Here is a 55,072-nt window from a genome sequence, read left to right on the forward strand (position 1 = left end):
CCGGACACCTTCGCCGGCTGGCTCGGCACTCTTCAGAAGGTGGCGGCACAGAAGGGTGCTCCATTGCATAACCCGCATAAACCTCGCCCAACTTCAATAAAGTCAGCGCGTCCCGGGCTCCGTGCCCGACGCGCGAGTCCGCTCGCTCGGAGTCTACGCTCGTTCGCGGCCGCTGCGGCACGACATCGAGCTTCACAACCCTTTGCGGCAGATCAAGGCGAAAGCCCGTTCGGCCAAATGCAAGATCTTATCCCGCCCAATATCCCGGTTGGTGAAGCCATGGGACTGCTCGCCGGTTTGTTGGTCAGATGCGTCGATTCGGCCAACCCGCGCGCGACACAAGAGTTGATGAAGCATGAGCTGTTCAACAGTCGTACGTTGGAAGCCGTGGTGCTTTACGCTAGGCGTGAAAGCGAATCGATGCTGGCTGAGCGGATCAACGAGCTGCATACGCAGATCGCCGAAATGACTGAGCAGCACGACATATTGCAAGCGCATCTGGCAATGCTCCAGGCCGAGCAACGAGAGCGACAGGAGCAAGCGAAACAAAAGCGACGCAAGGCTATCAAGCCAGCACAAGCGGCGCGACTTGCAGGGGCGACCAATACGAAGATCTCCGCCGAACTCACTCGACGGCGACGCAATGGCGAGGATATCCAAGGTCGTCACGTTTGCTCGGAGATCGCCGCGCGACTTGGCGTTACGGCAGATCACGTGCGCAAGGTAAAGCGAAACTGGCTCAGTGGGTTAAAGCATGAAAAACGAGACTGACGTATCGATCGTCTTGTTTTGTGCAACCGAAACGCGATTATCGATACGGTAGTCGCGCATCTCGCTTCAAGCTCCGTACTAGCCCGTGCAGTCCCGCACGGTTCCTAGAGATGAGGGGTTTGAATGGAAAATCTGTCTTTAACGTCCGGCAATCGAGTTGTCCGCATGCGACCGCTTATTGAGCGTGTCGGCTTGAGCAAAAGCGAAATCTATCGCCGAATTCAGGCAGGAACGTTTCCTCGGCCAATCGCACTCGGCGTTCGTGCCGTCGGCTGGCTCGAACGGGACGTAGAGTTGTGGCTCGTGACTCGCGCGAAGCGAGGTGAGGCATGAGCATGAGCGACACGACCAAGTTGGCGGAACAAACTGCCATTGATTTGGAGTCCGCGCGTACGACGCAAAAGGCTGCCGAAGTCCAGCACTATTGGACATTGGTCGAGCATCAACATGAGCGCTACGCGTTGGCGCACGAGCATTGTGTTGATACGGATCGTAAGGAAGCGGCTCGCGGCATGATGGCTGCGGCCGCCATTTTCGAGATCGATGGTCGGCGCATGCCTTCTAGATTAAAAAAGGCAGCCGACGTCATCAAGATCGCGGTATTTCTCCTCGATCCGAAGGCCCCTGCATGACGTCGAACCAAAGTCACTTTGCCGTGACGAAGGGCACGGCGAGTCGGCCGCGTCACGCCGTTGCCTCTAGGCTGTCCCTTCCTCGATTTGCGCATTGCGGCGGTGCGCAGTATCCTGTGACCGTCGCTGAGACAACAGCGGCCGGGCGTGGAACCCCGAATCCAAAGGCGGACAACCGCCGCTCAGGCGGTATTTTTTCGTCCGCACGCCTTCGCGCGCCTTCTTCTATGGGCGGGCCTTGGCGGGGACGGCCTCGGCCGTGCCGGTTTCCTTTGGTCCGGTGTTCCAACCCCGTCATGTGCCCGCCCACCCCGATTGGAACCGGGGAGCGGGTTGTAGCCAATCCCAAAGGAGGTCGCACCCAATGCGCCAGTCGTCGCACGCCCATACCGGGCAGCAATCCCACCTCATTCAATCCATCGTCCGCACAGCACTGCGCGACGCGGCAACCGCCAGCACGTATCAGGATGCGCTCGATGCAACCGGCGCGGCACTGGCCGCGATCGCTGCGCTCGTTCGTGCGGAGGTGCGCCATGGCTGAGCTGCGCTGCAAGATCGGCGATCTGGCGATCGTCACGAAGTGCGATGCACGTTCACGCATCGGCATGCTGGTCGAGGTTGCATCGGCTCGTCCTACGCCGAATCACGATTGGCGCGTGCGGATCTTGGGCGGCCCCGTCTCGGGGCATAGCGTCTGCGGTCGCCGGTTTGGCGACTTCATGCACGCGGCCGTCTATGACTGGAACCTCACGCCGATTCGCGGCGAAGCGGAGCTGGATTGCACGATCGATGTCGGGCAACTCCTCGCGTCGATTCTGGAGGTGCGCCATGTCTAAATACCGCCTGCCGAACGAAGTCACGATGATCGCCATGTGTGCGGCCCATCAGTTCGCCCAGCTCGAAGCCCTGTTCGATGCTGTCCGTTCGCATCTTGCGGAGGGCACGTACGAGCGCGCGCTCGTCGACATGGGGCAAGGCGTCGCAAGCCGGTATTCGGCCGAAATGCGCCGCACTGCGCAACCGGAGGTGTGCCATGACTGATCAGCGCATCCGAACCGCGGTTATCAACGGATTCGACAACGCACCGCCGCTCGATACCGGCGCTCCGATCGAGCTGCAATTCGCCGTCGACCTGGGCGCGATCTGCGCCGACGCATGGCTCGACCTGAAAGGCGACGTGCGCCTGCACGACTACGCGGCGCATCAAGCCGCTGCGTTTGCGCGCGGCATGGAAGCTGCCATGCAGGACGCGGGCGACGTCGACGCGCACCGCGTGACGATCAGCCGCCAAGCGTTCGCGGCCGGCCTGATGGGGCGCGTACAGCAACACCTGTTCGCGGCGCTCGGCCTCGTCACGCGCGAACCGCGCACGACGCACTGAGGGACGGTCATGGCAAAGACGAACAAGAACGCCGTGCAACCGCTCGCGCCGCACTTCGTGGCTGAGGTGAACCGTCCTGACCGCAACCGCATCGGCACACGGATCAGTGACGCCATGGAGCTGCTGGACAGCCTGCATTGGGCGGCCGACAAGGCCATGTCCGATGACGACTACTGGCTTGTGCTAAGCCTGTTCCGCGCGTCCCTGCCGTCGATCGGCGCAGCGCTGGAGGCAGCCAACGACGCCCTTGGCGAGTCGCGGCTCGGCCGCTACGTCTACAGCAACGACGTCACGGCCGGCGGGGCGGTTCTGTCGGTGCCTCGCGCGGCCGGCTAACGTCCCGCCGCTAGGCATCGTCACGTCATTCAATTCTTCGCGCGTCGGGTAGCTGCTTGCCCGATATGGACTACTAATCGGAAGTCGACCGACGCGCGTCCAGTGGGAACCTATGAGTAACGCACCCATGTCCGAATTCGAGCGGGCGAGAGTCGCGCTCGGCTATGTTCCGCCCGACGACCGCGACACGTGGAGTCAGGTGGGGATGGCGCTCAAGGCCGAGTTTGGCGAGGAGGGCTTCGCCCTCTGGAACGAATGGAGCCAAGGCGCGCAGAACTACGACGGCAAGGACGCGCGCGATGTGTGGAAGTCGTTCAAGGGCGGCAAGATCACCATCAACACGCTGTTTCACCTCGCCAAGCAAGGCGGCTTCGATCCGCGTGCGCATCGTGCGAAGCCGGTCGATCCAGCGGAGCGCGAGCGGCAGAAGGCCGAACGCGCGGCCCGCGAGGCGGCCGAGCTGGCCGAACTGACCGAGAAACAGCAATCCGCGTCGGCGCTCGCGGAATCGATCTGGTCGGCGGCCGAACCTGCGCCGGCCGATCACCCGTACCTCGTTCGCAAGCGCATCCCGGTCGACGCGCTGCGCGTCTATCGCGGCGGTTTGTGCATCGGCACGGCCGCATGCGACGGCGCACTCGTCATCCCGGCGCGTGACGCGGCCGGAAAGCTGTGGACGCTGGAGTTCGTCCTGACGGACGGCCAGAAACGCTATCTGCCGAACGGCCGCAAGGCGGGCTGCTTCTCGCTGATCGGTGGCCCGCTATCTTCCGCGCCGTCCACGTTGTTGATTGGCGAGGGTTACGCCACGTGCGCGACGCTCGCGGCCGCGACCGGCTATCCGGCCGCTGTCGCGTTCGACGCCGGCAACCTGCACGCGGTGGCGACGGCGCTGCGCGGCCAGTATCCGGACGCTCGCATCGTCGTGTGCGCCGACGACGACCACACGACGAAGGGCAATCCGGGCGTGACGAAGGCCCGCGCGGCGGCCGAGGCCGTCGCCGGCATCGTCGCCGTGCCCGACTTCGGTCCGAACCGCCCAGCGGCCGGCACCGACTTCAACGACCTTGCTGCGCACGTCGGCCCGGATGCGGTTGCCGCCGCCGTGCGCGCTGCGCTCGCGTCGGCCGGCTCGCCGGATGCTGGCAAGGGCAAGACCGCTCCAGCCGCCGCGAAGCCCGCCAAGCGCCCGAAAACGGCTCGCGCGCAGGACGGCAAGTCGCGGTTCGTCGTCGACGACAAGGGCGTGTGGTTTCACGGCTTCAACAATCAGGGCGACCCGCTCCCGCCGCATTGGGTTAGCACGCGGATCGACGTGATCGCGGAGACGCGAAACGAAATGAACAGCGAGTGGGGCTACCTGCTCGAATTCACGGACCGCGACGGCATTCTGAAGCGATGGGCGGTGCCGGCCGGCCTCTTTGCCGGCGACGGCACGGAGCTGCGGCGCATGCTGCTCGATATGGGCGTGAAGCTCGGCGTGACGCAAATCGCCCGCACGCAGATCGCGAACTATGTGCAGATGGCGCAGCCCGACGAGCGCGTGCGTTGCGTGCCGCGCGTCGGCTGGCATCACGGCGCGTTCGTGCTGCCCGATCGCGTCATCGGCACCGGCAAAGAGGCGCTGATCTATCAGGCCGACACGCCCATCCAGAGCCAGTTCAAAGAGCGCGGCACGCTGGACGACTGGCAACGCGAGGTCGCCGCCTACTGCGTCGGCAATAGCCGGCTGCTGTTCTGCGTCGCTACCGCCTTCGCTGGTCCGCTGCTGCACTTCTCCGGGCTTCAGTCGGGCGGGTTTCACCTGCTCGGCACGACGTCCAAGGGCAAGTCGACGGGCGGTGTCATCGCCGCGTCCGTGTTCGGCTCGCCGGACTACGTGCGGAGCTGGAAGGCGACCGACAACGCGCTCGAAGCCGTGGCCACGCAGCATAGCGACGCGCTGCTGATCCTCGACGAAATCGGGCAGGTGGAACCGCGCCTGGTCGGCGATGTGATCTACATGCTCGCGAACGAGTCGGGAAAGGCCCGCGCGTCGCGTAGCGGCTCGGCCAAGCCCGTGCTGACGTGGCGGCTGCTGTTCCTGTCGAACGGCGAAAAGAGCGTGTCCGCGCTGATGGCGGAGGGTAACAAGCCGATGAAAGGCGGTATCGAGGTGCGCTTGCCCGCGATCCCGGCCGAGGTCGGCGAGATGGGCGTCGTGGAGAAGCTGCACGGTTTCCCGACGCCGGCCGCGCTGATCGAACACCTAGAGCGGCACGCCGGCATGCACTACGGCACGGCCGGCCCCGCGTTCATCGAGTGGGCGTCGTCGCAGGCCGGCGAGCTGGCCGAGCATCTGCGCATGCGCGTCGACGAGCTGGTCGGGCAATGGGTGCCGGAGGGCTCGCATTCGCAGGTCGCGCGCGTCGCCAAGCGGTTCTGCCTCGTTGCGGTGGCCGGCGAGCTGGCGACGGCGCACGGGCTGACCGGCTGGCCGCAGGGCGAAGCGGTCGAGGCCGCGCGTCGCTGCTTCGAAGGCTGGCTCGAACTGCGCGGCGGCACCGGCAATTCGGACGAAGCGGATGCGGTGCGACAGGTGCTGCACTTCCTCGTCGCACACGGCGACAACCGTTTCGTGTGGATGAACCGGGCGCAGGACGACCATCGACCGAACGCGCCGCACCGTGCGGGCTGGAAACGACTCGTGAAACACGACAAGAGCAGCATCGCCATCGAGTCGGATCAAGCGTATTACGCCGAGTTCGGCGAGAAGATGAGCGCCGAAGACGCGGAAAGCGTCGAGACGGAATACCTGATCGAGTCAACCGTGTTTCGCAAGGAAGTATGCGCCGGCTACGACCATAGGATCGTCGAGAAGGCTTTGATGAAGCGGGGTGTGCTGATGCTGCGTAGCGATGGGCGTCCGTATCGACAAGAACATATTCCCGGCATGACAAAGAAACTCATGGTCTATCGCGTCCTGCCGTCCATCTTCTCACTCGAAATCTAAGCTGCACCGCCGCCGTCCGGGAGGGCGGTGGCGGGCATCCCTTTGCGCGGCACTTTTGGCCCGTGCCTCAAAGTTACTTTGAGCGATACGCGCCAGATGGAACCGGGCGGGCGTTGGCAGTGACTCTTGCTGTATCCGTAACAATTCAGCCCGATTTATCTCCAGTATCTCCAGCGCTCTCCAAATCGTTTGGAGACGCTCGGATCCTTACCCCATAAGGCTTTGCGGCCGATTCAGGCATTTATCTCCAACTCTCCAACTCATTTTGCACTGACCGGACAGGCGTCGACCGTCTGCGTCGACCGCGAAGCTAGACGGGGCGCGGCTCTCCGGGATTCGCAGGGCGCCGAAACCGTGTTTTAGAGGGGGGGGTCCGCGATGCGCCCCGATCGGACATTGTTACGTTGGCCGCAAGTGTCGAGGGCGAGCAAGGGACCCTGTAGCAGGGTCAATATGCGGGGGCTCACACCCGCGTCTTTTCTCTACTGACGGCAAACATAGGGGGGCACATAATAATAAGGGGCCAAATCGTCGGCTTACCCTATGCCTAGGCCGCTTGCGTTTTACTGGTGGGAAACGCACGGAAGGGGGTCATACTCGCAGCGGTACGGATCTATCCTGCCGCCGCGATCGGGATGATCTGCGCCCCACTCTGCTTGTCGAGATAGTCCGCCCACCACTGCATCATTCGATGGCGCTCAGACAGATACTCGGCATGGTTGTATGCCGCCCGCACCCCGTCCTGCTCCGAGTGGGCGAGCTGGCGCTCGATCCAGTCGGAATTGAATCCCTTCTCGTTCAAGATCGTTGAAGCGAGACCACGGAACCCGTGCCCGGTCATACGGCTGCGATAGCCCATCCGGTATAGAGCGTACAGAATCGTGTTCTCGCTCATCTGCTGCAACGGTCTGCGGCTGTTCGGGAACAGCCAGCGACGGTGGCCCGTCAGCGCGCACAGCTCGGAAAGCAGCGCGATCGTCTGCTCGGCGAGCGGCACGATATGCACGCGGCGCATCTTCATCTTCTCGGCCGGAATGCGCCACTCTCGGCGCTCCAAGTCGATCTCCGTCCACTCGGCCTGCCGCAGCTCGATGGTGCGAACGAACGTCAATGCCAGGAATCGCAGAGCGAGCCGGGTCTCGGGCTCGCCTTCATAAGAAGCGATCGAGCGAAGCAGCTCCGGCAGCTCGCTTTCGCCGACCCGCGCCATGTGCTTGACGGGCACTGCCTTCAATGCGCCTCGCAGGTCCGGCGACGGATCTCGCTCGGCACGGCTCGTCGCGACGGCATAGCGAAACACTTGGCCGCATGTCTGCAACGTCTTCCGCGCCGTCTCGAACGCCTCCCGACCTTCGATGCGTCGAATGACCGCGAGCAAATCCGGTGCGCCGATCGAAGAAATCGGACGCTGGCCGATCAGGGGAAACACCTCGCGATCGAGCTGTTTCTTGACTCGGTTCGCGTGCGAAGCGCTCCATGTCGCTTGCTGCGCCTCGTACCACTCCAGCGCGACGGCCTCGAAGGTGTTCTGTGCGGCAATGGCGCGAGTCTGCTTCTCGACGTCACGCTCGAACGCAGGGTTCTTCCCTTCCCCTAACAGCCGCTTCGCTTCGTCACGCCTCGACCGCGCATCAGCGAGAGACGTCGCGGGATAGTCGCCGAACGTCAGCAGGTTTTCTTTGCCATTGAACCGGTATTTGAGCCGCCATTTCTTCGAGCCACTGGGGCGCAGATCGAGAAACAGGCCGCCACCGTCGAAGAGTTTGTTTCCCCCGGCCTCATCGAACTTCGCGTTGCGGCACTTGGCGTCGGTAAGAGGTTTGCTTTTCATTGTTCGTCGGGGGTACGGCATACCCCCAAATCCCCGAAGTCATACCGCGAATCTTACCCCCAAATTTCCGGGATGCCCCGGTCTCTCTCGGCACTTCCAGAAACAAAAAACCCGCGTCAGCGCTAGGCTGGACGCGGGTTTTGGGACTTCTCGGTACTACGTGATACTAGTGTTTGGTGCCGGCTGCAGGACTCGAACCCGCCACCTGATGATTACAAATCAACTGCTCTACCAGATGAGCTAAGCCGGCGTAAGCGCGAGATTCTACCTCATTTCACGATCTTGAGGCGAGGTCTGCTGCCACCTTTCGAGCCGTCGCCGTCGGTTTTCGGCGGTTCGTCGGCACCTTCGGAGGGCTCCTCGTTGGCGCCGCTGTCTGCCACCGGCGTCAACGTAGCCGAAGACTCGTCGCGCTGCACATCATCCGCCTGCGCCGCGTCATCGTCGAACGTGCCCGAATCCTCGCCTTCGCCCGCGACCGCATCGACCTGGAATGCCATCCCCTGCCCGTTCTCGCGCGCATAGATCGCGAGCACGTTGGCAACCGGAATCTCGATCTTGTGCGCCTTCCCGGAGAACCGGGCAGTGAACTCGATCCACTCGTTGCCCATCTGCAACTGGCTCGTCGCCTCGAAGCTGATGTTGAGCACGATCTCGCCGTCACGCACGAACTGACGCGGCACGCGCGTCGAGTTGTCGACCCTCACCGCGATATGCGGCGTGTAACCGTTATCGGTGCACCACTCGTACAACGCGCGCAGCAGATAAGGCTTCGTTGAAATCTCTTGCATCACAATCCTCGAACCCGGAGCGGGCGGCGCGGCACGCCGCGCCGCCCGCTCCGTCTTGCCTTCATTGCATCATCAACGACGCATGACCTTTTCGGACGGCGTCAGTGCTTCGATATAGGCCGGACGGCTGAAGATCCGCTCCGCGTACTTCATCAGCGGAGCAGCGTTCTTCGACAGCTCGATGCCGTAGTGATCCAGACGCCACAGCAGCGGCGCGATCGCGACGTCGAGCATCGAGAACTCCTCGCCGAGCATGTACTTGTTCTTCACGAAGATCGGCGCGAGCTGCGTCAGGCGATCGCGGATCGCGAGGCGTGCCTTCTCGTGATTCTTCTCCGCTGCCTTGCCCTTCTCGTTCTCGAGCGTGCTGACGTGAACGAACAGCTCCTTCTCGAAGTTGAGCAGGAACAGGCGCGCGCGTGCGCGCTGCACGGGGTCGGCCGGCATCAGTTGCGGATGCGGGAAGCGCTCGTCGATGTACTCGTTGATGATGTTCGATTCGTACAGGATCAGGTCGCGCTCGACCAGGATCGGCACCTGACCGTACGGGTTCATCACCGAAATGTCTTCCGGCTTGTTGAACAGGTCGACGTCACGGATTTCGAAGTCCATGCCCTTCTCGAACAGCACCAGCCGGCAACGCTGGGAGAACGGGCAAGTTGTGCCGGAATACAGAACCATCATATTTGCGTTTCCTCAAAAAAGCCGAGGGCCGGCACGCGGCGCAGCCCCTTTCACGGGTTCCGCGTTGCGCCGGCCCCACGCCGGTCAGGCGTGTTTACTTGATATCTTTCCAGTACGCGGCATTGAGCCGCCAGGCCAGGAAAGTCAGGACACCGAGAAAGACCAGCACCCACACGCCGAGGCGCTTGCGGGTCTGCTGGGCCGGCTCGGACATCCATGTCATATAGGCCACCAGGTCGGCAACCGCAGCGTCGTAGTCCGGGGACGACAGCGTCCCCGGCGTGACCTGCTGGAAGCCGACGAGCGTGTGGACCTTCTCGCCCGTCTCCTCGTCCGTCTTGTCTTCGAATTTGGCAATGCGCTGCCCCTGCAGTTGCCACAATACATGGGGCATGCCGACGTTCTCGAACACCGCGTTGTTCCAGCCGGACGGCCGCGTATCGTCGCGGTAGAAACTCCGCAGATACGTATACAGCCAGTCGCGGCCGCGCGCGCGCTCCTCGACCGACAGGTCGGGCGGCGAGGTGCCGAGCCAGTTCTTCGCGTCTTCGGGCCGCATCGCGACGGACATCGTGCTCCCGACCTTGTCGGTCGTGAACAGGAGATTCGTTTCGATCTCCTTCTGGGATATGCCCAGATCCGTCAGACGGTTGTAGCGCATCAGGTTCGCGCTGTGGCAGTTCAGGCAATAGTTTACAAACAATTGCGCGCCGTGCTGAAGCGAAACGAGATTTTCCGTGTTATCGGGCGCCCGGTCGAGCGGAAAATTACCTTCCGCCCGCACGCCCGGCGCCACCAGCAGCGCACACGCGGTCGCCCCGATCAGCGCGAGTGTCGAAAGCAGTTTCTTCATGTCGTTCTCTCCTCGCTCACGTTAATGGGGCTTGAAGCGCACCCGCTCCGGCGGCTGCTTGAACGTGCCAAGCGGCGTCCAGACGGGCATGCCGAGGAAGAACGCGAAGTAGATCAGCGCACAGGCCTGCGCGATCAGCGTCGCAGCCGGCGATGGCGGCCGCGTGCCGAGAAACGCGAGGGTCAGGAACGCCGCGACGAAGATCCCGAGGAACACCTTGTGGAACAGCGGCCGGTAGCGGATCGACTTCACCGGGCTGCGGTCGAGCCACGGCAGGAAGAACAGCGTGATCACCGCCGAGCCCATCACGACGACGCCCCAGAACTTCGACTCCGTCAGGTACATGAACACGACGATCGCCGCGGCCAGCACCGGCAGCCCGGCCTTCCACTTGCCGCGCGCGCGGATGAGCGCAAGCACGCCAAGCACCGCGATCACGATCATCAGCACGATCTTGAACGGGTCGGTGGTCGCGCGCAGCATCGCGTAGAACGCGGTGAAGTACCAGACCGGCGCAATCTCGGGCGGCGTCTGCAGCGGGTTCGCCGGGACGAAGTTGTTCGCCTCGAGGAAGTAGCCGCCCATCTCCGGCGAGAAGAACACGATCAGCGCGAACACCATCAGGAACACGCACACGCCGAGGAAATCGTGCACCGAGTAGTACGGGTGGAACGGGATGCCGTCGAGCGGAATGCCGTTCTCGTCCTTCTTCGCCTTGATCTCGATGCCGTCCGGATTATTCGACCCCACTTCGTGCAGCGCGACGAGGTGCGCGATCACGAGGCCGACCAGCACCAGCGGAATCGCGATCACGTGAAACGCAAAGAAGCGGTTCAGCGTGACGTCGGACACGACGTAATCGCCGCGAATCCACAGCGACAGGTCCGGGCCGACGAACGGGATCGCCGAGAACAGGTTCACGATCACCTGCGCGCCCCAGAACGACATCTGGCCCCACGGCAGCAAATAGCCGAAGAACGCCTCGGCCATCAGGCACAGGAAGATCGCGCAGCCGAAGATCCACACGAGCTCGCGCGGCTTGCGGTACGACCCGTACAGCAGCCCGCGGAACATGTGCAGGTAGACGACCACGAAGAACATCGATGCACCGGTCGAGTGCATGTAGCGGATCAGCCAGCCCCACGGCACCTCGCGCATGATGTACTCGACCGACGCGAATGCGAGCGTCGAGTCGGGCTTGTAGTTCATCGTCAGGAAAATGCCCGTGACGATCTGGTTGACGAGCACGAGCAGCGCGAGGGAGCCGAAGAAGTACCAGAAGTTGAAGTTCTTCGGCGCGTAGTACTCGGAAACGTGCTTCTTCCAGGTAGACGTGAGCGGGAAGCGCTGGTCGATCCAGCCGGTGAGACCTGTCGTGGAGACTTCCTTGTTGTCGGCGGCCATCACGCTTCTCCTTTCTCGTCCTTGCCGATCACGAGGGTCGTCGCCGACGTGAACATGTAGGGCGGGATGTCGAGATTCTGAGGCGCCGGCTTGTTCTTGAACACACGGCCGGCGAGGTCGTAGGTCGAACCATGGCACGGGCACAGGAAACCACCCGGCCAGTCGTCCGGCAGGTTCGGCTGCGGACCCGGCGTGAAGCGTTGGCTAGGCGTGCAGCCGAGGTGCGTACATACGGCCATCACGACGAGAATGTTCTTGCGATCGGTCCGCGCGCGATATTCGTTCGCGCAATACGCGGGCAACGGCATCGAATACGGGGACTTCGTGGTCGGATCGGCCACATCCTTGTCGGCCTTGACCACGTCGGCCAGCATCGAATCGGTGCGATTCAGGATCCAGACGGGCTTGCCGCGCCACGGCACGGTGACCATCTCGCCAGGCTTCAGGCTGCTGATGTCGACTTCGACCGGTGCACCGGCCGCTTTCGCTTTCGCGGACGGCGCAAGCGACGCCGCGAAAGGTATGACGGTGGCTACGCCTCCTACGCCACCTGCTACGGATGTCGCAATCAGCCAGGTACGGCGGCCGCTGTCGACGCGTTTCTCTTCCTTGTCTCGCATCACACGCCCCACTTCTGAGTTGGATTTTCCGTCACGACTTTCCATTCCGCCGCTAGTTTGCTCGAATGGAGTCGTCATTTACAAGGCCCGGAGATGAAAATCCCTTCGAAGTGTTTGATAGTTAAGGGTTATCCCCCACTATCGGAGCGGTTAAATCATTGTTCTTTTAAGCGTTCACTACATTACGAAATTTCGATGCGCTGCCGCAAATCCGGCGCTCAGACCGGATTATGAATATCGATAAAAAGGTGTTCGAGATCGAATTCTTCGGACAAGTGGGCGCCAAGCGCCTGGATTCCGTAACGCTCGGTCGCATGGTGCCCTGCCGCAACGAACGCGACGCCGCTTTCGGCCGCCGTATGCGTCACGTATTCGGACACCTCGCCCGTCAGGTACACGTCCGCGCCGGCGTCGATTGCCGCATCGAAATAGCTCTGCGCGGCGCCCGTGCACCACGCGATGCGGCGCAATTGCAGGTCCGGATCGCCGAACACGAGCGGCGTGCGGCCGAGCGTGCGCTCGACCTTCGCGACGAAGTGTTCGAGCGTGACGGGCATCGGCAGCGTTGCCATCCAGCCGAGGTCACCGTCGCCGAAACGTTGCTCGCCGATCAGCCCGAGCTTCTCGCCGAGCTGCGCGTTGTTGCCGAACTCGGGATGCGCGTCGAGCGGCAGGTGGAACGCGAACAGGTTCAGGTCGTTCGCGAGCAGCAGCTTCAGGCGCTGATACTTGCGGCCCGTGATCTGCGGCGCCTCGTTGCGCCAGAAATAGCCGTGATGGACGAGCACGGCATCTGCCCCCCATTCGAGCGCGGCTTCGAGGAACGCGACCGACGCGGTCACGCCGGTGGCGATCTTCTCGATCTTGCGGCGCCCCTCGACCTGGAGACCGTTCGGGCAATAGTCCTTGAAGCGCGCGGTTTCAAGGGTATTGTTCAAGTACAATTCAAGTTCGATCCGATCCATATAAACCTCTAATCCATTCAGATGCTTAGACGCTTCTGGCTGTTCTTCGCGCAAGCGGTTACCGTGCTGCTCGCGCTGATGTTCATCGTCGTGACGCTCAAGCCGCAATGGCTGCAACGGCAAGGACAGCTCGGCAAGCAGCTCGCGACGCCGATCGTTGCGCTGCGGGAAGTCGCGCCGGGCATCGGCGGTGCGCCGGCGACCACGTCGTACGCGGAAGCCGCGCAGAAGGCGATGCCGGCCGTCGTCAACGTATTCTCCAGCAAGGACGGCTCGCTGCCGCCCGACCCGCGCGCGAAAGATCCGCTGTTCCGCTACTTCTTCGGCGACCGCAACGCCCGCAAGCAGCAGGACGAACCGGCAGCCAACCTTGGCTCGGGCGTTATCGTGAGCCCCGAAGGTTACATTCTAACGAACCAGCACGTCGTGGACGGCGCCGACCAGATCGAGGTCGCGCTCGCCGACGGCCGCACGGCCACCGCGAAGGTGATCGGCAGCGATCCCGAGACCGATCTCGCCGTGCTGAAGATCAACATGACGAACCTGCCGACGATCACGCTCGGCCGCTCCGACCAGTCGCGGGTCGGCGATGTCGTGCTCGCGATCGGCAACCCGTTCGGCGTCGGCCAGACGGTTACGATGGGGATCATCAGCGCGCTCGGCCGCAACCACCTTGGCATCAACACGTTCGAGAACTTCATCCAGACCGACGCACCGATCAACCCCGGCAACTCGGGCGGCGCGCTGGTCGACGTAAACGGCAACCTGCTCGGCATCAACACGGCGATCTACTCGCGCTCGGGCGGCTCGCTCGGCATCGGCTTCGCGATTCCGGTATCGACCGCGCGCACCGTGCTCGAAAGCATCATCACGACGGGCTCGGTCACGCGCGGCTGGATCGGCGTCGAGCCGCAGGACGTCACGCCGGAGATTGCCGAGTCGTTCGGGCTCCAGCAGAAATCCGGCGCGATCGTCGCGGGCGTGCTGCAGGGCGGCCCGGCCGACAAGGCCGGCATCAAGCCGGGCGACATCCTGGTCACGGTCAACGGCGAGGACATCACCGACACGACGAAGCTGCTGAACGTCGTCGCGCAGATCAAGCCGGGCACGCCGACCAAGGTGCACGTCGTGCGCAAGGGCAAGGAGTTCGACGTGAACGTCGTGATCGGCAAGCGCCCGCCGCCTCCGAAGCAGACGCTCGACGAACAGGACAGCGATACGGAATGACGTTCACGGTCGGCGCGCCGACGCGTGCCGGCCGCCGACGGAAATGAAAAAAGGGCAGCCGATGGCTGCCCTTTTGCCTTGCATCGAAGACCTTGTTGCCGCGGACGTAGCTTCAACGCCCGCTTTCCAGCCCCCGATGCCACCGGGCCGCACCGGCATGGCCGGCACAAGCCGCGCCGCCGCGCGCCGCACCGTCGTCAACTCGCGGCTTCGCCGTTCCCCGTCTCGCCCTCTTCGGCCGGCTTCTTCGGTACGAAGAACCGCGCGGCCAGGATCCCGGCCTCGTACAGCACGATCAGCGGCAGCGCGAGCATCAGTTGCGAGAACACGTCCGGCGGCGTGACGACCGCGGCGACGACAAACGCGCCGACGATCACGTACGGCCGGATCTCCTTCAGCTTCTTCACCGTCAGCACGCCCATCCGGACGAGCAGCACGACGACGATCGGCACCTCGAACGTGACCCCGAACGCGATGAACATCCCGAGCACGAAGCTCAGATAGTTGTCGATGTCGGTCGTCATCTCGGCGCCGAGCGGCGCGTTGTAGTGCGCCATCACGCGGAAGATCGTCGGGAACACGAAGAAGTACGCGAACGCCATCCCGCACAGGAACAGGAAGTAGCTGCTGCCGACGAGCGGCACGACGAGCTTCTTCTCGTGCTGGTACAGCCCCGGCGCGACGAACGCCCAGATCTGGTACAGCACGACCGGCAGCGCGATCACGAGCGCGACGAGCATCGTGACCTTCATCGGCACGAAGAACGAGCCGGTGACGTCGGTGACGATCATCTTGCCGTCCTTCGGCAGGTTCTGCATCAGCGGCCGCGCGAGCAGCTTGAAGATGTCGGGCGCCCAGTAGACGAGCCCGAGGAACACGACGATCACGGCCAGCCCCGCGCGAATGATGCGATCGCGAAGCTCGACGAGATGGGAAATGAAGGTTTCTTCCGGGGCGTCGCCCGGGTTCTGCTGGGGGTCGCTCACACCGGCCCTCGGTAGGATTGACGAGCGAGCATGCGCTCGACTCAGAAGAAGCGCGTCGGCCGGCGCAGGCTGGCCGGCTGGTGGCGCGCGACACGCGCGGCGCCCGACTGCACATGTGTGCGGCGGGTGATCGCGCGCTTGTACCAGACAGGCGTCGCCGCCTGCCTGACACGCCAGTTGCGGCGCTTCGGCGCGAGCGCGGCCGTACTGCCGCGCCACGACGGCGCCGCCGGCGTATCGGAACCGTACGACCCGGCATCGCCGGAAGCCTCGTTAGGGCCGCCGACCGCGGAATGCCACGTGTCGTTCAGTTCCTTCTCGTGCTCGCGCAGGTTGTCGTGAATCGTCGTCTCGACATTGCGCGCGGCCGACTCGAAATCGGTCTTCATCGTCCGCAGCGCGTCGAGTTCGATTTCGCGCGAGACCTCGGCCTTCACGTCGTTGATGTACCGCTGCGCGCGGCCGAACAATGCGCCTGCCGTACGCGCGACGCGCGGCAGGCGCTCGGGGCCGAGCACCACGAGCGCGACGACGCCGATCAGCGCCATCTTCGAAAGACCGAGATCCAGCATCGCGAATGCCTGTCAGCGTGCCGGCGTTACGCCTTGTTCGAATCGGAACGCGTCGTTTCCTTCGCGTTGACGTCGACCGAACCCGAACGCGGCAGTTGCTGCGCGTCGACCGGCGTTTCGCCTTCCTTCATGCCGTCCTTGAAGCCCTTAACCGCGCTGCCGAGATCGTTGCCGATGTTGCGCAGCTTCTTCGTACCGAAAACCAGCGCGACGATCAGCAGCACGATCAGCCAGTGCCAAATGCTCAATCCACCCATGATGAAACCTCTCCTCAACCACGCCGCTGCGCGGCGCAAATCGCCGGCGACGCGCCGGCTTCGACTATCGATGCGGGGAAACGCCCCGCGCCGTCAACCCATCCGATGCCACGGGCGCGGGCCGGCCAGGATATGCGCGTGCAGGTGGTAAACCTCCTGCCCGCCGCCGGGGCCCGTGTTGATCACCGTGCGAAAACCGGTTTCGCCGCCCGTATACGCGACGCCGAGCTGGTCGGCGAGGCGCGCGACGAGCAGCATCAGCCGGCCGAGCATCGGCGCATCGCCGTCGCCCACCGCCGACAGCGTCGGCAGGTGTCGGCGCGGAATCACGAGCACGTGCGTCTCGGCCGCCGGGCGGATGTCGCGGAACGCGACGAATTCGTCGTCCTCGTGCACCTTCGTGCTCGGGATCTCGCCTGCCGCGATCTTGCAGAACAGGCAATTCGGATCGTGACTCATGTTGCTCCTGCGAAACGCCCGCCGCGGCCGGTCAGAACCACGCCTGCGGATCGAGCGTCTTGTTGTCGTTCAGGTACAGCCAGCCCTTGATGATACGGTACAGCGTCCAAATCCATGTGACAAACATCACTGCGAATCCGACCACCACGAACGCCAGCGCGAACCCGATCACATAGGCGATCAGCGCGCGCCAGAACGTGCGGATCTGCCACTCGAAGTGATCGGCGTACGGCGTGCCAGCCACATCGCCGCGCTTCACGTAGTTGATGATGATCGCGATGATGCCCGTGACGCCGCCCGTCAGCCAATGAAACGCATAGAGGCCATAGAGCACGTGAGTCAGCGTGCGCAACCCGTTCAGGCGTTCGGCGTCCGCGGCCCCCGGCACCGACGGCGGCGGAAACTGGCTTGGCGTATCGGTCATGATGCTACCCCCGTTAGATGACAATTCTTACAGCTTACCGCACTGTCGCCACCGCGGCGGGCCGATGCGTGTCACCCGCCGTTTTCCTCGCGCTCGCGGCGCTTGCGCAGCGCCTTCTCCTCGATGCCCGACAACCCTTCGCGGCGCTCGAGCTCGGCGATCACGTCGGCCGGGCTCAGGTCGAAGTGCGACAGCATCACGAGGCAGTGGAACCACAGGTCGGCCACCTCGCCGACGAGCGCGGTCGGCGCGCCGCCCTGGCGCACGTCCTTCGCGGCCAGCACGACTTCCGTCGCCTCTTCGCCGATTTTCTTCAGCACCGCGTCGTCGCCCTTGTGGAACAGGCGCGATACGTACGATTGATCGGGATCGCCGCCCTTGCGGCTATCGATCACCGCCGCGAGGCGCAGCAGCGTGTCTTCGGTCGATTGCGTCATTTGTAGATGTGTTCGGGATCTTTCAGCACCGGTTCGACCGCGACCCAGTCGCCGTCGTCGACGGTGCCCTCGAATTTCTGGAAGAAGCACGAATGCCGGCCGGTGTGGCACGCGATGCCCGACACCTGCTCGACCTTCAGCAGCACGACGTCCTCGTCGCAGTCGAGCCGCACCTCGTGCACGTGCTGCACGTGGCCCGACTCCTCGCCCTTGAACCACAGGCGCTTGCGCGAGCGCGAATAGTAGACCGCGCGCTGCGTCTCGATCGTCTTCGCCAGCGCCTCGCGGTTCATCCAAGCGAACATCAGCACGTCGTTCGTCGACGCTTCCTGCGCGATCACCGGCACGAGGCCGTGGTCGTCCCAGCGGACCTTGTCGAGCCACGCGGGCAGGGATTTCGTTTCCGTATTCATCACAGCCTCACCGGGATGCCCTGGTCGGCCATGAAGCGCTTCGCCTCGCCTACCGTGTGCTCGCCGTAGTGGAAGATGCTCGCGGCCAGCACCGCGTCGGCACGGCCGTCCTTGATGCCGTCCGCGAGATCCTGCAGCGAGCCGACGCCGCCCGACGCGATCACCGGCACCGGCACCGCGTCCGACACGCCGCGCGTGAGCGCGAGGTCGAAACCCGATTTCGTGCCGTCGCGGTCCATGCTCGTGAGCAGGATCTCGCCCGCGCCGAGCTCGGCCATCTTGCGCGCCCATTCGATCGCGTCGAGGCCCGTGCCCTTGCGGCCACCGTGCGTGAACACTTCCCAGCGCGGCGTCTCGCCGTCGGCCGATACGCGCTTCGCGTCGATCGCGACGACGATGCACTGCGAGCCGTACTTGTCGGCCGCGTCGCGCACGAGCTGCGGGTTGGCGACCGCCGACGAATTCATGCTGACCTTGTCCGCGCCTGCGTTCAGCAGGCGCCGCACGTCCTCGACGGCGCGCACGCCGCCGCCGACGGTCAGCGGAATGAACACCTGCGACGCAACCGCCTCGATGATCGGCAGGATCAGGTCGCGCTGGTCGGACGTCGCGGTGATGTCGAGGAACGTCAGTTCGTCGGCGCCCTGGTCGTCGTAACGGCGGGCGATCTCGACGGGGTCGCCCGCGTCGCGCAGCTCGACGAAATTGACGCCCTTGACGACGCGCCCGGCGGTTACGTCCAGGCAGGGGATGATGCGTTTAGCTAGAGCCATGATGTTGCGCCAAATGCCGCGATGGGACGGCCGGTTGCGGAAGCCTCGCGCGAGGCTTCCGATCGGGGCCGCCCGGCGGGCAGCCCCCGGCGAACGGGACAACCGCGCTTACGCGTTGTCGAGTTCGCCGTTCAGTTCGTCCGCGCGCTTTTGCGCGGCCGCGAAATCGAGATCGCCGGAGTAGATCGCACGGCCGCAGATCACGCCTTCGACGCCGTGCTCTTCCACTTCGCACAGATTCTCGATGTCCGTGAGGTTCGACAGGCCGCCGCTCGCGATCACCGGAATGCCGACCGCCTGCGCGAGCTTCACGGTCGCCTCGATGTTGATGCCCTGCAGCATCCCGTCGCGGCCGATGTCCGTGTAGACGATCGATTCGACGCCGTAGTCCTCGAACTTCTGCGCGAGATCGATCACTTCGTGGCCCGTCAGCTTGCTCCAGCCGTCGGTCGCGACCTTGCCGTCCTTCGCGTCCAGCCCGACGATGATGTTGCCGGCGAACGCGGTGCATGCGTCCTGCAGGAAGCCCGGATCCTTCACGGCCGCCGTGCCGATGATCACGTAGGACAGGCCCGCGTCGAGATACTTCTCGATCGTCTCGAGGCTGCGGATGCCGCCGCCGAGCTGTACGGGGATTTCATCGCCGACTTCGTCGAGGATCGCTTCGATCGCCTCGAGATTCTTCGGCTTGCCGGCGAACGCGCCGTTCAGGTCGACCAGATGGAGCCGCCGGGCGCCGAGATCGACCCACTTGCGGGCCATCGCCGCCGGGTCCTCGGAAAAAATCGTGGCCTGGTCCATATCGCCCTGTTTCAGGCGCACACACTGACCGTCTTTGAGATCGATGGCCGGAATCAGCAACATAGCAATCGGGTATCGTCGTGGAAGAAGAAAAGAATCCGGCGCGTACCGGCCAACCCGGTACCGCGCCGTCTCGCTAGTTTAGTACAACTCTTTCGGCGCTTTGGCGCGCGAGCCCCGCAAGACGGACCTCTCGGGCCCGCCGACTGTGGCACGCACGCGACGTTCACGGTTTCCAGTGTACGAAGTTGCGATACAGACGCAACCCGACCTCCGCGCTTTTCTCCGGGTGGAATTGGGTCGCGAAGAGGTTATCCCGCGCGACCGCGGACGTAAACGGCGCGCCGTATGCCGTTTCGCCGACCGTATGCGCCGGATTGTCCGGCGTCACGTAATAACTGTGCACGAAGTAAAAATACGCGTCGTCGGGCACGCCGTCCCACAGCGGGTGCGGCTGCGTCTGATGCACGCGGTTCCAGCCCATCTGCGGCACCTTGAAACGCGAGCCGTCGTCCTGCAGCCGGCCGTCGAGCTCGAAGCGCACGACCTTGCCGGGCAACAGGCCGAGGCCCTTCGTGTCGCCTTCCGCGCTCCAGTCGAACAGCATCTGCTCGCCGACGCACACGCCGAGCAGCGGCTTCGTGCGCGACGCCTCGATCACGGCCTCCTGCAGGCCCGATTCGCCGAGACAGCGCATGCAGTCGGGCATCGCGCCCTGGCCGGGCAGCACGACGCGGTCGGCCGCGCGAATCGCGGCCGGCGTGTCGACGATCGCCACGTCGGCGGCCGGTTCGGCCTTCTTGAGCGCCTGCGCGACCGAGCGCAGGTTGCCCATCCCATAATCCACAATCGCAATCGAAGTTTTCATCTCAGTGCAGGCAGTAGCGCCCTCAGTCCATTGACGATGAATTCCACCGCCAGCGCCGACAGCATCAGACCCATCAGCCGCGTGGCGATGTTGATGCCCGTGCGGCCGATCCAGTTCGCGATCGGCTCGGCGAGCCGCATCGCGACGAAACACAGCAAAGCCAGGACCGCGCCGATCGCGACCAGCCCGGCCCGCTCATACCAGTGACGCGAGTTCGCCGCATAGATGATCACCGTGCTGATCGAGCCGGGGCCCGTGAGCAGCGGAATCGCCAGCGGCACGACCGCGATGTTGTCCTTCAGCTCGGCCTCGTGGCGCTCCTCCGGCGTGGATCGCGTGTTGCCGATCTGCGCGTTCAGCATGTTGATCGCCATCAGCAGCATGATGATCCCGCCGCCCACTTCGAGCGAGCCGACCGAAATGCCGAAGAAGTCGATGATCTGCTGCCCCAGCAGCGTCGTCACCGTCATCACGCAGAACACCGACACCGACGCGATCCGGATCGTGCGGCGCCGCTCGATGTCCGTCTGCTGCGCCGTCAGGCTCAGGAAGAACGGCACCGCGCCGATCGGGTTGATCAGCGCAAGCAGCGAAATGAACGATTTGAGCAGATCCATCGCAAGCCGGCGCGCGCGCCGAAGCCGTGAGGTTGTCCTTAGCGTCCGTCCGTTTGGAAGTTCAGAGGCTGCCCTTCGTCGACGGGATCTGCCCCGCCGCACGCTCGTCCAGTTCCACCGCCGCGCGCAGCGCACGGCCGAAGGCCTTGAACACCGTCTCGAGCTGATGGTGCGCGTTGATCCCGCGCAGGTTGTCGATGTGCAGCGTGACGCCCGCGTGGTTCACGAAACCGCGGAAGAATTCGATCGACAGGTCGACGTCGAACGTGCCGATCCGCGCACGCGTGAACGGCACGTGGAATTCGAGGCCCGGCCGGCCCGAGAAGTCGATCACGACGCGCGACAGCGCCTCGTCGAGCGGCACGTACGAATGGCCGTAGCGGCGAATGCCCTTGCGGTCGCCGATCGCCTTCGCGACGGCCTGCCCGAGCGTGATGCCGACATCCTCGACCGTGTGGTGGTCGTCGATATGCGTGTCGCCATGCGCTTCGACCTCGAGATCGACCAGACCGTGTCGCGCGATCTGGTCGAGCATATGGTCGAGAAACGGCACGCCGGTGGCCAGCTTCTGCCGGCCGGTGCCGTCGAGATCGAGCTTCACACGGATCTGCGTTTCGCTGGTATTGCGAACGACTTCCGCCACACGCATGGCAATTCCTTGATTGAGTCTGATGTAAATGGGGATTGATCGTCGCGCGCCGCCGCGCCCTGGGCTCAACCGGGCAGCGCGAGTTTCAAAGCGGCCAGCAGGCGGGCGTTTTCGTCGGGAGAACCGACGGTCAGCCGCACGCATTCGGCCAGTAACGGATGCATTTTACTCACGTTTTTGATCAGCACCCGCTCGGTGAGCAGCGCATCGAACACGGCAGCCGCGTCCGGCACGCGCACCAGCAGGAAATTGCCGGCGCTCGGGAACACCGTCGCGCCCGGCAGCGCGGCCACGGCCTGCGCGAGGCGCGCGCGTTCCGCGCGCAGTTCGGCCGCCTGCGCATCGAGCACGTCGAGGTGGTCGAGCAGGAAATCGGCGGTCGCCTGGGTCAGCACGTTGATGTTGTAAGGCGGACGCACCTTGTCGAATTCGGTCAGCCACGCGTGCCGCCCGACCAGATAACCGAGGCGGATGCCCGCGAGGCCGAGCTTCGACACCGTGCGCATCACGACGACGTTGTCGAATTCGGCGGCGCGCGGCAGCCACGAGCGCTCGGCGAACGGCTGGTACGCCTCGTCGATCACGATCAGGCTGTGCCGCGCGGCCGCGACGATCCGCTCGACGTCGGCATCGTCGTACAGCGTGCCGGTCGGGTTGTTCGGATACGCGAGATAAACGATCGCCGGGCGGTGCTCTGCGATCGCCGCGAGCATCGCGTCGGCATCGAGCGTCAGGTCGGCCTTCAGCGGCACGCCGACGAATTCGAGCTGCGCAAGCTTCGCGGACAGTTCATACATCACGAAGCCCGGCACCGGCGCGAGCACCTTCGCGCCCGGCTGCGCGCACGCGACCGAGATCATGCTGATGATTTCGTCCGACCCGTTGCCGAGCAGCACGTCGCATGCGGCCGGCACGCCCATCGCGTGGCGCAGCTTGTCGAGCAGCGCGGCCGGGCGCGGCGCCGGATAGCGGTTCAGCGCGACCTGCGCTAGACGCTCGCCGAGTGCCGCGGCGAGCGGTTCGGGCAGCGGATACGGGTTCTCCATCGCGTCGAGCTTCACGAATCCGCTCGCGTCCGGCACCGGGTAGCTCGTCATCGCGAGCACGTCGCGGCGGATGATGTCTTGTGGCGTCGTCATGGTTTCAAGCCGGCGTGCGTCGCGCCGGCATCAAATGGTCGGCAAGGCGGCGGCTGCCGCCCTGCGCTGCGTCTCCTCAGCCGGGAGCGGCGCGTCAGCGCCCGTCCCGGCCCCGCGCAGAGCGCGCGGGTTACCCCTTCATCCGGAACTCGGCGCTCTTCGCGTGCGCCTGCAGCCCCTCGCCGTACGCGAGTTCGGACGCGATCTCGCCGAGCGTCTGCGCGCCTTCGGCGCTGACCTCGATCAGGCTCGAGCGCTTGATGAAGTCGTACACGCCGAGCGGCGACGAGAAGCGCGCGGTGCGCGACGTCGGCAGCACGTGGTTCGGGCCCGCGCAGTAGTCGCCGAGGCTCTCGCTCGTGTAGCGGCCGAGGAAGATCGCGCCCGCGTGGCGGATCTGCTGGCCCCATTGCTGCGGCTCCAGTGCCGAGATTTCCAGGTGCTCGGGCGCGATGTCGTTCGCGATCCGGCATGCCTCGGCCATGTCGCGCACCTTGATCAGCGCGCCGCGGCCTTCGAGCGACGCGCGGATCACGTCCTGGCGCGGCATCGACGGCAGCAGCTCGTTGATCGCCTTCTCGACGCGCTCGAGGAACGCGGCGTCCGGGCACAGCAGGATCGACTGCGCGAGTTCATCGTGCTCGGCCTGCGAAAACAGGTCCATCGCGACCCAGTTCGGATCGGTCGTGCCGTCGCACAGCACGAGGATTTCCGACGGCCCCGCGATCATGTCGATGCCGACCGTGCCGAACACGCGGCGCTTCGCCGACGCGACGTATGCATTGCCGGGCCCGCAGATCTTGTCGACGGGCGGCACCGTCGCCGTGCCGTACGCGAGCGCGCCGACCGCCTGCGCACCGCCGATCGTGAACACGCGGTCGACGCCGCCGAGCAGCGCCGCGGCGAGCACGAGGTCGTTCTTCACGCCGTCCGGCGTCGGCACGACCATCACGATCTCGCCGACGCCGGCGACGCGCGCGGGAATCGCGTTCATCAGCACCGACGACGGATACGCGGCCTTGCCGCCCGGCACGTACAGGCCGACGCGGTCGAGCGGCGTGACCTTCTGGCCGAGCACCGTGCCGTCGCTTTCCGTGTATTGCCAGCTATGCGTGCCGCACTCGATCTTCTGCTTCTCGTGATACGCGCGCACGCGCGCCGCGGCCGCTTCCAGCGCCGCGCGCGCCTTCGGCGCGAGGCTGTCGAGTGCCGTCTGCAGCGCATCCTGCGGCAGTTCGAGCGCGGCAACGCTGTCCGCGTTCAGCCGGTCGAAACGGTTCGTGTACTCGAGCACCGCGGCGTCGCCGCGCGATTTCACGTCGGCGAGGATCTGCGCGACCGATTGCTCGATCGCCTCGTCTTCGCTCGCTTCGAATGCGAGCACCGCACGCAGCGCGGCGTCGAAGCCGTCGCTCGTCGAATCGAGTTTGCGGATGGTGATGGCCATGGGAGTTCCGTTACGGTGATGCGCTCAACCGCCATTCTGCGACGCGCGTTCGAACGCGTCGAGGATCGGCTTGAGCGCGGCGCGCTTCAACTTCAGCGCAGCCTGGTTCACGACGAGGCGCGACGAGATCGCCATGATCTCCTCGACCTCGACCAGATTGTTCGCCTTCAGCGTGCCGCCCGAGCTGACGAGGTCGACGATCGCGTCGGCCAGGCCGACCAGCGGCGCGAGTTCCATCGAGCCGTACAGCTTGATCAGGTCGACGTGCACGCCCTTCGCCGCGAAGTGCTCGCGTGCCGTTTCGACGTACTTCGTCGCGACCCGCAGGCGCGCGCCCTGGCGCACCGCGTTCGCATAGTCGAAGCCGGCCGGCACGGCCACCGACATCCGGCAGCGCGCAATGTTCAGATCGATCGGCTGGTACAGGCCCGAGCCGCCGTGCTCGACCAGCACGTCCTTGCCGGCCACGCCGAAATCGGCCGCGCCGTATTCGACATAGGTCGGCACGTCGCTCGCGCGCACGATGATCACGCGCAGGTTCGGGTCGGTCGTCGGCAGGATCAGCTTGCGCGACGTTTCCGGATCCTCGGCCACCTGCACGCCGGCTGCGGCGAGCAGCGGCAGGGTTTCCTCGAAAATCCGGCCCTTCGACAGGGCGAGGGTCAGCGGCACGCTCATGCTTGGCTCCCGGAGAGGCGGCGCACGTTCGCGCCGACGGCGGTCAGTTTGGCTTCCATGCGGTCGTAGCCGCGGTCCAGGTGATAGATGCGGTCGACGATGGTTTCGCCGTCGGCACGCAGTCCGGCGATCACGAGGCTCGCCGACGCGCGCAGGTCGGTCGCCATCACGTTCGCGCCCGACAGTTTCTCGACGCCCGTCACGAGCGCCGTGTTGCCGTCGATGGTGATGTTCGCGCCGAGCCGGTTCAGCTCCTGCACGTGCATGAAGCGGTTCTCGAAGATCGTCTCGACGACCTGCGCGGTGCCCGTCGCGACCGTATTGAGGGCCATGAACTGCGCCTGCATGTCGGTCGGGAACGCCGGGTATTCCGACGTGCGGATCGTCACCGCCGACGGCCGGCGGTCCATCTTCACGCGCAGCCAGCTGTCGCCTTCCTCGATCGATACGCCGGCTTCGCGCAGCTTGTCGATCACCGCGTCGAGGATGTGCGGGCGCACGCCCGTCAGCCTCACGTCGCCGCCGGCCGCCGCGACCGCGCACAGGAACGTGCCGGCCTCGATGCGGTCGGGAATCACCGAATGGCGCGCGCCGTGCAGTCGCTCGACGCCCTGGATCACGAGGCGATCGGTGCCGATGCCGTCGATTTTCGCGCCCATTCCGACCAGCAAGTGTGCGAGATCGCTCACTTCCGGTTCGCGGGCCGCGTTCTCGATCACCGTCTCGCCGTCGGCGAGCGTCGCGGCCATCAGCAGGTTTTCCGTCCCCGTCACCGTGATCATGTCGGTCACGATGCGCGCGCCTTTCAGGCGCTTCGCGCGCGCTTCGATGAAGCCGTGCTCGATGCTGATCTCGGCGCCCATCGCCTGCAGGCCCTTGATGTGCTGGTCGACCGGACGCGCGCCGATCGCGCAGCCGCCCGGCAGCGACACCTTCGCCTCGCCGAAGCGCGCGAGCAGCGGCCCGAGCACGAGGATCGACGCGCGCATCGTCTTCACGAGCTCGTACGGCGCGACGAGGTTGTCGACGCGCGACGCGTCGAGCTGCACGCGGCAGCCGTCGGTCTCGCTCTTCACGCCCATCTGGTTCAGCACCTTCAGCGTGGTGCGCACGTCCTTGAGGTTCGGCACGTTGTCGAGATCGACCGGATCGGCGGTGAGCAGCCCCGCGCACAGGATCGGCAGTGCGGCGTTCTTCGCGCCCGACACGACGATCTCGCCGGACAGGCGGCGGCCGCCTTCGATCGCGAGCTTGTCCATCCCATGTCCCTGCAATTCCCCGTTGGCGGCCGGGTGTGCCGTGGCGACGCTCTGGACGGCGTCGCGCTCGTTGACGGTGACTTGCACTCAGTGATTTCCGGTTATGCGTTCTGCCATTCGGCGGGCGTCAGCGTCTTCATGCTGAGCGCGTGAATTTCCTGCTTCATGCGATCGCCGAGCGCCGCATAGACGAGCTGGTGCCGCTGGATCGGCCGCTTGCCTTCGAAGGCCGCCGACACGATCGTCGCGAAGAAATGCTGGCCGTCGCCTTCGACTTCCAGATGCGTGCAGGCGAGGCCGCCGGCGATGTATTGCTTGACCTGTTCGGGAGTCGGCAACATGGTGTAAGGCTCCTGTCGGCGCGCGCCGCCCCGGGGCGGCCGCTGCCTGTCGATATCAATGACGCAGCTTGTAGCCGGTCGCGAGCAGCCGCATCGCGACCATCGCGAGCAGCACGAAGAAACCGGCGACGATCGCGAGGCTCGCGAACGGGTTGATGTCGGACGCGCCGAAGAACCCGAAACGGAAGCCGTCGATCATGTAGAAAAACGGATTGAGACGCGAGATCTCGCGCCACACGGGCGGCAGCGAGTGCGTCGAATAGAACACGCCGGACAGGAACGTCAGCGGCATGATCAGGAAGTTCTGGAACGCGGCGAGCTGGTCGAACTTCTCGGCCCAGATCCCGGCGATCAAGCCGAGCGTGCCGAGGATCGCCGAGCCGAGCAGCACGAACGCAATGATGAACAGCGGCGCCGCGAAATGCATCGGGATAAACCAGATCGTCACGACGAACACGCCCGCACCGACCGCGAGCCCGCGCACGACGGACGCGAGCACGTACGCGCCGAAGATGTCGCGGTACGACAGCGGCGGCAGCAGCATGAACACCAGGTTGCCGGTGATCTTCGACTGGATCAGCGACGACGAGCTGTTCGCGAACGCGTTCTGCAGCACGCTCATCATCACGAGGCCCGGCACGAGAAAGCTCACGTACTCGACGCCCGGATACACCTCGACGCGGCCCGACAGCGCGTGGCCGAAAATCGTCAGATACAGCAGCGCCGTCACGATCGGCGCGCACACCGTCTGGAACGACACCTTCCAGAAGCGCAGCAGTTCCTTGTAGAACAGCGTTTGAAAACCGCTCATGCCAGCCCCTCGATCACCTCGGCCCCGTTCATCACCTGGACGAACACATCCTCAAGGTCGGCCTTGCGGACCTCGATCTCGTCGAACGTGCAGCCCGCCGCGCGGCACTGCGCGAGGATGCGTTCGACATCGTCGTAGCTCGTGAGGCGCAGCAGGTGCTCGCCCGGCGCGCGCGCGGCCGGATCGGTCTCCAGCCCGCGCAGCTCGGCCGGCAGCGCGCCGGTCGCCAGGCGCAGGTAGAGCTGCAGCCCCGCGAAGCGGCGCAGCAGCGCGTCGGTGCGGTCGAGCGCGACCACTTCGCCACGGCGCAGCATCGCGATGCGGTCGCACAGCGACTCGGCTTCCTCGAGGTAATGGGTGGTCAGCACGATCGTGTGACCCTCGCGGTTCAGGCGCGAGATGAATTTCCACAGCGTCTGGCGCAATTCGACGTCGACGCCGGCGGTCGGCTCGTCGAGCACGATCACGGGTGGCCGGTGCACGAGCGCCTGCGCGACGAGCACGCGGCGCTTCATCCCGCCCGACAGCGCGCGCATGTTCGCATCGGCCTTCTCGGTCAGGTCGAGATTGGCCATCACTTCATCGATCCAGTCGTCGTTGCGGCGCAGCCCGAAATAGCCGGACTGGATGCGCAGCGTCTCGCGGACGGTGAAGAACGGGTCGAAAACGAGTTCCTGAGGCACGACGCCGAGTGCGCGGCGCGCACCACGGAAGTCCTTGACGACGTCGTGGCCGCGCACCGAGATACTGCCTTCGTCGGCCCGGGCAAGCCCGGCGAGGATGCTGATGAGCGTGGTCTTGCCTGCGCCGTTGGGGCCGAGCAGACCGAAAAACTCGCCTTCCTCGACCGACAGGCTGACGCCCTTGAGCGCCTGAAGCGACTTGTAGCGCTTCTTGACGTGACGGATTTCTATGGCTGACATGACTGTGCGCGACGCAACGGCCGCGACGCCTATTCTGTGCTTGCTGCGAAAGAAAATGGGGGCCGGACGCCGATTGGCTGCCCCGCAAAACGCTTGATTATAGGGCAAACCGGCTGGTGGAGCCGGCGCTGAAGGCGCGCGGCCTGAAGCTTGCGCGCGCCGGCTGGCGCGGCAGGCTCCGGTCGGACAGCGTCAATGTCGCTCGGCGCCTTCGATGAGCGCGTCGACGCCATAGGCGCGCGCGAGGCTGGCGAGCTTCGGGGGGAGATTGAGGATGTCGAGGGTCGCGCCGCGCGATTTGGCGGCACGTTGCCATGCGAGCAGCACGGCGAGCGCGGACGAGTCGAACTGCGTCAGCGCCGCGCAATCGACGGCGGTCGCACCCGCATCGACACGCGCAAGACCGTCCGCGAGCGCGGACTTCGCGCTCGCGACGGTCAGCGAGGAGCCTGCTTCGAAGCCGCTCACGACGCCTGCTTGCCGGCGGCGAGTTGCTGGTTGCGCTGCGTCAGGAACTGGATCAGGCCTTCCACGCCGCTTTGCTGGATCTTCTCGTTGAACTGCTGCTGGTACGTCTGGATCAGCCACGCGCCGAGCACGTTCAGGTCATACACCTTCCAGCCGCTCGCCGACTTGTACAGGCGGTAATCGATCTGGACCGGCTGGCCGTTGTTCATCGCGACCGTCTTGACCACGACGTCGGTATCGGCCGGATCCGCGCGGAACGGCGGGTACTGGATCTGCTGGTCCGGCTTCAGCTGCGCGAGCGCGCCCGAATACGTGCGGATCAGCAGCAGCTTGAACTGCTCCTGGATCTGCTGCTGCTGGTCGGCCGTCGCCGTGCGCCAGTTGCGGCCCATCGCAAGCTGCGTGGTGCGGCGGAAATCGGTGTACGGCAGGATGTCCTTGTTGACGATCGTAATGATGCGATTGGTGTCGCCCTGCTTGATCGTCTGCTGCTTGACTTCGTCGAGCACCTGCTGAGTCGCCGTCTTGATCAGCGCCTGCGGGGTCGACTGGTCGACTTGCGCGTGAGCTGCGCCGCCGAACGAGAACAGCGCCGCGAAAACGGGGATCAGGAACAGTTTTTTCATCATAGTGACCTGCATGAATGAGTCGATGCGAAGATTGGAGCAGGTAGCTTACGCGCAAGTTCGCGTGCGCTACCGACTGAATCGTTTCCGGCTGTAACGAATGTAAATCCGTCAGTGCAGCCGGATGCTCGGGAAGCGGAACCCGCCCGGAGACGGCGGCGCCACCTGCATCGCCGGCACGTTCGTTTCGCTGGCCGGGTTCGGCGAAACGGCCGTGCCCGATGCCGGGGCAGCAACCGCCGCGCCCGATGCGCCCGCCGGTGCCACCGCGCCACCCACCGCCGCTGCACCCGCCGAACCGGCCGCGCCGGCGGCCGCCGGCGCGGCGCCGTCGTCCGGCAGGTCGTACTTCGGCAGCGCGTCGTTGCTTGCCGTCGAGCCGGCCGCGCCACGCGCGTTGTCGATCAGCATCTGGCGGCGCTGCAGGTACGCGTTGCGCACGAACGAATACTTGTCGAGCGCCGCGGCGTCCAGCACGTCGCCCGCGCCGAGCAGGTTCGAGCGCGTGTTGACGAGATTCACGCCGAACAGGCCCCAGCTCAGGCCATCCGGCTTCACATAGGTCAGCGGGTTGCCGACGTAGTCGACACCGAGGCCGGCCGTGTCGCGCACCGTGCTCGGGCCGAGCAGCGGCAGCACGAGATACGGGCCCGACGGCACGCCGTAGCGGCCCATCGTGACCCCGAAGTCGGCGGTGTGTTTCGGCAGCTTCGCGATCGTCGCGACATCGAACAGGCCGCCGACGCCGAACACCGTGTTGATCACGACGCGCATGATGTCGCCGACGCCGTCCGCGATCCGCAACTGCACGATGTTGTTCGCCGCGACGTAGACGTCGCCGATGTTCGAGAAGAAGTTCGTCACGCTGTCGCGCACCGGCTGCGGCACGACCTTCTGGTAACCCTGCGCGACCGGCTTCAGCGCGTACGTGTCGACCGTGTCGTTGAACTTGTACATCGTCCGGTTGAAGCCTTCGAGCGGATCGCCCTTGGTCGGCGTCTGCACGGTCGCGCAGCCGCTCAACGCGGCGACTGCCGCTACCGCGAGCGCGGCGTGCCTGATGCGGATCGTCTGCATGGTCATTCCCCTCTTGTATTCTCTCGTGTGGTTATTGGGCTGCCGAAGCGGGCGCGGCGGACACGGCGGACGCCGGCACCGCCACCGGCGCGGGAGCGGCCGACGCGCCGGCTGCCGGCTTCGCGCCGCCTGCATCGGCGGCCTTGCTGTACAGGAACTGGCCGATCAGGTTCTCGAGCACGATCGCCGACTGCGTCATCGTGATCGTGTCGCCTGCCTTCAGCATTTCGGTGTCGCCGCCCGGATCGAGGCCGATATATTGCTCGCCGAGCAGGCCCGACGTCAGGATCTTCGCCGACGAATCCTTCGGGAACTGATACTGGCCGTCGACATCGATCGTCACGAGCGCCTGATAAGTGTTCGTGTCGAAGCCGATCGACTTCACGCGGCCGACCACGACGCCCGCGCTCTTCACGGCCGCGCGCGGCTTCAGCCCGCCGATATTGTCGAATTTCATCCTCACTGCGTAGGTCGGCTGAAACGACAGCGAGCTCATGTTGCCGACCTTCAGCGCCAGGAACAGCACCGCAAGGAAGCCCACCACCACGAACAGGCCGACCCAGAAGTCGAGAGCAGTCTTTTTCATCGTCATCCCAAAATATGGCTTGGCTGAGGCTTAGCTGAACATCAGCGCGGTCAGCAGGAAATCGAGGCCGAGTACGGCGAGCGACGCGAACACGACCGTCTTGGTGGTCGCGCGCGACACGCCTTCGGGCGTGGGCTTCGCTTCATACCCCTGGTACAGCGCAATGAAGGTCACGGCGAACCCGAACACGATGCTCTTCAGCACGCCGTTGCCGACGTCGGCCCAGACCTCGACCCCGCCCTGCATCTGCGACCAGAACGCGCCCGGATCGACGCCGATCAGCACGACGCCGACGAAGTAGCCGCCGAGCACGCCGACCGCGTTGAAGATCGCGGCCAGGAACGGCATCGCGATGATGCCCGCCCACATGCGCGGCGCGATCACCGTCTTGATCGGGTCGACCGCCATCATCTCGAGCGCGGTGAGCTGCTCGCCGGCCTTCATCAGGCCGATCTCGGCCGTGAGCGACGTGCCCGCGCGGCCCGCGAACAGCAGCGCGGTGACGACGGGCCCAAGCTCGCGCACGAGCGACAGCGCGACCAGGAGGCCGAGCGCCTGCTCGGACCCGTAGCGGTTCAACGTGTAATACCCCTGCAGGCCGAGCACGAAGCCGACGAACAGCCCCGACACGGCAATGATCACGAACGAATAGTTGCCGAGGAAGTGGATCTGCTTCGTGACAAGCCGCGGCCGGCGCAGCAGCGGGAAGAATTCCAGCACGAGGCGCACGAACAGGCGCGTGCCGTAGCCCGTGCGCTCGAGGCCGCCGATGACGTAACGTCCGATCGCGCTGATCATGCGCGCCCTCCGCCGAGCCCGAAATCCGCTGCGAGCGGCGGGCTCGTGTAATGAAATTTGAACGGGCCGTCCGGCGCGCCGTCGATGAACTGCCGCACGCTCGGGTCGGTCGACGCGCGCAGCTCGTCGGGCGTGCCCTGCGCGAGCACGCCGCCGTTGGCCAGGAAATACACGTAGTCGGCGATCGCGAACGACTCCGGCACGTCGTGCGTGACGAGGATCGACGTCGCGCCGAGCGCCTGGTTCAGCGTGCGGATCAGGTTCGCGGTGATGCCGAGCGAGATCGGATCGAGGCCCGCGAACGGCTCGTCGTACATGATGAGCTGCGGATCGAGCGCGATCGCGCGCGCCAGTGCGATGCGGCGCGCCATCCCGCCCGACACCTCGGACGGCATCAGGTCGCGCGCACCGCGCAGGCCGACCGCGTTGAGCTTCATCAGCACGAGGTCGCGGATCAGGTCTTCGGGCAGGTCGGTGTGCTCGCGCAGCGCGAACGCGACGTTCTCGAACACCGACATGTCGGTGAACAACGCGCCGAACTGGAACAGCATGCCCATCTTGCGGCGCAGCGCGTACAGGCCGTCGCGCGTTTGCGCGCCGACATCGGCGCCGTCGAACAGCACCTGGCCGCGGCGCGCGCGCACGAGGCCGCCGATCAGGCGCAGCACGGTCGTCTTGCCGCAACCCGACCCGCCCATGACCGCGACGACCTGCCCGCGCCCGAAACGCAGGTTCAGGTTGGACAGGACGAGGCGGTCGCCGTAGCCAAAGTCGACGTCGCGAAGTTCCAGCAGGGTCTCGGTAGGAGTGGGGCTCACGGAGCTGACAGTCCTTTTACGCAGAACGCCGAATTATAGGGCCTGCATTGGAATGATGTCGTGACGCCGTTCCGGGCCCAGCGGTCAATGATTGTCAAATTGTCCGGGAAAACATTGCTGCAATGCAATAAGCGCTGCCCGATAGTCGGCTGCGCCCGTGACCGCGCTGACTACCGCGACACTGCCGACGCCCGTCGCCAGCACGTCCGGCAGCGTGTCGAGCCCCACTCCGCCGATCGCGACGAGCGGCGCCCGCGCGCCCGCAAAGCGCGCGTAGCGGGCGATCCGCGCAAGGCCCTGCGGCGGCGCGGCAACGGCCTTGGTCGCGGTCGCGTACACGGGGCCGAGCGCGAGATAGCTCGGGCGCTCGTGCAGCGCCCGCAATATTTCGTAATAACCATGGCTCGACAGCCCGAGCCGCAGGCCCGCACGCGCGATCGCGGCCAGATCGGCCGTCTCGAGGTCTTCCTGGCCCAGATGGACGCCGTATGCGCCTTCATCTGCAGCGATTTGCCAGTGATCGTTGATGAACACGCGCGCATCGGGATAACGACGCCCGGCCGCGACCGCGCGCGCGATTTCCCGGCGCAACGCGTCCGGCGCCGCGCCTTTCACGCGCAGTTGCACGGTCCGCACGCCGCAATCGAGCACGCGTTCGACCCATTCGGCATCCGGTACGACCGGATACAGGCCGAGCTGCGCCGGGCATGGCGCGAACGCGGGCTCGGGCGCGGCCGGCAGCCCGGCGACGCGCGGGAACTGCGCGGCGTCGACCGGCCACGCGTCGGCCGCACGCGTCTCGTCGCCGTCGCGCCACGCCAGCGCGAGCACCAGCGCGTCGACCGGCGCGAAGCCGCAATCGAGGAACGCGGCGAGCGCCGCGATCCAGTCGTCCGCGAGCGGATGCGCGGCGTCGAGCGCGTAGCGCGCGCCCGCCGCATGCAGCACCGCGCCCTGCTCGTCGAATTCGATCGCGACCGCATCGGGCGACGCCGGTCGCGACGCGGCCGACGCGCGCGCCTGCGCGGTGCGGTCGCCGGTCGACACGATCAGCACGTCGCCGTCGGCCGGCACGTCGGGTGCCGCCATGCAGAGCCGCCATGGCGCCGCGGTGCCCGGCCAGTCGCCGAGCCGTGCGCGAATCCGCTCGGCCGCTTCGGCCAGTTCGTCGGCCGGCGGCCAGAATGTATCGGCGAAGCGCGCGCTCATGCGCCGCCCCCGTCCTGGTGCCAGAACGGCATCCCGACGACCGGCGTGCTCGCGTGCGCGGTCTCGCGCGCGTCCATCGGCCCGGCGAGATACGCGGCACGGCCGGCCTCGACGCCCTGCGCAAACGCGCGCGCCATGATCTCGGGGTGCGTGGCCTGCGACACCGCCGTGTTCAGCAACACGCCGTCGAAGCCCCACTCCATCACCTGGCACGCGTGCGACGGCACGCCGAGCCCCGCGTCGACGATCAGCGGCACGTCGGGCAGCCGCTCGCGCAGCACGCGCAAGCCGTACGGGTTCACGACGCCCTTGCCCGTGCCGATCGGCGCGCCCCACGGCATCAGCGCCTCGCAGCCGACGTCGAGCAGACGCCGGCCGATCACGAGATCCTCGGTGCAGTACGGCAGCACCTTGAAACCGTCTTTCACCAGTTGCGCGGCGGCCTCGATCAACCCGACCGGGTCGGGCTGCAGCGTGTAGTCGTCGCCGATCAGCTCGAGCTTGATCCAGTCGGTGCCGAACACCTCGCGCGCCATGTGCGCGGTCGTCACGGCCTCGGCGACGGTCTGGCAGCCGGCCGTGTTCGGCAGGAGCGGCACCGCGTGGCGCTTGAGCAGGTCGAAGAAGCCGGCTTCGGCCGTGCCGCCCGTCATCTGGCGGCGCAGCGCGACCGTCACCATGCCCGGCCGCGACGCGGCGATCGAATCGGACAGCGACTGCAGCGACGGATAGCGCGACGTGCCGAGCAGCACGCGGCTCGCGAAGGTTGCGCCGTACAGCGTCAGCGCGTCGGCGGATGTGAGGGACGTCATGTCGTTTTCCTGGAAGTGCGGGGACGAACCGGCGGCGCTCAGCCGCCCGCGACGGGGTGCACGACGTCGAGCTTGTCGCCCGCCGCGAGCGCGCGCGCCGCATGCTGCGTGCGCGCGACGAAGTTGCCGTTCAGCGCGACCGCATACGGCGGGCGCGCGCCGTACGCGGCGAGCGCGTCGGCCACCGTCGCGCCGTCGGGCAGCGTCAGGGTCTGTTGGTTGATCTGGATATCCATGAGGCTTGGTCGGATTCGGTCGGCGGCGCGCGTCAGGCCGGCTGGCGCGCGTCGTTGCGGTGATGAAGGAGCGTCGGCCAGCGCGCGGCGGCACGCCACGCGGCGAACGCGTCGGCATCGCCGAACGCGCCGCCGAGCGCGGCTTGCGCGACCGCGACCGCCGCGTGCGCGACTTCCGGCGCGATCATGAAGCCGTGCCGGTACAGGCCGTTGACTGCGAGCGTCGATGCGCCGTCCCAGATCACCGCCGGGCGATGATCGGGCAGCGTCGGCCGGCACTGCGCGTTGAGTTCGAGGATGCGCGCCTCGCCGAACGCCGGATGCACGGAGAACGCCGCGCTCAGCAGTTCGAGCGCGGAGCGCACGCTGACGGGCGACATGTCCTCGCCCTCCACTTCGGTCGCGCCGATCACATAAAGATCGTCCTGCTTCGGTGCGATGTACAGCGGATAACGCGGATGCAGCAGCCGCACCGGCCGCGTGAGCCCGATGCCCGGCGCATGCACGCGCGCGACCTCGCCGCGGATGCCGCGCAGCGCGGGCAGCGCGGATTTCGCACCGAGCCCGCGGCAATCGATCGTGAAATGCGCGGCGGGCAGGTTCGCGTCGTCGATCGCGACGTGCCAGTGCAGCTCGACGCCGCGCTCGGCGAGGCCCGCCGCGAGCGCGCGCAGCGCCTGGCGGTTGTCGAGCTGGCCTTCGCGCGGCAACAGCAGGCCGCGCGCGAAGCGGCCCGCGAGCGCGGGCTCGGCCGCATCGACCTGCGCACCCGCGAGCGTGACGAAGCCGCCGTCGAACAGGTCGGCCGGCGCGTTCGCGCGCACGCGCCGCTCGAACAGCGGCGCCTCCGCGCGGTCCGCGTGATGCCAGACGACGAGCGTGCCGTGATGCTGGAAGAACACCGGCTCGGGCAGCTCGGCGAGCCATTGCGGCCAGCGCGCGAGCGACGCGACGCCGAGCTCGGTGATCAGCAGCTCCGCGCTCGCCGCTTCCGCGAGCGGCGCGAGCATCGCGGCCGCGATCCACGCGGCCGACTGCTCGCCGTCCGGGCCGCCGCGCTCGTACAGCGCGACGCGATGCCCGTCGCCGGCGAGCCGCCACGCGATCAGGCGGCCGACGAGGCCGCCGCCGAGCACCGCGAAATCCGGCCGTGCGGGCCGTGAATCCTGGACGTTCATCGCGCACGCTCCTCGCGAACCGCGCGAGCGCGCACGACGAGCGTCGACGCGCACGCGCCGTCCCGTGCGAACGCACGCGACATCGGGCCGGGAGCCATGCAAAAGACTGAAGATTGTGCGGTCATCATTCCTTCCGTAACGCGCAATGCGCGTACCCAAAGGACGAAACCGGCAGCAAAGGCCGGCCGGGCGGGACTCGGGCGCTGACCATGTGGGATGGCAGCCAGCGCGGCCCGGCGGGATCAGAAACTTCCCTCGCCGGTATTACCCGGATCGGGTGCGAAGGGTCTTTCTCAGCCTCGCCGCACCGCGCTGAACTTCCGCCGGCCGCATGCAAAGCACCCCTGTTTCGTCGTCGGCCATTAGACCATAAAAGCGGAAAGCGCCGCAAACTGTCCCCCTGCGGCAAATTCGCCGGAGCCCTGCGCCGCTCTGGCACAATGCCCGCAGGCCGGCCGCGCGAGCGGCCGGTTGCCGCGTCACCGCCGGCCCTTAAGCGCCGTTTAAGACGCGCGGGCGACCATCCGCAACGCCCGCCGTCAGTCGGCGCCTCGCCCCGGCATGCCGTATCGCGGCGCGCGCCCGGCTTCGCCCGGCCCGCGCGCCGGCTACTCATCAGGAAGCACATGACCCAATCGATCGACCCCGTCCGCTCCGCCGCCTCCGACGCGCCGCAGGACGAGCGCCCGGTATCCGCATGGAGCCTCATCAAGCCCTACTGGGTATCGTCCGAATGGAAAGTCGCGTGGGGGCTGCTGGCCACGATCATCGCGATCAACCTCTGCGTGGTGTGGATCAACGTCCGGCTGAACAAGTGGAACGCCGAGTTCTACAACGCGCTGCAGTCGAAGGACGTCCACGACTTCCCGCACCTGCTGATGCAGTTCTCCGCGCTCGCGTTCGCGTTCATCATCCTCGCGGTGTACGGCCGCTACCTGCGGCAGATGCTCGGCTTCCGCTGGCGCCAGTGGCTCACCGACCGTTTTCTGGGTCAGTGGCTCGGCGATCGCGCGTTCTACCGGATCGAACGCGACCGCCTCGCGGACAACCCCGACCAGCGGATCACCGACGACCTCCAGTCGTTCTCGACCACGACGCTCGCACTGTCGCTCGATCTGCTGTCGACGGTCGTCACGCTCGTGTCGTTCATCACGATCCTGTGGTCGCTCGCCGGTGCGCTGACGTTCACGCTCGGCGCCACGCCGATCTCGATTCCCGGCTACATGGTGTGGGCGGCCGCGCTGTACGCGGTGGTCGGCTCGCTGATCATCCAGAAGGTCGGCCATCCGCTGGTGTCGATCAACTACCAGCAGCAGCGCGTCGAGGCCGATTTCCGCTTCGGGCTGATCCGCGTGCGTGAGAACGCCGAGCAGATCGCGTTCTACGACGGCGAGAAAACCGAGACCGGCAACGCGCAAAACCTCTTCATGCGCATCCGCGACAACTGGTGGCGCGTGATGAAGTACACGAAGCGCCTCACGTTCGTGCTGAGCTTCTACGGGCAGATCGCGATCATCTTCCCGCTCGTCGTCGCCGCGCCGCGGTACTTCGCGGGCGCGTTCTCGTTCGGCGTGCTGATGCAGATCTCGTCGGCGTTCGGCACCGTCAGCGATTCGTTCTCGTGGTTCATCAACAGCTACTCGACCCTCGTCGAATGGCGCGCCACCGTCAACCGTCTGCGCGAATTCAAGCGCGTGATGGGCACGTCGCACCTGAAGGAAAGCCTGTCGCCCGCGACCGAGCACGGCGGCATCAACCTGCACTACGTCGACGCGGCAAAGCTGTCGACGTCGTCGCTCAAGCTCGCGCTGCCGAACGGCAACGCGCTCGCGGACATCGGCAACGTCACGATCGAGCCGGGTTCGCGCTGGCTCGTGATCGGTAAATCGGGTTCCGGCAAGAGCACGTTCATGCGCGCGCTCGCGGGCCTGTGGCCGTTCGGCGACGGTGCGATCGACGCGCCGGTCGGCGCACGGATGATGTTCGTGCCGCAGACGAGCTATTTGCCGATCGGCACGTTGAAGGCCGCGCTCACCTATCCGGCGACGCCCGACACGTTCAGCGACGACGCGTGCCGCGACGCACTGCGCGCATGCCGCCTCGAGGATTACGTCGGGCGCCTCGACGAAACCGCGCACTGGACGCGCGTGCTGTCGCCGGGCGAGCAGCAGCGCCTTGCCGGCGCACGCGTGCTGCTGCACAAGCCCGACTTCCTGTTCCTCGACGAAGCGACCAGCGCGCTCGACGCCGACAACGAAGCACGCCTGTACCACCTGTTCGCCGAACGGCTGCCGAAGGCCGCGATCGTCAGCATCGCGCATCGCGAGTCGCTGGCCGCGTTCCACGTCGGCACGATCAACGTCGAGCGCGTAAACGCCGGCGACAAGGTGGCTGCGTGAGCGCACGCGCCGCGCACATCGTGCGGATCGCGCTGATCACCGGCGCAGGTTCGGGGATCGGCGCCGCGCTCGCGCGGCGGCTCGCGGCGCCCGGCATCGCGCTGGCGCTGCACGCGCGCGGCGCCGACGATGCGGCGCGGGCCCGGCTCGCCGAAGTCGAGCACGCCTGCACGGCGGCCGGCGCGGAGTGCATCACGCTCGCCGGCGATCTCGCCGCGCCGGGCGTCGCGGCCACGCTCGTCGATGCAACCGCCGCGCGCTTCGGCGGGCTCGACCAGCTCGTCGCAAATGCGGGCTTCGCCGCGCGACAAGCCTTTTCCGATCTTTCAGCGGACGCGCTAGCGTCCGCCTTCGCGGCGATGCCCGGCGCATTCTCCGCACTCGCGGGGCGCGCGCGGCCGCTGCTCGAAGCGTCCGCCGCACCGAGGATCGTCGCGGTCAGTTCGTTCGTCGCGCACCGCTACCGTGCCGATGCGCCGTTCGCGGCCACCGCCGCCGCGAAAGCCGCACTCGAATCGCTGGTGCGCACCGCGGCTGCCGAATTCGCCGCGCGCGGGATCACCGTCAACGCCGTCGCGCCCGGCTTCACGCGCAAGGACCACGGGCCGAGCGCCGGCAATGCCGGCGCGTGGGCGCAGGCCGAACAGGCGACACCGCTCGGCCGGATCGCCGAACCCGACGACGTCGCCGCATTGATCGCGTTCCTGCTGTCGGACGCGGCGCGGCAGATCACCGGCCAGGTCATCCACGTCGACGGCGGCCTGACGCTCTGAAGCGGCATCCCCCTCCTTCCCGCATACCCGCTTTCCCGCACGAACCTGCATCGGCCTTTTTGGCCGGCCGCATCGCGACCGTAAAATAACCGCCACGCGGCAGCGCGATACGAGACGAGAGGGGGCGGCAAGCATGCAGGCATTCCAGTGGTTCAACGAATTGTCGTCGCGCGAGCGCAAGACGCTGTACGCCGGATTCGGCGGCTACGCGGTCGATGCGTTCGACTTCATGATCTACTCGTTCCTGATCCCGACGCTGATCGCCACATGGGGAATGACGAAGAGCGAGGCCGGGATGATCGCGACGAGTTCGCTGATCTCGTCGGCGGTCGGCGGCTGGGCCGCCGGCATCCTCGCCGATCGCTACGGCCGCGTGCGCGTGCTGCAGTGGACGATCGCGACGTTCGCGCTGTTCACGTGCCTGTCCGGTTTCACGCATTCGTTCTGGCAGCTGCTCGCGACGCGCACGCTGCAGGGCTTCGGTTTCGGCGGCGAATGGTCGGTCGTGACGATCATGATGGCCGAGACGATCCGCTCGCCCGAGCATCGCGCGAAGGCCGTCGGCACCGTGCAAAGCAGCTGGTCGTTCGGCTGGGCCGCGGCCGCGATCCTGTACTGGGCGTTCTTCGCGCTGCTGCCCGAGCAGGTCGCGTGGCGCGCGTGCTTCTGGATCGGTATCGTGCCCGCGCTGTGGATCCTGTATATCCGCCGCAACGTCAGCGATCCCGACATCTACACGGCCACGCGCCGCGCGCGCGACGAAGGCCGCGTGTCGGGCCACTTCCTCGAGATCTTCTCGCCGCCGCACCTGCGCGCGACGCTGTTCGGCAGCGCGCTGTGCACCGGGATGCTCGGCGGCTACTACGCGATCACGACGTGGCTGCCCACCTACCTGAAAACCGTCCGCCACCTGTCCGTGTTCAACACGAGCGGTTATCTCGTCGTGCTGATCGTGGGCTCGTTCGTCGGCTACGTGGTCGGCGCGATCCTGTCTGACCGGCTCGGCCGCCGCGCGTCGTTCATCCTGTTCGCGATCGGCTCGTTCTCGCTCGGCATGGCGTACACGATGCTGCCGATCACCGATGCCGCGATGCTGCTGCTCGGCTTCCCGCTCGGCATCGTCGTGCAGGGGATCTTCGCGGGCGTCGGCGCATACCTGTCGGAGTTGTATCCGGGCGCGATCCGCGGCTCGGGCCAGGGCTTCTGCTATAACCTCGGCCGCGGGCTCGGCTCGTTCTTTCCGATTCTCGTCGGCTCGCTGTCGCAGTCGATGTCGCTCGTGAAGGCGATCGGCCTTGTCGCGGGCGGCGGCTACCTGCTCGTGATCGTCGCCGCGCTCGTGCTGCCGGAAACGCGCGGCAAGTCGCTCGTCGACGATCCGGCCGTCGCGTCGTGAGCGCCCTCCTCGCTCCGGAAACCGCATGCACGTGATCGTTCTCGGCGCCGGCGTGATCGGCGTCACCACCGCGTGGCACCTGCGCGAAGCAGGCTGCGACGTCACCGTGATCGAACGCGAGGCCGACGTCGCGCAGGCGACGAGCCTCGGCAACGCGGGCGTGATCGCGCCCGGCTACGTGACGCCGTGGGCCGCGCCCGGGATGCCCGGCAAGATCCTCAAGTACCTGTTCAGGCCCGCGTCGCCGCTGATCTTCCGGCCGACGCTCGACGCCGCGCAGTGGCGCTGGATCGCGCGCTGGCTGCGCGAATGCGAGTTCGAGCGGTTCCGCGTGAACAAGCGGCGGATGCAGCGCATCGCGTATTACAGCCGCGCCTGCCTGCACGCGTTTCGCGACCGTTATCCGTTCGACTACGGCGCGAGCCGCGGCTACCTGCAACTGTTGCGCGGCGCATTCGACGTCGAGATGGTACAGCCCGCGCTGAAGGTGCTGCGCGATGCCGGCATCGCGTTTCGCGAACTCGACGCGGCCGGCTGCACGGCGATCGAGCCGGGCCTGCGCTGGGCGCGGCAGGCGCCCGTTGGCGGCATCTACCTGCCCGACGACGAGGCCGGCGACTGCGCACGCTTCACGCGCGAACTGCGCGCGCTGTGCGAGGCGAACGGCGTGACGTTCCGCTTTCGCACCGCGATCCGCGCGCTCGACGTCGCGGGTGGCAAGGTGCGCGGCGTGCGGATCGATTCACTGGACGAACGGGCCGCCGTGCGAAGCGGCACCTCGCTCGCCGCCGACGCGATCGTCGTCGCGCTCGGCGTCGACAGCGCCGGCCTGCTGCGGCCGCACGGCATCGACGTGCCGCTGTATCCGGTGAAAGGCTATTCGGCGACACTCGCGGTCGTCGACGATGAAAAGGCGCCGCACGCCGCGCTGATGGACGAATCGCTGAAGACGGCGATCACGCGCTTCGGGCCGACGCTGCGCGTCGCGGGCACCGCGGAGCTCGGCAACCGGCACGCGGCGCTGCGGCAGCAGGCGCTCGATACGCTGATGAAGGTGCTCGACGACTGGTTCCCGCACGCGGCCGATCGCGCATCGGCGCGCTTCTGGGTCGGCCGCCGGCCGATGACGCCCGACGGGCCGCCGCTGCTCGGCGCGAGCGGGATCGACGGGCTCTGGCTCAACGTCGGCCACGGCTCGACGGGTTGGGCGATGTCGATGGGTTCGGGAAAGGTGGTCGCGGATCTCGTCACCGGACGCGAGCCGGAAATCGATCTGTCGGGCCTGACACTCGCGCGCTACGGCCGGTAGGCTCGGTGCCGGGCGACACCGTCGACGCGATGCGCGCAGCGCTCCGCCATCGCCACGCATCGCGAGCGCCGCTCACCGCACCGCTCGGCCGTCCGCCCATGCGATCGGCGCCGATACGATTGGCCGATGCGACACGCCCTCGTGCGACAGCAGGCTCTCGAACAGCGTCAGTGCTTCGATGCGCAACACGACCGGCCGCCCGGGCATGCCACCGTGAGCGGGCTGTCCGACCGCGTCGCGCGGCAGCCGCGCGAGTGTCACGTGCGGCCTGAACGGCCGCCTGTCGACCGGCACGCCGAGCTGATCCAGCAGCGCCACCAGCCCCGCATTCAGCGCTGCGCAGGCCGGATCGGCCTCGAGTTCCGCGACGATCAGCCTCGCGCGCGGCAGGCTCGGCCACCACGCGATCCGCTCGACCGGCAGCAGCGGCAGCGCATGCGCGGCTGCGAGCGCGGGCAGGTGCGCGGCCAGCGCGTCGCAACGTTCCCGTTCGATTGCACCGATGAACGCGAGCGTCATATGCAGTTGCGCGGGCAGCGTGCGCCGCGCACCGCGGGTGACCGGCAACGCGTGCAGCGCGTCGCGCGAGGCCGCATCGGGCATCAGCGCGACGAACGCACGGAGCCGGTCGCCGTTCATGACTCGCTCACTACAGCGCGCGGCGCGCTCGCCGTTTCGGCCGAAACCGGACGCTGCGGCAGCGGGCCGTGCTCGCCCCACACGTCGGCCGGCAGCACGCGCGCGAGCTCCGGGATCGTGTTGCGCGTGAACACCGGATCGGCGATGCCTGCCGCGCGCTGGCGGCGGTAGTCGGCCCACGCGGCGTGCGCATACTTGCCGAGCGCGAGGATCGCGATCAGGTTGACGATCGCCATCAGCCCCATGCTCGTATCGGCCATCGCCCACACGAGCGGCAGTTGCCCGACACTGCCGAACATCACCATCCCGAGCACCGCGACGCGGAACAGCGGCAGCACGCCGCGCCGCTTCGTGATGAATTCGACGTTGCCTTCCGCATACGCGTAGTTGCCGATCACCGACGAGAACGCGAGGAAGAAGATCGCGACGGCCATGTAGATGCCGCCCCATTCGCCGACGTGGCTCGAGATCGCGCGCTGCGTGAGCGCCGCGCCTTCCATGCCGGTGCCGAGCTCGTACTGGCCCGACAGCAGGATCACGAACGCGGTCGCGCTGCAGATCACGATCGTGTCGACGAACACGCCGAGCATCTGGATCAGCCCCTGCGTGACGGGGTGCCGCGTGCTCGCGGTCGCGGCCGCGTTCGGCGCGCTGCCCATCCCCGCCTCGTTCGAGAACAGCCCGCGCTTCACGCCGATCGCGATCGCCTGGCTGACCGCATAGCCCGTCAGGCCGCCCGCCGCCTGCTCGAAGCCGAACGCGCTCTTCACGATCAGCGCGATCACGCCCGGCACCAATGCGATGTGCGTCGCGACCGCATAGACCGCGAGCGCGAGATAGCCGATCGCCATCAGCGGCACGATCACCTGCGCGACCGTCGCGATGCGGCGGATGCCGCCGAAGATGATCGGCGCGCTCAGCAGCACGAGACCGAGGCCGACCGTCTCGCGGCTCCAGCCGAACGACGTGTGGAACGCGTCGGCGATCGCGTTGGCCTGCACCGCGTTGAACACGAAGCCGAACGCGAGGATCAGCGACAGCGAGAACAGCACGCCGAAGCCGCGCGAACGCAGGCCGGTCTGGATGTAGTACGCGGGGCCGCCGCGATAGCTGCCGTCCGGGTGCGACACCTTGAAGATCTGCGCGAGCGTCGCCTCGACGAACGCGGACGACATCCCGACCAGCGCCGTCATCCACATCCAGAAGATCGCGCCCGGCCCGCCGACCGTCAGCGCGACGGCGACACCGGCGATGTTGCCGGTGCCGACGCGGCTCGCGAGCCCGGTCGCGAACGCCTGGAACGACGAGATGCTGCCCGGCTCGCCCTTGCTGCCGACCAGTTTCATGCTGAGGAACAGCGCCTTCAACTGGATCATCCGGAACCGCAACGTGAACCACGCCCCGGCACCGAGCAGCAGCGCAATCAGCACGTAGTTCCACAACACGCCGTTGACGGCGTCGATCAGCCCATGCACGAATGCTTCCATCGAGAGTCCTTGTAAATAGGGTCGGTCATATGCAGCCACCGCGAACGCGGCCCGAGGGGCGACATGATATGACAGTTTGCAAGGATTATTACAAAACGAAAGGAAACGAGATGACGGAAAATCAGCGGCGAATGTGATCAGATTAGGCGACACTTCGCGAAAATGGCGAGCGTAGCGACGCGGCCGGATCGAACGGCGTCGGGGAACCGCGCGGTACCGGCTGGCCGACGGGCATCGGCGCGCCAGCCACAAAAAAAACCGGGCGCCCTTTCGGACGCCCGGCTCTCATCGAAACCCGCTCGCGGTATTCAGCTCAGCGCGGCAGTTCCGAATGCCCCATCAGGTACGCATCGACCGAGCGCGCGCACTGGCGGCCTTCGCGGATCGCCCACACCACCAGCGACTGGCCGCGACGCATGTCGCCTGCCGCGAACACCTTGTCGACCGACGTGTAGTACGAACGATCGCCTTCGGTCGCCGCACGCGCATTGCCGCGCGCGTCCTTCGCGACGCCGAACGCGTCGAGCACGGGCGCGGCCGGCTGCGTGAAGCCCATCGCGAGCAGCACGAGATCGGCCTTCATCTCGAACTCGGAGCCCGGCACTTCCTGCATCTTGCCGTCCTTCCACTCGACGCGCACCGCGATCAGCTTCTCGACCTTGCCGTTCTTGCCTTCGAGACGCTTCGTCGCGACCGCCCAGTCGCGCTCGCAGCCTTCCTCGTGCGACGACGACGTGCGCAGCTTGATCGGCCAGTACGGCCACACGAGCGGCTTGTTTTCCTCTTCCGGCGGCTGCGGCAGCAATTCGAACTGCGTGACCTGCTTCGCGCCGTGACGGTTCGACGTGCCGACGCAGTCCGAACCCGTATCGCCGCCGCCGATCACGATCACGTGCTTGCCCTTCGCGAGCAGTTGGTCGACGAGCTTGTCGCCCGCGTTCACGCGGTTTTGCTGCGGCAGGAAGTCCATCGCGAAATGAACGCCCGCGAGTTCGCGACCCGGCACCGGCAGGTCGCGCGGCGTTTCCGAACCGCCGGCGATCACGACCGCGTCGAATTCTTCCTTCAGCGTGTCCGGCGAAATGGTTTCCTTCGCGAGGCTGCCGATCGACTCGGGCAGCGGATCCTTGCCGATGAACACGCTGGTGCGGAACGTCACGCCTTCCGCTTCCATCTGGCGCATGCGGCGGTCGATCAGCCACTTCTCGAGCTTGAAGTCGGGAATCCCGTAGCGCAGCAAGCCGCCGACACGGTCGTTCTTCTCGAACACCGTCACGTCGTGGCCCGCGCGCGCGAGCTGCTGCGCGGCGGCGAGGCCCGCGGGGCCCGAACCGACGACCGCGACCTTCTTGCCCGTCTTGTGCTCGGCCGGCAGCGGCTTCACCCAGCCTTCGGCCCAGGCCTTGTCGATGATCGCGTGCTCGATCGACTTGATGCCGACCGGGTCGTCGTTGATCCCGAGCGTACACGCGGCCTCGCACGGCGCCGGACAGATGCGGCCCGTGAATTCCGGGAAGTTGTTGGTCGAGTGCAGGACTTCGATCGCCTGCTGCCAGTCCTGGCGGTAAACGAGATCGTTGAAGTCCGGGATGATGTTGTTGACCGGGCAGCCGTTGTTGCAGAACGGGATGCCGCAATCCATGCAGCGCGCGCCCTGGACCTTCGCGTCCGCGTCGGTCAGTGCCGCGACGAATTCCTTGTAGTGCTTCACGCGCGTGAGCGGTGCTTCGTACGCCTCGTGGCGGCGTTCGAACTCCAGAAAACCGGTTGCCTTGCCCATAAGGTGCTCTTCTGTTCGGTGTATCGGGTGGGGGAGCCGCGCGCGGCAATCATGCGCGCGCGGCATTCGCTATGTCGTTCGTCGCTCAGGCGGCCAGCACTTCCTTCGCCGCCTTCTTCGCACCGATCTCGCCCAGCGCGCGCTTGTATTCGTGCGGGAACACCTTCACGAACTGGCGGCGCGCCGCGTCCCAGTTTTCCAGCAGCGACTTCGCGCGCGGCGAACCCGTGAACTGGAAATGACGCTCGACGAGCCCCTTGAGCAGCGCTTCGTCCGTCGTGCCTGCGTGCCAGAGTGCGCGATCGACCGTGCGCTCCTGCTCGGCCTGCTGCAGCACCGGTTCGAGCGCGACCATCGACTTGTTGCACTTCGCCGCGAACATGCCTTCCGGATCGTAGATGTACGCGAGGCCGCCCGACATGCCGGCCGCGAAGTTGCGCCCCGTCTCGCCGAGCACGACGACCGTGCCGCCCGTCATGTATTCGCAGCCGTGGTCGCCCGTGCCCTCGACGACCGCCGTCGCGCCCGAGTTGCGCACGCAGAAGCGCTCGCCCGCGACGCCGCGGAAGAACGCTTCGCCTTCGATCGCGCCGTACATCACCGTGTTGCCGCAGATGATGTTTTCCTCGGACTTGCCGCGGAAGTCGTTGGTCGGGCGGATGATGATCCGGCCGCCCGACAGGCCCTTGCCGACGTAGTCGTTGCCGTCGCCGACGAGGTCGAGCGTCACGCCCTTCGCGAGGAACGCGCCGAAGCTCTGGCCGGCGGTGCCCTTCAGCTGGATGTGCACCGCGTCGTCCGCCAGGCCGTCATGGCCGTGCTTCTTCGCGATCACGCCCGACAGCATCGCGCCGACCGTGCGGTTCACGTTGCGCACCGGCTGGATGAACGACACATGCTCGCCGTTCTCGATCGCGGCTTTCGCCTTCTCGATCAGCACGTGGTCGAGCGCGCGCTCGAGGCCGTGATCCTGCACGTCGACGTGACGCGGCGCGACGTCCTCGCACTCTTCCGGCTGGTAGAACACGCGCGAGAAGTCGAGGCCCTTCGCCTTCCAGTGCTCGACGCCCTTGCGCGTATCGAGCAGGTCGGCGCGGCCGATCAGGTCGTCGAACTTCGCGATGCCGAGCTGCGCCATGATCTCGCGCACTTCCTCGGCGACGAAGAAGAAGTAGTTCACGACGTGCTCGGGCTGGCCCTTGAACTTCGCACGCAGCACCGGATCCTGCGTCGCGACGCCGACCGGGCATGTGTTCAGGTGGCACTTGCGCATCATGATGCAGCCTTCGACGACGAGCGGCGCCGTCGCGAAGCCGAATTCGTCCGCGCCGAGCAGCGCGCCGATCACGACGTCGCGGCCCGTCTTCATCTGGCCGTCGGCCTGCACGCGGATGCGACCGCGCAGGCGGTTCAGCACCAGCGTCTGCTGCGTTTCGGCAAGGCCGAGTTCCCACGGCGTGCCCGCGTGCTTGACCGACGACAGCGGCGATGCGCCCGTGCCGCCGTCATGGCCGGCGATCACGACGTGATCGGCCTTCGCCTTCGCGACACCGGCCGCGACCGTGCCGACGCCCACTTCCGACACCAGCTTCACCGAGATGCTAGAGCTCGGGTTCACGTTCTTCAGGTCGTGGATCAGCTGCGCCAGATCCTCGATCGAATAGATGTCGTGGTGCGGCGGCGGCGAGATCAGGCCGACGCCCGGCACCGAATAGCGCAGCTTGCCGATGTATTCGGACACCTTGTGGCCCGGCAGCTGGCCGCCTTCGCCCGGCTTCGCGCCCTGCGCCATCTTGATCTGGATCTGGTCGGCCGACGCGAGGTACTCGGCGGTGACGCCGAAGCGGCCCGACGCGACCTGCTTGATCTTCGAGCGCAGCGAATCGCCGTCCTTCAGCGGAATGTCGCTGACGATTTCGTCGCCGATCACCGACTTCAGCGTCTCGCCCGACTTGATCGGAATGCCGCGCAGCTCGTTGCGGTAGCGCTTTTCGTCCTCGCCGCCTTCGCCGGTGTTCGACTTGCCGCCGATCCGGTTCATCGCGATCGCGAGCGTCGCGTGCGCTTCGGTGCTGATCGAGCCGAGCGACATCGCGCCCGTCGCAAAGCGCTTGACGATGTCCTTCGCCGGTTCGACTTCGTCGATCGAAATCGCCTTCGCCGGCGACACCTTGAACTCGAACAGGCCGCGGAACGTCATGTGACGCTTGGTCTGGTCGTTGATCAGGTGCGCGTATTCCTTGTACGTCTGGTACGAGTTGCTGCGCGTCGCGTGCTGCAGCTTCGCGATCGAATCCGGCGTCCACATGTGGTCTTCGCCGCGCACGCGGTACGCGTACTCGCCGCCCGCGTCGAGCATGTCGCGCAGGACCGGATTGTCGCCGAACGCGTCGCGGTGCAGGCGGATCGCCTCTTCCGCGACTTCGAACAGGCCGATGCCGCCGACCTTCGACGCCGTGCCCTTGAAGTACTTCTCGACGAGGTCGCTCGACAGGCCGAGCGCTTCGAAGATCTGCGCGCCCGTGTACGACATGTACGTCGAGATGCCCATCTTCGACATCACCTTCTGCAGCCCCTTGCCGACCGCCTTCGTGAAGTTGTAGACGGCCTTCTCCGGCGACAGGCCGCCCGACAGGCCCTCGGCCATCTTCGCGAGCGTTTCCATCGCGAGGTACGGGTGCACGGCTTCCGCGCCGTAGCCCGCAAGCAGCGCGAAGTGGTGCGTTTCACGCGCGGAGCCCGTTTCGACGACGAGGCCCGTGCTCGTGCGCAGCCCTTGCTGCACGAGGTGCGTGTGGATCGCCGACGTGGCGAGCAGCGCCGGAATCGCGACGTGCTCGGCGTCCGTCTTGCGGTCCGACACGATCAGCATGTTGTAGCCCGACTTCACCGCGTCGACGGCTTCCGCGCACAGCGACGCGAGGCGCGCCTCGATGCCTTCCTTGCCCCACGCGACCGGGTAGCAGATGTTCAGTTCGTACGCGCTGAACTTGCCGCCCGTGTACTGGTCGATCGCGCGGATCTTCGCGATGTCCTTGAAGTCGAGCACCGGCTGCGACACTTCGAGACGCATCGGCGGATTGATGTTGTTCGTGTCGAGCAGGTTCGGCTTCGGGCCGATGAACGACACGAGCGACATCACCATGTTCTCGCGGATCGGATCGATCGGCGGGTTCGTGACCTGCGCGAACAGCTGCTTGAAATAGTGATAGAGCGTCTTGTTCTTGTTCGACATCACCGCCAGCGGCGAGTCGTTGCCCATCGAACCGACGGCCTCTTCGCCCTGCTGCGCCATCGGCGCCATCAGGAACTTCAGGTCTTCCTGCGTATAGCCGAACGCCTGCTGGCGGTCGAGCAGCGCGGCGCCCTGCGTACGGCCGGCCGCGACTTCCTCGGCCTTCGGCTCGATCTCGTCGAGCTTGATGCGCACCGCGTCGATCCAGCTCTTGTACGGCTTCGCGTTCGCGAGGTTGTCCTTCAGCTCCTTGTCGTCGATGATGCGGCCGTGTTCCATGTCGATCAGGAACATCTTGCCCGGCTGCAGGCGCCACTTCTTGACGATCTTCGATTCGGGGATCGGCAGCGTGCCGGCTTCCGACGCCATGATGACGAGGTCGTCGTCCGTGACGATGTAGCGCGCCGGACGCAGGCCGTTACGGTCGAGCGTCGCGCCGATCTGGCGGCCGTCGGTGAACGCGATCGCGGCCGGGCCGTCCCACGGCTCCATCATCGCGGCGTGGTATTCGTAGAACGCGCGGCGGTTCTCGTCCATCAACGTGTGCTGTTCCCACGCTTCCGGGATCATCATCATCACCGCGTGCACGAGCGGGTAGCCGGCCATCACCAGCAGTTCGAGACAGTTGTCGAACGATGCGGTGTCCGACTGGCCCGGGTAGATCAGCGGCCACAGCTTCGGCAGGTCGTCGGCGAGCACGTGCGACGCGATCGCGCCGGTACGTGCGTTCAGCCAGTTCACGTTGCCCTTCACGGTGTTGATCTCGCCGTTGTGCGCGATCATCCGGTACGGGTGGGCCAGTTCCCACGCCGGGAACGTGTTGGTCGAGAAGCGCTGGTGCACGAGCGCGAGCGCCGACACGACGCGCGCGTCCTGCAGGTCGCGGTAATACACGCCGACCTGGCCCGCGAGCAGCAGCCCCTTGTAGACGACCGTGCGCGCCGACATCGACGGCACGAAGTATTCCTTGCCGTGCTTCAGCTTCAGTGCCTGGATGCGGTGGCTCGCCGTCTTGCGGATCACGTACAGCTTCCGCTCGAGCGCGTCCGTCACCATGATGTCCTTGCCGCGGCCGATGAAGATCTGGCGGATCAGCGGCTCGCTCGCCTTCACGGTCGGCGAAATCGGCATCGCATGGTCGACCGGCACGTCGCGCCAGCCGAGTACGACCTGGCCTTCGGCCTTCACCGTGCGCTCGAGCTCCTGCTCGCACGCGAGACGCGATGCGTTTTCCTTCGGCAGGAAGATCATCCCGACCCCGTATTCGCCGGCGGGCGGCAGCATCACGCCCTGCTTCGACATTTCCTCGCGATAGAACGCGTCCGGAATCTGGATCAGGATGCCCGCGCCGTCGCCCATCAGCGGATCGGCGCCGACCGCGCCGCGGTGATCGAGGTTCTCGAGGATCTTCAGACCCTGCTGGATGATCTCGTGGCTCTTCTTGCCCTTGATGTGAGCGACGAAGCCGACGCCACAGGCGTCGTGTTCGTTTTGCGGGTCGTACAGACCTTGTGCGGCGGGCACCGCGGTGAGCGGCTGCTGGTGGTCGTTCATGGGGACACCGTCGTAAAGGGGGCCTGGAGGGCCGTTGAACCGTTTTGTTGTTGCCGTCGATCCCGCTCCCGACAGGAGACGGCGCGGCCGACAGTGGGCGGGCATGCTTCGCCCGGGCCACCGGAATTCGGAATATACGCGACGAATCAAAGGAATAGCAACAAAAACCGCTTGATCGAACCCCAATTAAACAGATGCTTCGATCTGGTGCCGTTTTATTGGGGACGTATCATTTTGGTGCAAAAAGAAGCGGCGCCCGCAGCGCCGCCTCTTGATCGCCGTTCCCGCGTTATTGCTGGATCGGCGGCGTGTTCTCGCGCACCTTTCTGGGGCGTCCTCGCGGCAGCGGCGACACGCGCCGGTTCGCGGTGCGCGCCGCCCACTCGCGGTAGTTCTCGCCGCCGAGCACCCAGCCCTTCAGCGTCGCCTGCTGCAACTGGTCGGCCTGCCGCTCGTCGAGCGGCTGCTCGCACAGCTCCTTGTACGCACGCTGGCGGTCGAACGGTGTGTTGCCGAGCGCCCAGTAGAGCGGATGGTCGGTGATCAGGCTGTCGACGGTGAGCCCGACGTGATGCCGGTAGCTCGACCAGCGATAGGCTTCGGGTGTCGCGACGAGCTGCGAGCGCACCGGGCTCATCTCGACCACGCGGCTCGCGAGCAGGAAATAGCGCTCGCCTTCGATCACGGTCGCGCGATAGCGGCCTTCCCACAGGGTGCCGCGCCGCGAATAGCGTCGGTTGAAATGCGCGACGTAGCGGCGACCGACGGCCTGCATCGCTTTCGGCAGGCTCGCCTCGTCGCTCGGCGTCACGAGGAGTTGCACCTGGCGCGGCAGCAGCACATAGGCATGCACCGACAGGTGATGATCGCGCGCGGCGGCCTTCAGGCAATCGATGAAGAGTTCGTAGTCCTGGTCGTCGACGAACGCGGGTTGCTGATCCAGGCCGCGCAGTATCACGTGCTGCGGCTGGTCGGGAACGTAGAGTCGTGCTAACCGTGCCATGCTGAATGTCCGTTTGAACGCGTTAGGAAATACCCGGAGGTCCGAAAATGCGCACCTGCATAGAATGCCCGTCCTGTCGGTGCGCGGATACGTACGGTCGTTCTAATCCTAGGGTGAAAACTCTAACTTACGAGCTTGTTTGGTTTTAAACGCAGTCGTCATAATGAGCACGCCTTTGATCGGAGGAGACACAATGAAACGAAAACTGGCCATCACGGGGGCCGCAGCGCTCGCATTCACGTTCGCGAGCGGTACGGCACTTGCACAATCCGCAGGTGATTTCTACGTCAGCACCGGCTGGCTCCACCTGTCGCCGCAGGACAGCAGCGACCCGCTGTTCGTGTACCGCGTTGGCGGCACGCCCATCAACCAATCGATTCCCAACACGGGTGCCGGCATCAACGACGCCGACACGCTTGGGCTCGCAACTGGCTACTTCGTCACCGACCACATCTCCACCGAGCTCGTTATGGGGATACCGCCGAAGTTCGACATTACCGGCAAGGGTCAGTTCGAAAAGTTCGGCGTACTCGGCCGTGCGTACCAGTGGAGCCCCGCCGTATTGCTTCGCTACCACTTCAACGACGCCAACGCGAAGTTCCGTCCGTATGTCGGCGTCGGCGCGACCTATGTCTGGTTCACCGGCGCAAAGATCACGAACGGCACGTTCGAGAACGGCGTGCTCGGCGGCCCGACCAGCGCAACGACCAGCAACCAGTGGGCGCCCGTCTTCAACGCCGGCTTCTCGTACAACTTCACGAAACACTGGTTCGCGGGCCTGTCGATCTCGTACATCCCGGTCAGCGTGACCGCGACCTTCACGACGGCCCGCCGGACGCCGGTCGGCACCCTGACCGAAACGTCGAAAGCGAAGATCTCGCTCAACCCGATCGTCACGTACCTGAACGTCGGCTACCGTTTCTAAGCGTAGTCGAATATTTGGGGAATGGTTAATCCTGCTGCAATTTGTAGCGGAATTTTCGTGACGTAACGTCTCCACGATGCAAGACGCCCCGGCGGTATTCCCGCCGGGGCGTCGTTTTTTTGTCTCAGGGTCTTCCCGCACCCACCGTCGTGCGGGACCGGCCGCTACGCGATGTCGTCCAGCGCATCGGGGGCGATCAGGTCGATCCGGTCCGTGCAGACTGCGTCGACACCCCAGCGCGCGAGTTCGCGCGCCCGTTCGAGGTCGTTCACCGTGTACACCAGAATGCGCAGCCCGGCCGCCTTGATCGCGCGCACGAGCGGTTCGTCGAGCCGTTTGTGGTCTGCATGCAACGATATGCAGCCGAGCGCGCCGACGACCTGCGCATGCCAGTCGTCCGGCACGGCCTCGTAGAGCATCCCGCGCGGCAGCGCCGGCACGGTCGCGCGCGCCTGCTGCAGCGCATCGAACGAGAACGACGACAGCAGCGGCGGGATCTCGGCATCGCGCCAGTACGCGGCCGCATCGGCCGCCACGCGCAGCCCCGTCTCGCGCTCGCGCCCCGGGCACGGCTTGATCTCGACATTCGCGGCCAGGCCGTGCGCGATACAGCGCGCCGCCGCCGCCTCGAGCGTCGGCATCCGCTCGCCCGCGAAGCGCGCGTCGAGCCATGCGCCCGCGTCGAGCGCGGCCAGCGCCGCATAACGCATGCCCGCCGCCGCCCCCCGGCCGTTCGAGGTCCGGTCGACCGTGTCGTCGTGCAGCAGGAACGTTACGTCGTCGGCCGACAGCTTCGCGTCGAACTCGACCATCCGGTGACCGCGTCGCGCACCCTCGTCGAGCGCGGCGAGCGTGTTCTCCGGCGCGAGCGTGCCGCCGCCGCGATGGGCGACGACGCGCGGATAAGGCCAGTCGGTACGGGAAGTCATCGTCGGCCTCTCGGCAAATGCAGCAGGTTCAGCCGGCACGCTTGCCGGTTTCGGGATCGAAGAAATGCAGCCGGTGCGCGGGCAGCGCGGCCGCCAGCGCCGTGCCGCGCGCCGGACGGTCCGCGTGCGGCAGGCGCACCGCGACGTCGTGATTGCCCCAGCGGCCATGCGCGAGATTGTCCGCGCCGAGCAGCTCGCACGAGTCGACGGGCAGCGTCGCCTGCGCGACGCCCGGCTGCGGCGTCATGTGTTCGGGGCGCACGCCGAGCACCCAGTCGCGCCCGGTGGCGATCTCCGAGCCGATACCGGGCGCGCCTGCGACCGGCAGCGCGGGGCCGCCGCCCGCGACCGTGAAGGTCGCGCCGTCGTCCGACAGCCGTCCGTGCAGCAGGTTCATCGCGGGCGAGCCGATGAAGCCCGCGACGAACACCGTCGCCGGCTTCTCGTACACATCGACCGGTGCACCGATCTGCTCCGCGTAGCCGCGATTCATCACGATCACACGCTGCGCGAGCGTCATCGCCTCGATCTGATCGTGCGTCACGTAGACGCTCGTCGTCGCGAGCCGCGCATGCAGCCGCTGGATCTCGAGCCGCATCTGCACGCGCAGCTTCGCGTCGAGATTCGACAACGGTTCGTCGAACAGGAACACCGACGGCTCGCGCACGATCGCGCGCCCCATCGCGACGCGCTGCCGCTGGCCGCCCGACAGCTCGCGCGGCCGCCGCGCGAGCAGCGGCTCGAGCTCGAGGATCTTCGCGGCCGCGGCCACCCGCGAGTCGATCGCCGCGCGCTCGATTCCGCGAATCTTCAGCCCGTAGCCCATGTTCTGCGCGACCGTCATGTGCGGGTACAGCGCATAGTTCTGGAACACCATCGCGATATCGCGATCCTTCGGTTCCAGCGCGTTGACGACGCGCTCGCCGATCGCGATCTCGCCGTCCGTCACGCTCTCGAGCCCCGCGATCATCCGCAGCAACGTCGATTTGCCGCAGCCCGACGGGCCGACCAGCACGATGAATTCGCCGTCGGCGATCTCGACGTCGATGCCATGCAGCACGTGCTGCTTGCCGTCGTAGGATTTCCTGACGCCCTTCAAGCTCAGCGCAGCCATACTTGGTCTTTCTCCCGGTTGCCGTCCGTCACTTATTTCTCGGAATCGACGAGGCCGCGCACGAACCAGCGCTGCATCGCCAGCACGACGACGAGCGGCGGAATCATCGCCATCAGCGTCGCCGCCATCACGTACTGCCATTCGGTCGCGGCGTCGCCGCTCGCGATCATCGTCTTGATGCCCACCACCGCCGTCGACAGCGACGCTTCCGTCGTGATCAGGATCGGCCACAGATACTGGTTCCAGCCGTAGATGAACGTGATCACGAACAGCGCCGCGATGCTCGTCTTCGACAGCGGCAGCACGACGTCCCAGAAGAAGCGCAGCGCGCCCGCGCCGTCGATGCGCGCGGCGTCCATCAGCTCGTCGGGCAGCGTCAT

At 66.2% G+C, this 55,072-nt stretch carries 59 protein-coding genes, 1 tRNA gene and 1 riboswitch (1 of these 61 cut by a window edge); of the genes, 15 read left to right on the plus strand and 45 right to left on the minus strand.

The window, feature by feature from the left end; translation table 11 throughout:
* Positions 1-237: 237 nt before the first annotated feature.
* The 9 genes from DM992_RS01830 (at position 238) to DM992_RS01875 (ending at position 6,112) form a co-directional block, all read left to right on the plus strand.
* The gene (locus tag DM992_RS01830) at positions 238-771 is read left to right on the plus strand and encodes a DNA-binding protein (RefSeq protein ID WP_111015457.1); all 534 of its coding nucleotides are present in this window, start codon (positions 238-240) and stop codon (positions 769-771) included.
* A 165-nt stretch (positions 772-936) separates the two neighbouring features.
* Positions 937-1,104: an AlpA family phage regulatory protein gene (locus tag DM992_RS01835; RefSeq protein WP_162631670.1), complete on the plus strand. Its 168-nt coding sequence runs from the start codon at positions 937-939 to the stop codon at positions 1,102-1,104.
* Positions 1,105-1,106: 2 nt separating this feature from the next.
* Positions 1,107-1,403 carry a hypothetical protein gene (locus tag DM992_RS01840; RefSeq protein ID WP_111015459.1) on the plus strand — a complete coding sequence of 99 codons (297 nt, stop codon included), beginning with the start codon at positions 1,107-1,109 and terminating at the stop codon, positions 1,401-1,403.
* A gap of 364 nt (positions 1,404-1,767) precedes the next feature.
* Entirely contained in the window at positions 1,768-1,944 is a 177-nt protein-coding gene (locus tag DM992_RS42220; RefSeq protein ID WP_111015460.1) for a hypothetical protein, read from the plus strand.
* Positions 1,937-2,239, plus strand: a complete 303-nt coding sequence (locus DM992_RS01855; protein WP_111017768.1) for a hypothetical protein — start codon at positions 1,937-1,939, stop codon at positions 2,237-2,239. Before DM992_RS42220 ends, DM992_RS01855 begins: the two co-directional genes overlap by 8 nt.
* Complete coding sequence (locus tag DM992_RS01860; RefSeq protein ID WP_027786701.1) at positions 2,232-2,444, plus strand: hypothetical protein; 213 nt, start codon at positions 2,232-2,234, stop codon at positions 2,442-2,444. The genes DM992_RS01855 and DM992_RS01860 overlap by 8 nt, the downstream gene beginning before the upstream one ends.
* The gene (locus DM992_RS01865) at positions 2,437-2,784 is read left to right on the plus strand and encodes a hypothetical protein (RefSeq protein WP_014722320.1); all 348 of its coding nucleotides are present in this window, start codon (positions 2,437-2,439) and stop codon (positions 2,782-2,784) included. The genes DM992_RS01860 and DM992_RS01865 overlap by 8 nt, the downstream gene beginning before the upstream one ends.
* 9 nt (positions 2,785-2,793) lie before the next feature.
* The gene (locus tag DM992_RS01870) at positions 2,794-3,120 is read left to right on the plus strand and encodes a hypothetical protein (protein WP_006758149.1); all 327 of its coding nucleotides are present in this window, start codon (positions 2,794-2,796) and stop codon (positions 3,118-3,120) included.
* A 127-nt stretch (positions 3,121-3,247) separates the two neighbouring features.
* A complete protein-coding gene (locus tag DM992_RS01875) occupies positions 3,248-6,112 on the plus strand; it encodes a DUF927 domain-containing protein (RefSeq protein ID WP_162631571.1) in 2,865 nt (954 codons plus the stop codon).
* A 613-nt stretch (positions 6,113-6,725) separates the two neighbouring features.
* Here DM992_RS01875 and DM992_RS01880 read toward each other — a convergent pair.
* The 8 genes from DM992_RS01880 to DM992_RS01920 all read right to left on the minus strand — a co-directional run bounded on the left by DM992_RS01880 (position 6,726) and on the right by DM992_RS01920 (position 13,260).
* Positions 6,726-7,943: an integrase arm-type DNA-binding domain-containing protein gene (locus DM992_RS01880; RefSeq protein WP_111015462.1), complete on the minus strand. Its 1,218-nt coding sequence runs from the start codon at positions 7,941-7,943 to the stop codon at positions 6,726-6,728.
* Between the two features lie 174 nt (positions 7,944-8,117).
* Positions 8,118-8,193: transfer RNA gene (locus DM992_RS01890), tRNA-Thr, on the minus strand.
* Between the two features lie 19 nt (positions 8,194-8,212).
* Positions 8,213-8,734: a ClpXP protease specificity-enhancing factor gene (locus DM992_RS01895; protein WP_111015463.1), complete on the minus strand. Its 522-nt coding sequence runs from the start codon at positions 8,732-8,734 to the stop codon at positions 8,213-8,215.
* Between the two features lie 72 nt (positions 8,735-8,806).
* Positions 8,807-9,418 (minus strand): glutathione S-transferase N-terminal domain-containing protein, encoded by a 612-nt coding sequence (locus DM992_RS01900; protein ID WP_006400565.1) that lies wholly within the window; start codon positions 9,416-9,418, stop codon positions 8,807-8,809.
* 94 nt (positions 9,419-9,512) lie between these two features.
* Complete coding sequence (locus DM992_RS01905) at positions 9,513-10,271, minus strand: cytochrome c1 (RefSeq protein ID WP_111015464.1); 759 nt, start codon at positions 10,269-10,271, stop codon at positions 9,513-9,515.
* Between the two features lie 21 nt (positions 10,272-10,292).
* Entirely contained in the window at positions 10,293-11,675 is a 1,383-nt protein-coding gene (locus DM992_RS01910) for a cytochrome bc complex cytochrome b subunit (RefSeq protein WP_111015465.1), read from the minus strand.
* Entirely contained in the window at positions 11,675-12,295 is a 621-nt protein-coding gene (petA, locus tag DM992_RS01915) for a ubiquinol-cytochrome c reductase iron-sulfur subunit (RefSeq protein WP_111015466.1), read from the minus strand. The genes DM992_RS01910 and petA overlap by 1 nt, the downstream gene beginning before the upstream one ends.
* Positions 12,296-12,513: 218 nt before the next feature.
* Complete coding sequence (locus DM992_RS01920; RefSeq protein ID WP_111015467.1) at positions 12,514-13,260, minus strand: Nif3-like dinuclear metal center hexameric protein; 747 nt, start codon at positions 13,258-13,260, stop codon at positions 12,514-12,516.
* A 21-nt stretch (positions 13,261-13,281) separates the two neighbouring features.
* Here DM992_RS01920 and DM992_RS01925 point away from each other — a divergent pair, with 21 nt between their 5' ends.
* Positions 13,282-14,487: a Do family serine endopeptidase gene (locus DM992_RS01925; RefSeq protein WP_047899631.1), complete on the plus strand. Its 1,206-nt coding sequence runs from the start codon at positions 13,282-13,284 to the stop codon at positions 14,485-14,487.
* A gap of 197 nt (positions 14,488-14,684) precedes the next feature.
* On the opposite strand, the gene tatC is transcribed toward DM992_RS01925, so the two are convergent.
* The 29 genes from tatC to DM992_RS02070 all read right to left on the minus strand — a co-directional run bounded on the left by tatC (position 14,685) and on the right by DM992_RS02070 (position 36,149).
* On the minus strand, positions 14,685-15,473 hold the full coding sequence (gene tatC / locus DM992_RS01930) for a twin-arginine translocase subunit TatC (protein WP_111015468.1): 789 nt from the start codon (positions 15,471-15,473) through the stop codon (positions 14,685-14,687).
* A gap of 41 nt (positions 15,474-15,514) precedes the next feature.
* Positions 15,515-16,045 carry a Sec-independent protein translocase protein TatB gene (gene tatB, locus DM992_RS01935; protein ID WP_111015469.1) on the minus strand — a complete coding sequence of 177 codons (531 nt, stop codon included), beginning with the start codon at positions 16,043-16,045 and terminating at the stop codon, positions 15,515-15,517.
* Between the two features lie 26 nt (positions 16,046-16,071).
* Positions 16,072-16,302 (minus strand): Sec-independent protein translocase subunit TatA, encoded by a 231-nt coding sequence (tatA, locus tag DM992_RS01940; protein WP_111015470.1) that lies wholly within the window; start codon positions 16,300-16,302, stop codon positions 16,072-16,074.
* A gap of 93 nt (positions 16,303-16,395) precedes the next feature.
* The gene (locus DM992_RS01945) at positions 16,396-16,761 is read right to left on the minus strand and encodes a histidine triad nucleotide-binding protein (RefSeq protein WP_072443899.1); all 366 of its coding nucleotides are present in this window, start codon (positions 16,759-16,761) and stop codon (positions 16,396-16,398) included.
* A gap of 31 nt (positions 16,762-16,792) precedes the next feature.
* A complete protein-coding gene (locus tag DM992_RS01950) occupies positions 16,793-17,185 on the minus strand; it encodes a membrane protein (protein ID WP_034183656.1) in 393 nt (130 codons plus the stop codon).
* Between the two features lie 71 nt (positions 17,186-17,256).
* Positions 17,257-17,622, minus strand: coding sequence for a phosphoribosyl-ATP diphosphatase (locus tag DM992_RS01955; RefSeq protein WP_006485344.1), 366 nt, complete (start codon positions 17,620-17,622; stop codon positions 17,257-17,259).
* Positions 17,619-18,035: a phosphoribosyl-AMP cyclohydrolase gene (hisI, locus tag DM992_RS01960; protein WP_105391630.1), complete on the minus strand. Its 417-nt coding sequence runs from the start codon at positions 18,033-18,035 to the stop codon at positions 17,619-17,621. Before hisI ends, DM992_RS01955 begins: the two co-directional genes overlap by 4 nt.
* Complete coding sequence (gene hisF / locus DM992_RS01965) at positions 18,035-18,808, minus strand: imidazole glycerol phosphate synthase subunit HisF (RefSeq protein WP_034183654.1); 774 nt, start codon at positions 18,806-18,808, stop codon at positions 18,035-18,037. The genes hisI and hisF overlap by 1 nt, the downstream gene beginning before the upstream one ends.
* A gap of 108 nt (positions 18,809-18,916) precedes the next feature.
* A complete protein-coding gene (gene hisA, locus DM992_RS01970; RefSeq protein WP_034183653.1) occupies positions 18,917-19,672 on the minus strand; it encodes a 1-(5-phosphoribosyl)-5-[(5-phosphoribosylamino)methylideneamino]imidazole-4-carboxamide isomerase in 756 nt (251 codons plus the stop codon).
* A gap of 163 nt (positions 19,673-19,835) precedes the next feature.
* Positions 19,836-20,477 (minus strand): imidazole glycerol phosphate synthase subunit HisH, encoded by a 642-nt coding sequence (gene hisH, locus DM992_RS01975; RefSeq protein WP_111015471.1) that lies wholly within the window; start codon positions 20,475-20,477, stop codon positions 19,836-19,838.
* Positions 20,474-21,094 carry a MarC family protein gene (locus tag DM992_RS01980; RefSeq protein WP_072443888.1) on the minus strand — a complete coding sequence of 207 codons (621 nt, stop codon included), beginning with the start codon at positions 21,092-21,094 and terminating at the stop codon, positions 20,474-20,476. Before DM992_RS01980 ends, hisH begins: the two co-directional genes overlap by 4 nt.
* A gap of 61 nt (positions 21,095-21,155) precedes the next feature.
* Complete coding sequence (gene hisB / locus DM992_RS01985; protein ID WP_011546606.1) at positions 21,156-21,743, minus strand: imidazoleglycerol-phosphate dehydratase HisB; 588 nt, start codon at positions 21,741-21,743, stop codon at positions 21,156-21,158.
* A gap of 65 nt (positions 21,744-21,808) precedes the next feature.
* Positions 21,809-22,882 carry a histidinol-phosphate transaminase gene (hisC, locus tag DM992_RS01990; RefSeq protein ID WP_111015472.1) on the minus strand — a complete coding sequence of 358 codons (1,074 nt, stop codon included), beginning with the start codon at positions 22,880-22,882 and terminating at the stop codon, positions 21,809-21,811.
* Positions 22,883-23,012: 130 nt separating this feature from the next.
* Positions 23,013-24,329, minus strand: coding sequence for a histidinol dehydrogenase (gene hisD, locus DM992_RS01995; protein WP_111015473.1), 1,317 nt, complete (start codon positions 24,327-24,329; stop codon positions 23,013-23,015).
* A 24-nt stretch (positions 24,330-24,353) separates the two neighbouring features.
* The gene (gene hisG / locus DM992_RS02000; protein ID WP_034183648.1) at positions 24,354-25,007 is read right to left on the minus strand and encodes an ATP phosphoribosyltransferase; all 654 of its coding nucleotides are present in this window, start codon (positions 25,005-25,007) and stop codon (positions 24,354-24,356) included.
* Positions 25,004-26,353 carry a UDP-N-acetylglucosamine 1-carboxyvinyltransferase gene (murA, locus tag DM992_RS02005; RefSeq protein ID WP_111015474.1) on the minus strand — a complete coding sequence of 450 codons (1,350 nt, stop codon included), beginning with the start codon at positions 26,351-26,353 and terminating at the stop codon, positions 25,004-25,006. The genes hisG and murA overlap by 4 nt, the downstream gene beginning before the upstream one ends.
* A gap of 14 nt (positions 26,354-26,367) precedes the next feature.
* Complete coding sequence (locus DM992_RS02010; protein WP_006477131.1) at positions 26,368-26,607, minus strand: BolA family protein; 240 nt, start codon at positions 26,605-26,607, stop codon at positions 26,368-26,370.
* A 55-nt stretch (positions 26,608-26,662) separates the two neighbouring features.
* Positions 26,663-27,418 carry an ABC transporter permease gene (locus DM992_RS02015; protein ID WP_111015475.1) on the minus strand — a complete coding sequence of 252 codons (756 nt, stop codon included), beginning with the start codon at positions 27,416-27,418 and terminating at the stop codon, positions 26,663-26,665.
* Entirely contained in the window at positions 27,415-28,341 is a 927-nt protein-coding gene (locus tag DM992_RS02020) for an ABC transporter ATP-binding protein (protein ID WP_034189820.1), read from the minus strand. Before DM992_RS02020 ends, DM992_RS02015 begins: the two co-directional genes overlap by 4 nt.
* Positions 28,342-28,533: 192 nt before the next feature.
* Positions 28,534-28,809, minus strand: a complete 276-nt coding sequence (locus DM992_RS02025; RefSeq protein WP_111015476.1) for an STAS domain-containing protein — start codon at positions 28,807-28,809, stop codon at positions 28,534-28,536.
* Positions 28,806-29,435 carry an ABC transporter substrate-binding protein gene (locus DM992_RS02030; protein WP_111017769.1) on the minus strand — a complete coding sequence of 210 codons (630 nt, stop codon included), beginning with the start codon at positions 29,433-29,435 and terminating at the stop codon, positions 28,806-28,808. The genes DM992_RS02025 and DM992_RS02030 overlap by 4 nt, the downstream gene beginning before the upstream one ends.
* 111 nt (positions 29,436-29,546) lie before the next feature.
* On the minus strand, positions 29,547-30,512 hold the full coding sequence (locus DM992_RS02035; protein WP_111017770.1) for a VacJ family lipoprotein: 966 nt from the start codon (positions 30,510-30,512) through the stop codon (positions 29,547-29,549).
* A 31-nt stretch (positions 30,513-30,543) separates the two neighbouring features.
* Positions 30,544-31,104, minus strand: coding sequence for an outer membrane lipid asymmetry maintenance protein MlaD (gene mlaD / locus DM992_RS02040; protein WP_111015477.1), 561 nt, complete (start codon positions 31,102-31,104; stop codon positions 30,544-30,546).
* 24 nt (positions 31,105-31,128) lie between these two features.
* The gene (gene mlaE / locus DM992_RS02045; protein WP_034183642.1) at positions 31,129-31,896 is read right to left on the minus strand and encodes a lipid asymmetry maintenance ABC transporter permease subunit MlaE; all 768 of its coding nucleotides are present in this window, start codon (positions 31,894-31,896) and stop codon (positions 31,129-31,131) included.
* Positions 31,893-32,714, minus strand: a complete 822-nt coding sequence (locus tag DM992_RS02050) for an ABC transporter ATP-binding protein (protein ID WP_006477138.1) — start codon at positions 32,712-32,714, stop codon at positions 31,893-31,895. Before DM992_RS02050 ends, mlaE begins: the two co-directional genes overlap by 4 nt.
* Before the next feature lie 84 nt (positions 32,715-32,798).
* A complete protein-coding gene (gene thiE / locus DM992_RS02055) occupies positions 32,799-33,923 on the minus strand; it encodes a thiamine phosphate synthase (protein ID WP_111015478.1) in 1,125 nt (374 codons plus the stop codon).
* Positions 33,920-34,735 carry a thiazole synthase gene (locus tag DM992_RS02060; protein WP_111015479.1) on the minus strand — a complete coding sequence of 272 codons (816 nt, stop codon included), beginning with the start codon at positions 34,733-34,735 and terminating at the stop codon, positions 33,920-33,922. The genes thiE and DM992_RS02060 overlap by 4 nt, the downstream gene beginning before the upstream one ends.
* Positions 34,736-34,773: 38 nt before the next feature.
* Positions 34,774-34,971 (minus strand): sulfur carrier protein ThiS, encoded by a 198-nt coding sequence (gene thiS / locus DM992_RS02065; RefSeq protein WP_027783340.1) that lies wholly within the window; start codon positions 34,969-34,971, stop codon positions 34,774-34,776.
* A gap of 32 nt (positions 34,972-35,003) precedes the next feature.
* Entirely contained in the window at positions 35,004-36,149 is a 1,146-nt protein-coding gene (locus tag DM992_RS02070) for an FAD-dependent oxidoreductase (RefSeq protein WP_111015480.1), read from the minus strand.
* 233 nt (positions 36,150-36,382) lie between these two features.
* Positions 36,383-36,505: riboswitch (TPP riboswitch) on the minus strand.
* Positions 36,506-36,775: 270 nt separating this feature from the next.
* Between DM992_RS02070 and DM992_RS02075 the strand changes: the two genes are divergently transcribed.
* From DM992_RS02075 to DM992_RS02090, 4 genes are all read left to right on the plus strand, one after another.
* On the plus strand, positions 36,776-38,548 hold the full coding sequence (locus DM992_RS02075; RefSeq protein ID WP_111015481.1) for an ABC transporter ATP-binding protein/permease: 1,773 nt from the start codon (positions 36,776-36,778) through the stop codon (positions 38,546-38,548).
* Positions 38,545-39,321, plus strand: coding sequence for an SDR family oxidoreductase (locus tag DM992_RS02080; RefSeq protein WP_111015482.1), 777 nt, complete (start codon positions 38,545-38,547; stop codon positions 39,319-39,321). The genes DM992_RS02075 and DM992_RS02080 overlap by 4 nt, the downstream gene beginning before the upstream one ends.
* 133 nt (positions 39,322-39,454) lie before the next feature.
* Positions 39,455-40,717: an MFS transporter gene (locus tag DM992_RS02085; protein WP_111015483.1), complete on the plus strand. Its 1,263-nt coding sequence runs from the start codon at positions 39,455-39,457 to the stop codon at positions 40,715-40,717.
* Positions 40,718-40,742: 25 nt separating this feature from the next.
* The gene (locus tag DM992_RS02090) at positions 40,743-42,026 is read left to right on the plus strand and encodes a D-amino acid dehydrogenase (protein ID WP_111015484.1); all 1,284 of its coding nucleotides are present in this window, start codon (positions 40,743-40,745) and stop codon (positions 42,024-42,026) included.
* Positions 42,027-42,098: 72 nt separating this feature from the next.
* On the opposite strand, the gene thpR is transcribed toward DM992_RS02090, so the two are convergent.
* The 5 genes from thpR to DM992_RS02115 form a co-directional block, all read right to left on the minus strand.
* Positions 42,099-42,665 carry an RNA 2',3'-cyclic phosphodiesterase gene (gene thpR, locus DM992_RS02095; protein ID WP_111015485.1) on the minus strand — a complete coding sequence of 189 codons (567 nt, stop codon included), beginning with the start codon at positions 42,663-42,665 and terminating at the stop codon, positions 42,099-42,101.
* Positions 42,662-44,152 carry an alanine/glycine:cation symporter family protein gene (locus DM992_RS02100; RefSeq protein WP_111015486.1) on the minus strand — a complete coding sequence of 497 codons (1,491 nt, stop codon included), beginning with the start codon at positions 44,150-44,152 and terminating at the stop codon, positions 42,662-42,664. Before DM992_RS02100 ends, thpR begins: the two co-directional genes overlap by 4 nt.
* A 313-nt stretch (positions 44,153-44,465) precedes the next feature.
* Complete coding sequence (locus DM992_RS02105; RefSeq protein ID WP_111015487.1) at positions 44,466-45,932, minus strand: glutamate synthase subunit beta; 1,467 nt, start codon at positions 45,930-45,932, stop codon at positions 44,466-44,468.
* A gap of 85 nt (positions 45,933-46,017) precedes the next feature.
* Positions 46,018-50,721: a glutamate synthase-related protein gene (locus DM992_RS02110; protein WP_111015488.1), complete on the minus strand. Its 4,704-nt coding sequence runs from the start codon at positions 50,719-50,721 to the stop codon at positions 46,018-46,020.
* Positions 50,722-51,010: 289 nt separating this feature from the next.
* Positions 51,011-51,724, minus strand: a complete 714-nt coding sequence (locus tag DM992_RS02115; RefSeq protein ID WP_027783329.1) for a transposase — start codon at positions 51,722-51,724, stop codon at positions 51,011-51,013.
* Between the two features lie 193 nt (positions 51,725-51,917).
* Between DM992_RS02115 and DM992_RS02120 the strand changes: the two genes are divergently transcribed.
* Positions 51,918-52,649 carry an OmpW family outer membrane protein gene (locus tag DM992_RS02120; RefSeq protein WP_111015489.1) on the plus strand — a complete coding sequence of 244 codons (732 nt, stop codon included), beginning with the start codon at positions 51,918-51,920 and terminating at the stop codon, positions 52,647-52,649.
* 164 nt (positions 52,650-52,813) lie between these two features.
* Here DM992_RS02120 and ugpQ read toward each other — a convergent pair whose 3' ends face one another.
* The 3 genes in view from ugpQ to ugpE are tightly spaced (at most 32 nt apart) and all read right to left on the minus strand, a layout consistent with a single transcriptional unit that may run on beyond the window.
* Positions 52,814-53,578 carry a glycerophosphodiester phosphodiesterase gene (gene ugpQ, locus DM992_RS02125; RefSeq protein WP_111015490.1) on the minus strand — a complete coding sequence of 255 codons (765 nt, stop codon included), beginning with the start codon at positions 53,576-53,578 and terminating at the stop codon, positions 52,814-52,816.
* A gap of 28 nt (positions 53,579-53,606) precedes the next feature.
* A complete protein-coding gene (locus tag DM992_RS02130; protein WP_111015491.1) occupies positions 53,607-54,692 on the minus strand; it encodes a sn-glycerol-3-phosphate import ATP-binding protein UgpC in 1,086 nt (361 codons plus the stop codon).
* A 32-nt stretch (positions 54,693-54,724) separates the two neighbouring features.
* Positions 54,725-55,072, minus strand: partial view of a sn-glycerol-3-phosphate ABC transporter permease UgpE gene (gene ugpE / locus DM992_RS02135; RefSeq protein WP_111015492.1) — the end only. Its footprint extends 498 nt past the window's final position; the window shows 348 of its 846 coding nt (coding positions 499-846); its start codon lies off the right edge, out of view — the gene reads right to left on this strand; the stop codon is at positions 54,725-54,727.

The sequence above is a fragment of the Burkholderia sp. JP2-270 genome, from assembly GCF_003233675.1.
Taxonomy (GTDB): domain Bacteria; phylum Pseudomonadota; class Gammaproteobacteria; order Burkholderiales; family Burkholderiaceae; genus Burkholderia; species Burkholderia pyrrocinia_C.

Excerpts from the sequence above, each read along its gene's own strand:
- DM992_RS01925 (WP_047899631.1), top strand. The coding sequence starts at position 13,282 with ATGCTTAGACGCTTCTGGCTGTTCTTCGCGCAAGCGGTTACCGTGCTG.
- mlaD (WP_111015477.1), bottom strand. The coding sequence starts at position 31,104 with ATGACGATGAAAAAGACTGCTCTCGACTTCTGGGTCGGCCTGTTCGTG.
- DM992_RS01905 (WP_111015464.1), bottom strand. The coding sequence starts at position 10,271 with ATGAAGAAACTGCTTTCGACACTCGCGCTGATCGGGGCGACCGCGTGT.
- DM992_RS01950 (WP_034183656.1), bottom strand. The coding sequence starts at position 17,185 with ATGACCGATACGCCAAGCCAGTTTCCGCCGCCGTCGGTGCCGGGGGCC.
- hisA (WP_034183653.1), bottom strand. The coding sequence starts at position 19,672 with ATGTTGCTGATTCCGGCCATCGATCTCAAAGACGGTCAGTGTGTGCGC.
- DM992_RS02035 (WP_111017770.1), bottom strand. The coding sequence starts at position 30,512 with ATGCAGACGATCCGCATCAGGCACGCCGCGCTCGCGGTAGCGGCAGTC.
- hisI (WP_105391630.1), bottom strand. The coding sequence starts at position 18,035 with ATGAATACGGAAACGAAATCCCTGCCCGCGTGGCTCGACAAGGTCCGC.
- ugpQ (WP_111015490.1), bottom strand. The coding sequence starts at position 53,578 with ATGACTTCCCGTACCGACTGGCCTTATCCGCGCGTCGTCGCCCATCGC.
- tatA (WP_111015470.1), bottom strand. The coding sequence starts at position 16,302 with ATGGGTGGATTGAGCATTTGGCACTGGCTGATCGTGCTGCTGATCGTC.
- mlaE (WP_034183642.1), bottom strand. The coding sequence starts at position 31,896 with ATGATCAGCGCGATCGGACGTTACGTCATCGGCGGCCTCGAGCGCACG.
- DM992_RS01980 (WP_072443888.1), bottom strand. The coding sequence starts at position 21,094 with ATGGATCTGCTCAAATCGTTCATTTCGCTGCTTGCGCTGATCAACCCG.
- DM992_RS01855 (WP_111017768.1), top strand. The coding sequence starts at position 1,937 with ATGGCTGAGCTGCGCTGCAAGATCGGCGATCTGGCGATCGTCACGAAG.
- DM992_RS01865 (WP_014722320.1), top strand. The coding sequence starts at position 2,437 with ATGACTGATCAGCGCATCCGAACCGCGGTTATCAACGGATTCGACAAC.
- thpR (WP_111015485.1), bottom strand. The coding sequence starts at position 42,665 with ATGAACGGCGACCGGCTCCGTGCGTTCGTCGCGCTGATGCCCGATGCG.
- DM992_RS02120 (WP_111015489.1), top strand. The coding sequence starts at position 51,918 with ATGAAACGAAAACTGGCCATCACGGGGGCCGCAGCGCTCGCATTCACG.
- DM992_RS01840 (WP_111015459.1), top strand. The coding sequence starts at position 1,107 with ATGAGCGACACGACCAAGTTGGCGGAACAAACTGCCATTGATTTGGAG.
- hisF (WP_034183654.1), bottom strand. The coding sequence starts at position 18,808 with ATGGCTCTAGCTAAACGCATCATCCCCTGCCTGGACGTAACCGCCGGG.
- DM992_RS01875 (WP_162631571.1), top strand. The coding sequence starts at position 3,248 with ATGTCCGAATTCGAGCGGGCGAGAGTCGCGCTCGGCTATGTTCCGCCC.
- hisH (WP_111015471.1), bottom strand. The coding sequence starts at position 20,477 with ATGAAAACTTCGATTGCGATTGTGGATTATGGGATGGGCAACCTGCGC.
- DM992_RS02110 (WP_111015488.1), bottom strand. The coding sequence starts at position 50,721 with ATGAACGACCACCAGCAGCCGCTCACCGCGGTGCCCGCCGCACAAGGT.
- hisG (WP_034183648.1), bottom strand. The coding sequence starts at position 25,007 with ATGAGCGTGCCGCTGACCCTCGCCCTGTCGAAGGGCCGGATTTTCGAG.
- DM992_RS42220 (WP_111015460.1), top strand. The coding sequence starts at position 1,768 with ATGCGCCAGTCGTCGCACGCCCATACCGGGCAGCAATCCCACCTCATT.
- DM992_RS01945 (WP_072443899.1), bottom strand. The coding sequence starts at position 16,761 with ATGAGTCACGATCCGAATTGCCTGTTCTGCAAGATCGCGGCAGGCGAG.
- DM992_RS02075 (WP_111015481.1), top strand. The coding sequence starts at position 36,776 with ATGACCCAATCGATCGACCCCGTCCGCTCCGCCGCCTCCGACGCGCCG.
- DM992_RS02090 (WP_111015484.1), top strand. The coding sequence starts at position 40,743 with ATGCACGTGATCGTTCTCGGCGCCGGCGTGATCGGCGTCACCACCGCG.
- DM992_RS02105 (WP_111015487.1), bottom strand. The coding sequence starts at position 45,932 with ATGGGCAAGGCAACCGGTTTTCTGGAGTTCGAACGCCGCCACGAGGCG.
- DM992_RS01880 (WP_111015462.1), bottom strand. The coding sequence starts at position 7,943 with ATGAAAAGCAAACCTCTTACCGACGCCAAGTGCCGCAACGCGAAGTTC.
- DM992_RS02015 (WP_111015475.1), bottom strand. The coding sequence starts at position 27,418 with ATGAGCGGTTTTCAAACGCTGTTCTACAAGGAACTGCTGCGCTTCTGG.
- DM992_RS02010 (WP_006477131.1), bottom strand. The coding sequence starts at position 26,607 with ATGTTGCCGACTCCCGAACAGGTCAAGCAATACATCGCCGGCGGCCTC.
- DM992_RS01895 (WP_111015463.1), bottom strand. The coding sequence starts at position 8,734 with ATGCAAGAGATTTCAACGAAGCCTTATCTGCTGCGCGCGTTGTACGAG.
- DM992_RS01860 (WP_027786701.1), top strand. The coding sequence starts at position 2,232 with ATGTCTAAATACCGCCTGCCGAACGAAGTCACGATGATCGCCATGTGT.
- hisB (WP_011546606.1), bottom strand. The coding sequence starts at position 21,743 with ATGCGTGTGGCGGAAGTCGTTCGCAATACCAGCGAAACGCAGATCCGT.
- DM992_RS01870 (WP_006758149.1), top strand. The coding sequence starts at position 2,794 with ATGGCAAAGACGAACAAGAACGCCGTGCAACCGCTCGCGCCGCACTTC.
- DM992_RS02130 (WP_111015491.1), bottom strand. The coding sequence starts at position 54,692 with ATGGCTGCGCTGAGCTTGAAGGGCGTCAGGAAATCCTACGACGGCAAG.
- hisD (WP_111015473.1), bottom strand. The coding sequence starts at position 24,329 with ATGGCCATCACCATCCGCAAACTCGATTCGACGAGCGACGGCTTCGAC.
- DM992_RS02070 (WP_111015480.1), bottom strand. The coding sequence starts at position 36,149 with ATGAACGTCCAGGATTCACGGCCCGCACGGCCGGATTTCGCGGTGCTC.
- DM992_RS01910 (WP_111015465.1), bottom strand. The coding sequence starts at position 11,675 with ATGGCCGCCGACAACAAGGAAGTCTCCACGACAGGTCTCACCGGCTGG.
- DM992_RS02030 (WP_111017769.1), bottom strand. The coding sequence starts at position 29,435 with ATGAAAAAACTGTTCCTGATCCCCGTTTTCGCGGCGCTGTTCTCGTTC.
- DM992_RS01955 (WP_006485344.1), bottom strand. The coding sequence starts at position 17,622 with ATGACGCAATCGACCGAAGACACGCTGCTGCGCCTCGCGGCGGTGATC.
- thiE (WP_111015478.1), bottom strand. The coding sequence starts at position 33,923 with ATGAGCGCGCGCTTCGCCGATACATTCTGGCCGCCGGCCGACGAACTG.
- DM992_RS01830 (WP_111015457.1), top strand. The coding sequence starts at position 238 with ATGCAAGATCTTATCCCGCCCAATATCCCGGTTGGTGAAGCCATGGGA.
- DM992_RS02085 (WP_111015483.1), top strand. The coding sequence starts at position 39,455 with ATGCAGGCATTCCAGTGGTTCAACGAATTGTCGTCGCGCGAGCGCAAG.
- hisC (WP_111015472.1), bottom strand. The coding sequence starts at position 22,882 with ATGACGACGCCACAAGACATCATCCGCCGCGACGTGCTCGCGATGACG.
- DM992_RS01920 (WP_111015467.1), bottom strand. The coding sequence starts at position 13,260 with ATGGATCGGATCGAACTTGAATTGTACTTGAACAATACCCTTGAAACC.
- thiS (WP_027783340.1), bottom strand. The coding sequence starts at position 34,971 with ATGGATATCCAGATCAACCAACAGACCCTGACGCTGCCCGACGGCGCG.
- petA (WP_111015466.1), bottom strand. The coding sequence starts at position 12,295 with ATGCGAGACAAGGAAGAGAAACGCGTCGACAGCGGCCGCCGTACCTGG.
- DM992_RS02060 (WP_111015479.1), bottom strand. The coding sequence starts at position 34,735 with ATGACGTCCCTCACATCCGCCGACGCGCTGACGCTGTACGGCGCAACC.
- DM992_RS01835 (WP_162631670.1), top strand. The coding sequence starts at position 937 with ATGCGACCGCTTATTGAGCGTGTCGGCTTGAGCAAAAGCGAAATCTAT.
- DM992_RS02020 (WP_034189820.1), bottom strand. The coding sequence starts at position 28,341 with ATGTCAGCCATAGAAATCCGTCACGTCAAGAAGCGCTACAAGTCGCTT.
- DM992_RS02100 (WP_111015486.1), bottom strand. The coding sequence starts at position 44,152 with ATGGAAGCATTCGTGCATGGGCTGATCGACGCCGTCAACGGCGTGTTG.
- DM992_RS02115 (WP_027783329.1), bottom strand. The coding sequence starts at position 51,724 with ATGGCACGGTTAGCACGACTCTACGTTCCCGACCAGCCGCAGCACGTG.
- tatB (WP_111015469.1), bottom strand. The coding sequence starts at position 16,045 with ATGCTGGATCTCGGTCTTTCGAAGATGGCGCTGATCGGCGTCGTCGCG.
- DM992_RS01900 (WP_006400565.1), bottom strand. The coding sequence starts at position 9,418 with ATGATGGTTCTGTATTCCGGCACAACTTGCCCGTTCTCCCAGCGTTGC.